Raw genomic sequence first — 57,671 nt, 5'->3', positions numbered from 1 at the left:
ATGCGCGTATAGGCATCGTACATCGTCTGGTAAGTCTCTTTGAGGGAGGCTTCGTCCAGGTGGAAGGAGTAAGCATCCTTCATAATGAATTCGCGAGAACGCATCACCCCAAAGCGCGGGCGAATCTCGTCACGGAACTTGGTTTGAATTTGGTAAAAATTAACCGGCAGCTGCTTGTAGCTGGCAATCTCTTTGCGCACCAAATCGGTAATGACTTCTTCATGGGTCGGGCCCACGCAGTAGTCACGCTCGTGGCGATCTTTCAGGCGTAGTAGCTCCGGACCGTACTGCTCCCAGCGGCCAGACTCTTGCCATAGGTCTGCTGGTTGCACGGCAGGCATTAATACTTCCTGAGCTCCGGCACGGTTCATCTCTTCGCGAACAATGGCTTCAACCTTACGCAGCGTGCGCAGGCCAAGAGGCAGCCACGTATAGAGGCCAGAGGTAAGACGGCGGATCATACCGGCGCGCAGCATTAACTGGTGGCTGATGACTTCAGCGTCGGCCGGGGTTTCTTTTAATGTCGCAATCAATAATTGGCTGGCGCGCATGGGCGTGAGCATTCCTTGTTGGTAGGGGTGATGCTTAATCGTTTAGTAATGTAGCGCTTAAACTAGCGTTGAATACGGCATTGTACGGCTAAGCGAGTTTGGCGGCAAAACCCTACGTTAACAGCTTGACGTGTGCAGGTAAGCAAATGTGTTAAACTCGCTAAGTTTTGTGGCTCGATAGCAGTGGGCAAACAACCGCATCTTTTTCAGCTATCGGTACGTTAGGACTTTGAGGGAACCTTCATGCAGCAAGCTGTACGCCGTTGGTTAACGGGGGCCATTGTTGGTGTCTCCATTGTAACGTTAAGTGGTTGTGGGACGCTTTTTCATCCTGAACGTAAAGGACAATTAAGCGGTAATATTGACCCAGTGGTGGCTGTCGCCAATGGTGTTGGACTGCTGTTTTTTATTGTGCCGGGGGTTATCGCGTATGCCGTGGATTTCTCTAATGGCACTATTTACTTACCAAGTGCGAGCAGTGCGTCGGTAGATATTCACCACTTAGACGACGCTATGGACGTCGCTTCACTGGAAAAGCTGCTGTCAGATAAAGCGGGGCAGCCGATTAGCTTGGCAAACGAATTATTGATGATGGAAGAAGTGGCCAGCTTGGATGAAGCGTTAGCCATGGTGCGCATGTCGGGGGTACTGGATGAAGAGCGCCTCGCCACGATGTAATGCCTAAACCGCACGTCATTCCTGAGTCACCGCACGTCATTCCTGAGTCACCGTACGTCATTCCCGAATCACCGCGCCGTCATTCCCGAGTGGGGTGATCGGGAATCCACCTTGACCTACAGCAGCCCGAAGCCCCAGGTCAACATGGATTCCCGCTAAGGACCTGCGGGAATGACGAAGTGGCATGAGCAACATACCGCTAAGGCTTTGCAGCCTTGGTCAGCTTTAGTACCACCAGGCCCGCTACAAGCCCCCAGAATGCGCCGCCGATACCTAACAAAGTGATGCCTGAGCCGGTTAGTAAAAAGGTAACAATGGCGGCATCTCGTTGCCCGCTATTTTCAAATGCATTCGCTAACCCACCACTTAATGTGCCAAGTAACGCTATCCCTGCCAGCGACATCACTAGGACGCTGGGAAGCGCATTGAAGATTCCAGTAACTGTGCCCCCAAAGATTCCCATCGCGATATAGAACACGCCCGCTGCAACGCCTGCAGTATAGCGTTTAAGAGGGTTCGCATGGGCGTCAGGCCCTATGCAGACTGCTGCACTAATGGCCGCCATATTGAATGCATAGCCACCGAAGGGTGCAAGTAGCAGCGTTGCTCCCCCTGTCCAACTAATGAGCGGCGAACTGTTTGGCTGATAGCCTGCTGCCCGTAGCACGGCTACGCCAGGTAAGTTTTGAGTTGCCATGGTAATGACAAACAGGGGGATGCCAATGCTGATCAGCGTTGTCAGCGAAAAGGTAGGCGCAGTGAAAACAGGTACGGTAGGCGCTAGCGGAATGCTGTGTACGTTAAGTTGGCCCTGCCAAAGGGCAATAGCAATGCCGATTAACAGCACGCCAGGCACTGCGAGCGTTGGCCATAGGCGCCGGCCGGCTACCCAAGCGGCTAACATGCTCAGTGGCAGCAGCCATTGGCTTTCCATCACGTTAAACAGCTCTAAGCCAAAGCGCAGCAGAATACCTGCCAGTAGGGCCGAGGCGATTGCGCTGGGGATATAGCGCATCAAGCGCTCGAATAACCCTGTTACGCCGCAGAGCGTAATGAGCAGCGCGGAGAAGAGGAAGGCACCGATGGCTTCATCAAGTGGAATGCCAGGTAGGTTCGTCGCCAAAAATGCTGCTCCTGGCGTTGACCACGCTGTTAATAAAGGCATGCGGTAGCGCAGCGATAGCCCTATCGAGGTAATGCCCATACCAATGCCGAGCGCCCATAGCCAAGAGCTAATTTGTGCAGTGCTGGCGCCCGCCGCGGCGGCTGCCTGAAAAATGATGGCCGCTGAGCTTGTGTAGCCGATGGTGACCGCAACGAAGCCTGCAGTGACGGTCGAGAGGCTAATGTCTCGCCAGAAAGGGGGTTTATGGCTTCCTATGGGCTGTAGGGTAGGTGGCGCCTCCATAGTATTACCTCGTTTACATTGGCTGGCGTGCGTTATAGCGCACAATACTGCAAGGCTATCACCGTGCGCTATAGCGCACAAGATTGATGTCGCCGGTGTTCATCTTTAATCGGATAGGTAAACTACGCACTAAATTCTATGGAGAACCGCATAGTGAGTGACCCTCATACCATTGCCGAGCACATTGCGGGAACCGTCAAGAAATTACGTAAAGAGCGTGGTTGGAGCTTGGATCGCACGGCGGGTGAAACAGGTGTAAGTAAAGCCATGCTGGGGCAGATAGAGCGTGGTGAGTCTAGTCCTACCATCTCAACGCTGTGGAAGATCGCGAGCGGTTTTAGGGTGTCGTTTTCAACCCTATTTGATGGTGACAAACCTGCGTTAGGCGAACTTCATAGAGATGGTTGGGAGTCCGTTTGGGGCGATGATAGTGCCGGGATGCAAGCGCGGCTGCTGTTCCCTTATGACCCGCTGCTGGGTTTTGAAATGTTTATGATTGAGCTAGCGCCAGGGGCAATCAGTGAATCGTCCCCCCACGCCAGCGGTGTGGTAGAACACATCGTCGTTGTTGAAGGCGAGATGGAGCTGCGCATTGACGAGCGCTGGCAAACGCTGCGAGTAGGCGAGGGGCTGCGGTTTTTTGCTGACCGCCCCCACGCTATGCGTAACAGTGCTACCACGCGGCTACGTTTTCACGATGTGATTCACTATTTGCCCGGCGCAGCTTCAGGCACTTGAGCACAGGGTACTTGAGTACGTAGCCAGTTGAGTTCGTCAGCCCAAATGTCGGGTTCGATGGTTTCCAGAATCATCGGTATGTCATGAATACGTTCGTCTTGCATGATGGTTGTGAATGCGTCCAGGCCGATATTGCCTTTACCCAGGCTGTGGTGGCGGTCGACACGGCTGGCGAAGGCACTCTTAGCATCGTTTAAATGCATGCCGCGTAAATACTCAAAGCCGACCACCTTGCCGAGTTCATCCAATGTTGTTTTGGTGGCTTCGGCGGTACGTAGGTCATATCCGGCGGCGAAGGCATGACAGGTATCAATACAAACGCCAACACGGGTTTTATCATCGACGTAGGCAATAATCTCCGCGAGATGCTCGAAGCGCCAGCCAAGGTTAGTGCCTTGCCCGGCGGTGTTTTCAATTACCGCCGTGACACCTTGTGAGGCTAGCAAAGCCTCGTTGATGGAGTCTGCAATGCGTTTCAAACAGTCGGTTTCGCTGATTTTGTTCAGATGACTGCCAGGGTGGAAGTTCAATAACGTGAGGCCTAGTTGCTCACAGCGCTGCATTTCGTCTAAAAACGCCGCGCGTGATTTTTCAAGCCCAGCGGCCTCCGGGTGGCCTAGGTTAATCAGGTAACTGTCGTGGGGTAAAATTTGTTCTGGGCCAAACCCATGGGTTTGGCAGGCCTGTTTAAACGCCGCAATAGCCTCGTCGGTCAGCGGTTTACCTTTCCACTGCCGCTGGTTTTTGGTGAACAGAGCAAAGCCATTTGCGCCAATTTCTACCGCACGGAGCACTGCTTGATCCGCGCCACCCGCGGCGCTTACGTGGGCACCAAGATAGTGCATAGTTTTCCTTAGGTAGAGTAGTGAGTATTGGCGAATTTAACCGTGTCTACGTCGATTATTCAAATAGCGTTGAAATGCTTCAGGCTCATCAGTAATCGCGCTGGCTACTCCCCAGCCCCAGCGACTTTCAAAAGCGCTGGGGTCATTGGCGGTATAGCATAAAATTTCATAACCATCTCGGCGCATGGCAGCAGCCTGGGTGTGTTTTAAGCGCGGCCAATGAGGGTGGATACTAAAGGCGTCGATGGCTTGACACTGGTCACGCCAGTTTGGAGGTGTGCTGCCAAATAGCACGCCCAGCGCGAGGGCTTCTTTGGGTGCGATACTGCGACATCGAGCTAACGCCCTGGCATCAAATGAGGACACAATCAGCCGTTCGGCGGGCAGTGTTGCTAATACAATTGGTAAGACGGTATCCACCAAGGCGATGGGGTCACGGCCTTTGTTTACCTTGATCTCTAAATTCACCCCCATATTGAGCTCGTTCAATAGCGCTAGCATGGCCTCTAAGCTTGCCATCTTTTCACCGGCAAACGAATCGCCAAACCAACTGCCGACGTCAAGCTGTTGCGCATGCTGCCACGTCAGATTAGCGAGGTCGCCACGGCTATCGGAGCAGCGGCTAATATCGCTGTCGTGCCAGATGACAGGGGTACCATCGCCTAGTAGCTGAACATCCAATTCCACCCAAGTGGTGCCCGCTTGATGCGCGGCACGCACTGCCGTTAGGGTGTTTTCAGGTGCGGCGGCTGAGTATCCGCGGTGGGCTATAAGGGTAGGCAAACAGATTGCTGGGTGCGTCATAGTCTGTCCGTTTTAGAGGAATCAATCAGCATTGCTATTAACATTCTTGAGATAGTCTAGCATGGGTGCATGACAGCAATATGTCCTGTACGGCTGGCTAATCGCTTGATTTGAGGCGCATAACGCGGTTGGATAGCCAGCTAATGTGTGTCCAATAATTAACCGTAGGAGTTTGCCCAGATGTCTAAGCGTATTCAGTTTTCCAAAACGGGCGATTCAAGTGTGTTGGAGTGGGTCGACACAGCGCCTAAGGCACCCGGTAGCGGCGAAGTGCGTATTGCTAATAAAGCGGTGGGCCTGAATTTTATTGATATCTACTTTCGTACAGGACTTTATCCTGCGCCATCTATGCCTTCTGGATTAGGCACTGAAGGTGCCGGGGTTGTCGACGCTGTGGGGGAAGGTGTTACCCATCTAAAAGAGGGAGACCGGGTAGCGTATGCACAAGGGCCATTAGGTGCTTATGCAGAGATGCATACCTTACCAGCGGCCAAGGTAATTAAACTGCCGGACTTTATTGATTTTGAAACCGCTGCGGCCAGTATGCTGAAAGGCTTAACCGTGCAATATCTGCTGCGTCAAACATACGAGCTGAAAGGCGGTGAGACCATTCTTTTTCATGCCGCTGCAGGAGGCGTTGGCTCGATTGCCTGCCAGTGGGCTAAAGCGCTAGGCGTCAAGCTAATTGGTACAGTTAGCTCCCAAGAGAAAGCAGACCTGGCGATGGCTAATGGTGCATGGGCAACCATCAACTACAGCGAAGAGAACGTGGTAGAGCGGGTGCGTGAGCTAACCAATGGCGAAATGTGCGATGTGGTTTACGACTCCGTAGGAAAAGATACCTGGGAAATGTCGTTAGACTGTCTAAAACCTCGCTCGCTAATGGTCAGCTTTGGTAATGCGTCTGGCCCCGTAGAGGGGGTAAATATAGGTATCCTGAACCAAAAAGGCGCGCTGTTTGTCACCCGTCCAAGTTTAAACGGCTATGCGGATACCCGTGAACGCTTTGAAATGATGTGCGATGACTTTTTTGGCATGATCAAAAGCGGCAAACTTCGTATCGACGTAGCACATCGCTACCCGCTTCAAGAAGCAGGAAAGGCCCAAGATGCACTGCAAAGCCGGCAAACAACTGGCTCGACCGTGCTACTGCCTTAATACGCTTACGCTATTCGCAGCCACTCTTTGCAACACTGAGTGAGCTGGGTGGCTTAGTGGTTCTTTAGCCACTTTTTATGAATGCCTGGCCACGCCAGGCATTTTATTGCTCCAACGTTCTTTTGTTGCTCTGCGCTGCTAGGGCTATACGGCCGTATAGTCATCATCTAATGTGTTGTTAGTGAGTTGGCGCATCAGCCGAGCGCACCCAATACAAGGAGATGGACACCGCATGATAATGGAAAGCATTGGGCTTGCGCCTAGCACGCTTGTTTTTATCATTTTGGGATTAACGCTTGCCGCTTTTATGTGGGGGCGATTTCGCTATGATCTCGTTGCGCTAGCGGCGTTGCTCGGCTCGGTAATGCTTGGGCTTGTGCCTAGCGATGAGGCTTTTAAGGGCTTTGGGCATCCCGCTGTGATTACGGTGGCCGCGGTATTGGTCATTAGCCGAGGGTTTGAGCGCTCGGGTGTTGTCGATATCATCGCCAATCAAGTGCTCAAAGTAGGTGAGCGGCTGTTACTGCAGTTACTGGTATTAGTAGGCACGGTCGTGGTGCTTTCTGGGGTGATGAACAATGTTGGCGCGCTTGCACTGTTGTTACCGGTGGCAATGCGCCTTGCGCGTGAACATAATACGTCGCCATCGCTACTGTTAATGCCACTTGCTTTCGGCTCATTGCTAGGCGGCTTAACCACGCTGATTGGTACGCCACCCAACATTATTATTGCCACATACCGGGGTAATATCACCGGTGAAAACTTCGGCATGTTCAGCTTTACCCCTGTGGGGGTTGCTGTGGCGTTAGCCGGTCTGATGTTTATTGTGCTGGTGGGCTGGCGCTTAACGCCTAAGCGCAGTGGACAGGCTTCAACCGAAGAAATGTTTGATACTGCTAATTATTTGGTTGAGTTAAAGGTTTCAGAAGAATCAAAGGCTAATGGTCTAACACTCCAGCAACTACATGATGAACTAGAAGAAGCTATTCCGGTGCTCGCCGTGGTACGAGAAGATAATCGCCGCGCCGGGTATTCATTTCACGGGGTGCTTCGGGAAGGGGATATTCTGCTGCTGGAAGCAGGGCCTGATGAACTTAAGCTGCTGGAAGACAAAGTAGGGCTGAGCGCGATTGCGGAACCCGAAAAAGATGCGCAAGACAGTGACGAGACCGATAGTGAAAATGAAGATACACAACCCTCGGATGAGCGCCAGCCTGTCGACACGGAAGGTCTGCAACTGATTGAAGCGGTGGTGCGAAACGATTCGATGATGGTCAATCGAAGCGTGCGTCAGCTGCGGTTAAACCAGCAGTTTGGGTTGCATTTAGTTGCGGTGGCCCGGGATGGAGGACGTTTAAAACAGCGTCTTCGGGACATTCGTTTTCAAACCGGCGATGTACTGCTGTTACAAGGCAGTGAAAACGAAATCGCTGACAGTTTAGCGACCCTTGGGTGCTTGCCGCTGGCTAACCGTGAACTTCACTTAGGGCAACCGCGAAAATTGGCGCTGTCGATCGGTATTTTTGCCCTCGCGATCATGGCGATGCTGTTTGATCTGCTTCCCGCGGCTGTTGCCATGAGTAGCGCAGCGTTGATATCTCTGCTGATAGGAGTGCTTCCGCTGAGAGAAGGTTATCAAGCCATTGATGGGCCCGTTATTGTTCTGCTAGCGGCTATGCTGCCGGTTGGAGAGGCGCTTGAAACGAGCGGTGGCGCTGAAATTATTGCTGAGGCACTGCTGCGATTTGGCGTCGAGTGGCCCATCATTGTCTCATTAGCAGGGCTATTTATTCTCTCGATGCTACTCTCCAACGTGGTTAATAACGCCGCAGCCGCGCTCTTGATGGCACCTATTGCCGCCAGTCTTGCGAGTGGTTTTGATGTATCACTCGATCCCTTTCTAATGGTGGTGGCTGTCAGCGCCTCATGCGCCTTTCTAACGCCGATAGGTCATCAGTCTAATACGCTAGTGTTAGGCCCGGGTGGTTACCAGTTCGGTGATTATTGGAAACTTGGCCTTCCGCTTTCGTTAGTGGTGATGGTGGTCGCTATTCCTGCCATTTTATGGGTCTGGCCGCTCTAATGGAGCGGCTGCTTAGCGAAAAAAGGGGAGCTTAATGTTCGTATTATTAAATTTCGAAAATTTGCTACTCTATAGCTCATAGAGAGCAGCTCTTAAATATTAAAAAATAACGAATAGGCCGAGCTTATGAACCAACAGTTTCGCCAAGATGCCATCGTCGAGTTAGTACGCCAGCATGGTTATATGAGCATTGAGCAGCTGACCGATCACTTTGCAGTGACGCCGCAAACCATTCGGCGTGATTTAAATACGCTAGCCAACGAAGGGCGGGTTCGCCGCGTTCATGGCGGTGTAGGAATCGAGTCGAGCACTGTTAACACCGCCTACAGCACACGTAAAACGCTACATTTAGAAGAGAAAGAGCGGATTGCTCACTGCTTGGCGCAGCAGATCCCTCATCACTCCTCACTGTTTATTAATATCGGTACCAGCAACGAGATGATCGCCCAGGCGTTGCTTGAGCACCAGGGCTTAGAAATCATTACTAATAACCTGAACGTGGCCGCCATTCTTCAGCACAAAGAAGACTTCACGGTGATTATTGCTGGCGGACAAGTTCGCTCTCGCGATGGCGGTATTATCGGCGAAGCTACCATCGATTTTATCAATCAATTTAAAGTGGATTACGGGATCATCGGGATCAGCGGTATTGATGAAGATGGCTCGCTACTTGAATTTGATTACCAGGAAGTGCGCGTTGCTCAAGCGATTATTGCCAATTCGCGGCGCGTCTACCTTGCTGCAGATTACTCAAAGTTTCATCGTAATCCGGTGGTGCGCCAAGGGAATATTTCCCAGCTCGATGCTCTGTTCACTGATCGAAAACCTCCTGAATCGATTCTGCAGCTGCTGTCACAGCACAGTGTTGCATTGCATATCGCTTAAGCATGATGTGTTAGCTCGGGCAGAATATGGCCACCGATGAGTCTAAGAGTGAAGGAGCATAGTTTCATACTTGAGCATTTGGGGCGGCTAGAGTAGCCTTGAATGATAATAAAGCGAAACAAAACACACAAAACCGAAAGAACCTACAACAAAGTGAACGTGATATGTCCTCCTTTATTCTCGCCATCGATCAAGGTACGACCAGCTCGCGCGCCATTTTATTTGACCGTCAAGGCCAAATAGAGGCGGTTGCCCAACAGGAATTTCCTCAGCACTTCCCTCAAGATGGGTGGATAGAGCATGATCCCGAAAATATTTGGGAGACTGTCCTCGCCACCTGTCGTGAAGTATTAGTACAGGCAAATGTTTCACCAGAGCAAATTGATGGAATTGGCATTACTAACCAGCGTGAAACCACGGTGGTGTGGGATAAAGAGACGGGGAAGCCGCTCTATAATGCGATTGTCTGGCAGGATCGGCGGACCTCTGAACTTTGTCAAACACTCCGTGACCAAGGCCATACAGAGGTAGTACAAGCGAAGACAGGCCTCTTAATAGACCCCTATTTTTCTGCCACCAAGCTTGCCTGGATACTCGATAATGTAGCAGGAGCCCGCGAGCGTGCGCAGCGTGGTGAGCTGCTCTTCGGCACTATCGATACCTTTTTGATTTGGCGATTAACGAATGGCAAGCAACACGTCACTGATGCCACTAACGCATCGCGAACAGCTATTTTTAACATCCATAATCAAACATGGGACGATGAGCTGTTAGCGTTGTTTAACGTTCCTGCCAACATGCTGCCCGAAGTAAAAGATTCCAGCGATGATTTTGGCACCACTGATGCGCAGTGGTTAGGAGCGCCCATTCCTATTGCAGGTGTGGCCGGGGATCAGCAGGCCGCGCTAGTAGGGCAAGCGTGTTTTCAGCCAGGAATGGGTAAAAGCACCTATGGCACCGGCTGTTTTATGATCGTAAACACCGGGGATACACCCTCGGTATCACGAAATCGCCTGCTCACCACCATTGGTTACCGAATTAATGGCAAGCCGACTTATGCCGTGGAAGGCAGTATTTTCGTCGCTGGAGCGACTGTGCAGTGGCTACGCGATGGCTTGAACCTGTTTGCGGATGCATCAGAAACAGAAGCGCTTGCCAAAGAAACCCGCAGCGGACATAGCGTTTACTTGGTACCGGCCTTTACTGGCTTGGGCGCGCCCCATTGGGACCCTAAAGCGCGAGGGGCGATTTTTGGCCTCACTCGGGATACCGGTATCGCTGAAATCGTTGCGGCGGGGCTCCAGGCAGTGTGTTATCAGACCCGTGATCTTCAGCATTGTATGAACGACGATATGGAAGCCACGCCTGGCAACCTGCGTGTCGATGGTGGCATGGTGAAAAACAGCTGGGTGATGCAGTTTTTAGCCGATATGCTCGATGTTCAGGTGGATAGGCCGACTATTCTTGAAACAACAGCGCTTGGGGCCGCTTATTTGGCAGGCTTACGTTTGGGCTGGTATGACACGCTTGAAGAGATTGAGCAGCTCTGGCGTTGCGAAAAGAGCTTCACTCCTGAAATGCCAGAATCGACTCGGGAAGCGTTGTACCAGGGGTGGTTAGATGCTGTGAAACGCGTGCGTTGTAATTAACAAGCGTTTATTGACTACTTCAATAGGCAAAAGCCGCTATCGATGATAGCGGCTTTTTAATCTTGTTGATGGTTAATCAGTGAGTGTTCTGTGGCTCTACTGGCGCTACAAAGGGCTGCGAGGTGTCACGATTTTCAGCAAAGTAGGTAGCAAAACGCTCTTCCGCTTGGTCTCCAAATAGGACCCGACAAGCTTCTTTCAGCCCCTTAGAGTGGCGCAGCTGTTCATGGTGAACAACCAGTGACACTTTGGCTCTTCGACGCAGGAAGTCCTCCAGCTGCGTAATCATTTCGTGGTCTCGGGCATGCTCTAGTTCGCAGCGAATATATTCGGTACCTTCAATGAGAATCTCGGCTTCTGCGGGGTCTTGACGAATCTTTTCTAGCATTTGCATGGCCTGCTCTGCATAACGTCGCCACAACCGGGAAGAGAGCGGTTCGGTAGACGTTGGTGCGGTCATCGCATCTAGATCCATCCGTTTTGCTTGATCCATAAACTGCTGTTTAACAGGCTCTGGCGGCTCGCCGTACCAACGATAGTTGATATCGCTGAGATTGACACCGAGGCGGACCACTTCTTCTGCGATTTCATCACCGACATTCAAGCAGTCGGTTAATTTGCCCCCGAAAATACTAATATGCGCGCTATCCGCATTGGTATCGATGACATGTTTACGCGACAGCTGGAGGAAATCGCGATCGCCGCCACTCTGATCTGCTTTAATGGCCAGCGGTCGAACGCCGCAGCGTGTTGAGATAATGTCGTCTTGGCTAAGCGGCTTTTCTAACGTTAGGCGCTTATTGATATTTTCCAATACAAACTCAATATCTTCAGCGGTAACATCCACCTCTGGATGTTCCATATGTGTATCAGTCGTGCCGATACAGGTGCGATTCCCCATGGGAATGACAAAAAATAGCCGTCCATCGTCGGCAAAAAACGCCAGTACCCGTTTAGTTTCCGTCAATTGCGGAACAATCAGGTGGATGCCTTTGGAGTAAAGATGTTGATGGGTGGTCTTCTCGCCGGTAAGTGCGTTGTGCTGGTCTACCCAGGGGCCAGCCGCATTAATTAATACCTTGGAGCGGATATTGAACGTGCTGCCATCCATGACATTGCGTGCTTTCGTTACCCAATGCTGACCTTCGCGCTCAGCACCAAGCGACTCAACATAATTGGCTGCAATTGCCCCATAGTTAAGCGAATGGCGCACAAAATTAAATACAAATCGGGCATCGTTATCGTGTAAGTAGGCGTCTGAGTATTCAAACCCACCGACTGAGCCTGCAGTATCAATAATGGGTTCTTCTTGCTTAATGTTCTTAGGAGATAGTAGACGGGGACGCTTAGTAAACCCGTTTCCCATTAGCCAGTAGAGCCAGGTGCCTGCCCATAAATACCAGGGTGAATGGCGGAAACCTTTACTGATAGTAGTAAGAAAGCGAATTTCCTGAACGGTAGAAGGGTAACTTTTAATCAAGTGATTACGGCTTTTGCACAGTTTGCGTACTAGTGCAAAATCCTTGCTTTCCATATACTTAATGCCTCCCCAAACTAAGTTGGAGGAGTGCATACTGGTGCTTCCTGCAAAATCACCGCGGTCTATTAAGGCGACTTTAGCACCTTTGCCTGCAAGCGCGGCTGCTGTTGCTGCGCCGTTAATGCCGCCACCGATGATTAATGCGTCAAAGTCGTCAGTGTGCAATTTCTCGATATTCCGGTTACGCAGTTTCATAGCGGTTCCAATTAACAAAGAAAAAGCCCCGTGTTTAGGTAGCGGTTTCAACATGACAACAAAGCAATAAGCCTATGTAGACCAGCGAGCCCTGCTGTTATTTGCTCGCCGCTGATGAAACCTAGTTTTGAGCCTTGATAGGGCGGGCCGAAGCCCGCCCTTACTGGATTAGCGGGTACCCGCTTCCATCCAGGCTTCCATCATTTCATCGTAAGGAACGGTCGTTCCTTGCGGCATTTCATCATCAAGCTTTTGCTTAGGTGAGCCTTCTTGATCCAGCCAGTATTGCGGGTCGCGCTCTTCGTTAAGCGCCGGGGCGTAGCTATCGAAGACGTTTGCGCGAGCTAAGCGGTACATGGTGTTATCCATATCTGCTGCCAGCTTATCCAAGCCCTCTTGAGGGGTAACTTCGCCACTCATTACCAGCGCTAGGTTTTGCCACCATAGCGGAGCCATACGCGGATAATCGGGTACGTTGGTGCCGGTAGGCGTCCAGTTGGATTCGTTGGGGCTGCGGTAGAACTCGACCAAACCACCAAGCTTGGGCGCCATTTCGGTCATCTGCTCAGAGAAAATGTCAGATTCACGAATCGGCGTTAGGCCAGCCATTAGTTTTTCAAGAGAGGTCGTTTTGGCTACCGTAAACTGGGCAAATAGCCACGCGGCGGTTCGGCGGTCCTCTGGAGTGGAGTCAAAGAACGTCCATGCCCCTACGTCCTGATAGCCGACTTTCATACCTTCTTCCCAGTAAGGGCCGGTAGGGGAAGGTGCCATACGCCAAAGTGGATTACCTTCATCGTCGGTCACAGCCACCGCAGGGTCGGTCATGTCTGCTGTGAAGGCGGTGTACCAGAAAATTTGCTGAGCAATATGACCTTGAGCAGGCACAGGACCCGCTTCCCCAAAGGTCATGCCCTGTGCTTCAGGCGGTGCGAAGTCACGTAGCCAATCAACGGCTTTTTGCATGGCAAAGACAGACGCTGGCGAGTTGGTTGCACCGCCACGACTAACGCTGGCACCTACCGGCTGACTATCTTCGTTAACGCGAATGCCCCAGTCGTCGACCGGATTGCCTGATGGCACGCCCGGGCTACCCATACCGGCCATTGAGAGCCAGGAGTCATGGAAACGCCAGCCCAGCGACGGATCACGACGGCCGTAGTCCATGTGGCCATAAACGGTAGTACCGTCGATTTCACCAACATGCTTACTGAAGAACTCGGCGATATCTTCATAGGCAGTCCAGTTGGTGGGCACGCCTAGGTCATAGCCGTAAATCTCACGGAACTGCGCCTGCAGGTCTTCACGCTGGAACCAGTCATAGCGGAACCAGTAGAGGTTGGCGAACTGCTGGGTGGGGAGCTGATAGAGGCTGCCGTCTGGGCCGGTGCCGTACTGCAAGCCGATGAAATCGTCTAGGTCCAGCGTAGGAAGAGTGTAGTCAGCCCATTCGTTTTCCATCGCCTCGGTGAGGTTAATGGTGGTGCCGTAACGAATGTGCGTGCCAATAGAGTCGGTGTCATTTACAAAACCGTCGTAGATGCTATTACCTGATTGCATTTGGTTTTGCATCGTATCGACGACGTCGCCTTCACCGATAATATTGTGAGTAATATTGATTCCTGTTAGCTCACTGAACGCTTCTGCCAGCACTTCGCTTTCATACACGTGTGTGGTCAAGCCTTCGGCGACAGTTTGAATGTCCATGCCGCGGAAAGGCTCAGCTGCTTTTGCAAACCAAAGCAGTTCTTCGATTTGCTCTTCACGACTCAAGGTAGAGTTTTGGAAGTGCTCGTCGACCAAGCGCTCTGCGATTGCCCGCGCATCGTGGTCGTCGGCCATCAGTGTCCCCGATGCGAGCATGAGGCTGGCGGCGAGGGTGGTAAGTTTGAACTTGTTGTTGCGCATGTTGACCTCGTTTTGTTGTGCTCTTCCCTGATCTCTTGAGCGTCCTTGATACTGCCGTACTTAACGCCAGGGTTTTCCTGGAATTACTGTTGGCTAACCCCAGCGCATTAACACCAGCAGCCATACCGCTGAAAGTGCTAGTGCAATCCAAATTGAAAGTGACGTGAACCCAATGAAACCCAAGTGAATAAACGCGGCAGACAGCAAGCCGATAAACAGCCGATCACCACGGGTGGTACTAATGGGCAAAAATCCCTTTCTTTCAATGCTTGGCGAGCGCAGTTCCCAGACCGTCATGCCAGCGAGCATGGCCGCAATGGAAGAAAAGAAAATAGCCGTTGGTAAAGTCCATACCATCCAGGACATGAGGTTTCCTCCTACTCAGGTGCGGCCCAGGGCAAAGCCCTTGGCGATATGGTTGCGTACGAAGTAAACCACCAGAATGCCGGGAACAATGGTCAACATACCGGCGGCGGCGAGGGTGCCCCAGTCGATACCTGATGCTGTCGAGGTCCTGGTCATGATAATGCCGATTGGCTGTGCGTCTGTAGACGTCAGAGTGCGCGCCAGCAGCAGTTCAACCCAGGAAAACATGAACAGGAAGAACAGCACCACGCCAATGCCAGAACTGATCATGGGAATGAAGATTTTGATGAAAAACTTGGGAAAGCTGTAACCGTCGATATAGGCAGTTTCGTCAATTTCTTTAGGCACGCTGCTCATAAAGCCTTCCAGAATCCAGATGGCCAGCGGAATATTGAATAGGCAGTGAGCTAGCGCGACGGCGATGTGCGTATCGAATAAGCCGACCGAGTAATAAAGCTGGAAGTAGGGCAGCAAAAATACCGCGGGTGGCGCCATCAAGTTGGTTAGTAGCCAGAAGAACAAGTGCTTATCACCGATGAACTTGTAACGACTGAAGGCATAGGCGGCCGGAAGTGCCACTAACATGGTGATGATCATATTCATCACCACATACATGATGGAGTTGACGTACCCCATGTACCAGCTTGGGTTAGTGAAGATGCCGATGTAGTTATCAAAGGTCAGGTTCTGCGGCCACAGCGTCATCGACCCGAGAATTTCGCTGTTAGTCTGCAGCGACATATTGAGCAGCCAATAAAGGGGCAGTATCAGCAGCACGATATAGGTACCAAGCAGAAGCCGCTTTCTCAGCCGAGAGCGTGAGTGGCGCTTGCGCCGCTCAGCTGCTGGCACCTTACTGAAAATAGTGTTGTATTTTTCACCCTGCTGGGTGTTTTCAAGTTGATAAGACATCTCACGCGCCTCCCTGTGAATTCTTGTCTTTCTGCAGATGCATGATGGTGGTATAGAACACCCAGCTGACTAGCAGAATGACGAGGAAGTAAATGATCGAGAAGGCGGCAGAAGGCCCTAGATCCTGCTGGCCGATAGCCATGGTGGCAAGCGATTGGGTTAGGAAGGTGGTTGAGCTGCCAGGCCCACCTCCGGTTAACACAAAGGGCTCGGCGTAGATCATGAAGGAGTGCATGAAGCGCAGCAGTACGGCGATGACCAGAACGTTGGTTAGCTTCGGTAGCTGAATATAGCGAAACACTGCCCATTTAGAAGCACGGTCAATCCTTGCTGCTTGGTAGTAGGCTTCTGGAATAGAACGCAGCCCGCTATAGCAAAGCATTGCGACAAGCGGCGTCCAGTGCCAAACATCCATTAAAATAATGGTCGCCCAGGCGTCACCGGCATTACGGGTAATATTGTAATTAATACCTAGCTCGCGCAGCCCCCAGCCCATTAGCCCAATATCGCCACGGGTAAAGATCTGCCAGATACTGCCAACGACGTTCCAAGGAATGAGCAGGGGCAGGGTAATCAGAATTAGTACGGCGGACGCCTGCCAGCCCTGCTTTGGCATAATCAGCGCTATTCCTATCCCCAGCGGGATCTGGATAGCCAAAATAATCAATGAAAACAGTATTTGCCGACCAAATGCCGCTTGCAGCTCCGAGTCGTTGAGCATAGTGCGATACCACTCGGTACCGGTAAAGAAGCTGGCGTTGGGGCCTAGCACGTCCTGTACCGAGTAGTTGACCACTGTCATTAAGGGGATGATGGCGGAAAATGCCACGAGCACTAACATTGGTAGCACTAATAGCCAAGCGCGGTTGTTATAGACTTTATTATTCATGCGGTAACCTCCACCCGATATTCGTCCACAAACAGCCCTAACTGATCGTGGTCAAAGGTGAGATAAATATCGTCTCCGAATTCAGGATGACCTTCCGGCAAGCGTGCCTTAAACGCCTGACCACCCAACTCAAAGGTAACAATTGAATAGGTGCCTAGATCTTGCACCTGCCGTTTGCGAGCGGGCAGGGCACCTTCACGTTTGCTGGCATGCACGGTTACAAACTCGGGGCGAATGCCGATTTTTATATTCGAGCTGTTGGTATTGGCAATGGCGTCAACAAACGCCTGCGGTATGGGGAGCGGTATATCAGCAAAGATGATTTCCCCCGCATGGTGGCGTACATTCAGAATGTTCATACCGGGACTGCCAATGAAATAGCCAACAAAGGTGTGCGCGGGGGTTTCAAAGAGTTCTTGAGGAGTGCCGAACTGAACCACCTGACCTTCATACATCACAGCGATTTTGTCGGCAAACGTTGCCGCTTCCAACTGGTCATGGGTGACGTAAATCATGGTGATATTGAAGCGCTGGTGAATCTCCTTCAGCTTGCGGCGTAATTTCCACTTGAGCTGTGGATCGATAACCGTTAACGGCTCGTCAAACAGAATTGCCGAGACATCATCGCGCACCAAGCCGCGTCCCATTGAAACCTTCTGTTTCTCATCAGCGGTTAGCCCTTTGGCTTTACGTTTTAGCAGAGGGGTTAACTCTAGAATCTCCGCAACTTCCTCTACCTTTGGCGTGATGCGGTGGCCTGGAATGTTGATGTTACGCAATGGAAAGGCGAGGTTATCAAACACCGTCATGGTGTCGTAAATCACCGGGAACTGAAAAACCTGAGCGATGTTGCGCTCCTCAGGCGGTAGTTCGTTAACACGCTGGCCATCAAATAGCACGTCTCCTTCGGAAGGTTCGAGCAGCCCGGAAATAATGTTCAGCAGGGTGGATTTGCCACACCCCGATGGCCCCAGGAGGGCATAAGCGCCGCCTTGGTGCCAGATATGTTCCATCTGGCGAATTGCGTAATCTTCAGGTGATTTCGGGTTAGCGCTATAAGTATGCGCGAGAGCCTTTAATATGATCTCAGCCATGCTGATTCACTCCCCGTGTTTCCGGCGTATGAACAATAGAACCCTGCTGATCGAAGACAAACAGCTTGTGGGTAGGGAAGTAGATCTTTATGCGCTGATTGACTTTAGGGGTATGGATGCCAAGCAAATGGAGTACTAAAGGAAACAAGCTGTGTCGCACGTGGAGGAAGGTTTCCGAGCCGCTGATTTCAGCCACTTCAACTTCAACTTCAAGCTCTAAATCATCCGCTGCATTCGGCTGTAGGCTGACGTGAGAAGCACGGACTCCGAAGCGGTAAGCTCCCGCAGGTAGGTTGCTCAGCGCCGCATCGCAGGGGAAATGGATATCCTGGTCGAAGGTGATTTCATTAGCAGTAAGATGTCCCGGCACAATATTGATAGGCGGTTCTGAAAACATCTCAGCGCTCAGGATACCGTTAGGTTCGCGATAAATTTGCTCGGTTGGGCCATATTGCAGCAGCTTGCCTTCATGCAATACGGCAGTGTTGCCGCCTAACGCTAGCGCTTCGTTGGGCTCGGTGGTGGCATAAACGGCAATGCAGTTTCGCGCCTTAAATAGCCCGCGAAGTTCATCGCGTAGTGCTTCACGCAGTTTGTAGTCAAGATTGACCAACGGTTCATCAAACAGGATCAGGTCCGCATCCTTAACCAAAGCGCGGCCCATGGCGGTACGCTGCTGTTGCCCGCCTGAAAGCTCAAGCGGCAAGCGGTCCAGTAAGTGGTCAATCCCCAGCATGGCGGCAGTTTCGCGCACACGCTTGTCGATTTCCTGCTTGGATGCCTTAGCCAATTTCAGTGGCGACGCGATATTGTCGTAAACGTTAAGACTTGGGTAATTAATGAACTGCTGATAGACCATGGAGACATTGCGTTTGCGGACGGATACGCCCGTGACATCCTTGCCATCCATGTAGATTCGCCCCCGGGTAGGTTGCTCCAACCCCGCCATTAATCGCATGAGCGTTGTTTTACCTGCCAGGGTTCGCCCTAGCAGCACATTGAAGGAACCCGGCTCCAGCTCGAGGTTCACCCCACTGATGTGGGATTCACCACCGACAATGTGGTCGATATTTTGCAGATGTAAGGACATGCCGATCTCGCTAACGTCATTGTTATAGATTGATGTTATTGGTAGAGGTGTTGCGTTGATCGCTATTGATAAAAGTGAAGCAATACTCACTTATTCGAGATGTTAGCCTGGGCTGTTTGCACTTTATTGTCAGTCAACCATCAAGCGGATTTTTATTCACTTTATTTTCAATAACGAAAGGCTAGTTGATCATTTGCGAACTTGCAACGACTTTTGTAGCTGTTGGTATTCGCTTTTAGGCGTACATCTTTGCTGCTTCTGCGATTAAGAGTATCTAATGGCCGCTGTTTTTGTGAGAGATTGGCAGTAAAACGGGGCGTTCCGAGCAGCAAGGCAGCCGATGATTGAGATATATGAATGTTCGTTTGTTTCGTTTTTGAAAATGCGCAAAAAAACCGGCCTGGAGAGGCCGGTTACAGGGCTAGTTAAAGCGAGATAGAACTACTTAACGCTGGTTTCTTCTTGCTGCGGCGCGGCCACAGGCGCTGCATTGTGATTAATCAAGGTCGATTTATCATTGGCAAACGCGTCATAGGCGAAGTCATCAACCGTTAACATCTCGAGTACTTCCGCCTCGAAAGTGCGCATAAACTGCGCGTCGTCTTCTTGGATAATGCCTTTGTCCAGTGCGGCCTCAATGCGTGCTTCAGGGTGTAGTGCCGTTTGTGGCAGCTCACCTTTGGCATAGGCTTTGTTCACCGTGCGATAGAGCGTTTCGGCGCGGTCATAATCCACCAGCAGCGCGTTATAGCGCGCCAGCGGGTTAGACTCTGCGCCATCATCTTTATCCCAGGTATTGGAAAGTAGCTTGCTGCGCAGGGCACTATGTGTGGATACGCGCTGTGCGATATCGCGAGCCAAGTCGTCATGCGGTTTATTCCAGCGGCGGCCGGTTGGCATTACAACGACTTTCAATACTTTGCCTAGCGCGCGGTTCGGTAGGTTATCGAAAATTTCAACGAACGCCTGTTCGGTACGGTTTAGCAGGAACCTCAGGCTGTAGTGCAGCAGCGCTTCTTCACCCTCTACTTGGTCACCGGTGTGCCACTGTTTCAGTACCATGGAAGCTAGATACAGATTAGACAAAACATCACCCAAGCGTGCTGAGAGCATTTCGCGCTTCTTGAGTTCAGAGCCAAGGCTGGCCATGGCGGCGTCGGCACATAGGCCAAAGCCTGCTGAAATGCGTGCAATATCCTGAGCGTAGATAGCCGCAGGGCCACTAAAAGGTACATTTGCTTTGCCCAGGCCAAACCCAAGCGTAAAGGCACGAGCAGCATTGCCGAAAATCAACCCTGCGTGGCCAAAGAAGGCTTTGTCGAAAGCTTTAACGTCGTTGGCATCTTTAGCGGCTAGCTCGTCCAGTACATAGGGATGGCAGCGAATCGCACCTTGACCAAAGATCATCAGGTTGCGAGTCATAATGTTGGCGCCTTCCACGGTGATGGCCACCGGATTAGCACTGTAGCCAATGCCCAGGTAGTTGCGTGGACCAAGGGTAACGGCTTTACCACCGTGAACATCCATTGCGTCGCTAAGCAGCACACGCTGGAACTCGGTTAGTTGGCTCTTCAAGATGGCTGAAGGAACGGCGGGTTTTTCGCCATGGTCGATCAGGTTAGCGGTTTGGTAAACCGTAGCAGCAGAGATGTAAGCCAGCGAGGCCATGCGTGCTAACGGCTCCTGTACGCCTTCCATTTCAGCGACGGGTACGTTGAACTGACGACGTACGCGGGTAAAACCACCGCTCCAGCCTAGCGCGTAGCGGGCGGTACCGGTCGCACCAGAAGGCAAGGTAATGCAACGTCCAATCGAGAGGCACTCGACCAGCATGCGCCAGCCTTGGCCGATCATGTCTGGGCCACCAATAATGGTATCCAGCGGCACAAATACGTCGTTACCTTTAATCGGACCGTTCATAAACGGGCTGCCGATAGGATGGTGACGGCGACCGATATCCATGCCCTGAGTGTCCCGGGGAACGAGTGCAAGGGTGATACCGCGGTCTTCTTCGTCACCGAGCAATCTTTCTGGATCGAAAAGACGGAAGGCTAGGCCTACCACGGTGGCAATGGGAGCCAGGGTAATCCAGCGTTTTTCGAAGTTAAGGCGTAAACCAAGCACTTCTTCGCCATTGATAACTTGCTTACAGACAACGCCTGTATCCGGTAACGACGTGGCATCAGAGCCAGCACGCGGGCCGGTTAGGCCGAAGCAGGGGATTTCGCGACCATCAGCAAGACGGGGCAAGTAGTGGTCTTTCTGTTGTTGAGTGCCGTATTTAAGCAGCAGTTCGCCTGGGCCGAGTGAGTTTGGTACGCCAACGGTGACCATCAGCGTCTCATTGGCGGAGAGCTTCTGCAGTACCATGGACTGGGCTTTAGCTGAGAATCCGAGGCCGCCGTACTCCTTCGGAATAATCATGCCGAAGAAGCCTTCTTTCTTTAGATAATCCCAAAGCTGTTGGGGTAGGTCAGCGCGTTCTTGGGCGATATCCCAGGCGTTACACATGCCTGCTGCTTTTGCACACTGATTATCCAAAAATGCTTGTTCTGCCTCGCTCAGCCCGTCGTCTTTATAGTTAAGTAATGACTCCCATTGAGGTTTGCCAGAGAAGAGCTCGCCATCCCAGGAGACGCTGCCCGCTTCTAATGCCGTGCGCTCGGTATCGGACACTTTCGGCGCTACCTTTTTGAAGGTGGCGAAAATGCGCGGCGTCAGCCACTTGCTGCGTAATACGGGTAGACCAGCAATGGCAACGGCGGCAGCCGCAATCAATAGCAGCGTGCCAATAACGCTTGCGCCAAGCACTAAGCCTACTAAGCCCAGTACGCCAAGCAGGGCGAGTGCTGGCGTAGCACCTGCTTCGCGGCGCATCACCACTAGCAAGCCTGCAACGGCAAGCACAATGAGTAGTAAGGTGAGCATGGATGTTTCTCCGTGGGTGGTTAATTGTGGACGTATTTAAACGTATGTTTGAATATTGTCAGAGTCACCTATATCAGTGCAAGCATTTCACTCTTATACATTCGCTATAGTCTCTTTACTGTAGCGTAAATAGGCCATAAAAAAACGCCATGGCGAATAGCCATGGCGTTTAGCGTGTTGCATACAGTGTCAGTGCGTTACGAAGCCTGTTTAGCGGGTGTGTCGTGAGCGACGTAATAATCCACCTTGGCAGGTGACAAAGGTTCACGTCCACGGATGCGATCAGCAATTTTCTCCGCCAGCATAATAGTCGGCGCGTTTAGGTTGCCGGTAGGGATCACCGGGAACAGCGAGGCGTCGACGACTCGTAGGCCTTCGAGCCCATGTACGCGGCCTTGGCTATCGGTCACTGCCATCTCACCTTCGCCCATGCGGCAACTGCCACACGGGTGGTAAGCCGTTTCAGCGTGTTGCTTGACGAAGTTATCGAGTTCTTCATCACTTTGTACGCTAGGGCCAGGGGAAATTTCACGGCCACGGTACTTATCAAACGCTGGTTGCGCGATGATGTCGCGGGTTAAGCGAATCGCATCGCGGAACTCTTGCCAATCTTTCTCTTTGGCCATGTAGTTAAACAAGATGCTAGGTGCCGCGTGTGGGTCTTTCGAGGTTAAGCGAATTCGTCCGCGGCTTTCCGAACGCATCGAGCCAACGTGGGCCTGGAAGCCATGTGCTTGGACGGCGCTTTTACCGTTATAACTGATCGCGATGGGCAGGAAGTGGTACTGCAGGTTTGGCCACTCTTCCGCATCATTGCTACGAATAAAACCGCAGGATTCAAACTGGTTGCTGGCGCCGACGCCAGTGCCTTTAAATAACCACTCGGCACCAATTTTCGGCTGGTTGTACCATTTCAGCGCCGGATACAGCGAAATAGGCTCTTTGCATTCGTACTGAATGTACATCTCAAGGTGGTCCTGGAGATTCTCGCCTACGCCGGGTAGCTCATGGACGACTGAAATGCCTAACTCCCGAAGCCATTCGGGGTTGCCTACGCCAGAGCGCTGAAGAATCTGTGGTGAGGCAATGGCTCCGCCACACAACAGTACTTCCCGGCGAGCGCGGGCCTCGTGTGGCTGACCTTTCTGCTCGTAACGCACGCCAACGGCACGTTTGCCGTCAAATTCAATCACATCGGTGACTGCGTAGGTTTCAATGGTCAGGTTGCTGCGCTGCTTGGCAGTGTCCAGGTAGCCGCGTGCAGTCGACGCACGGCGCCCCTTGGGTGTGACGAAGCGGTCCATGGGGCCAAAGCCCTCTTGCTGGTAGCCGTTAACATCCTCGGTTTCAGGGTAGCCCGCTTGCTTCCCCGCTTCGATAAATGTGCGGTAAAGCGGGTTATTGCCAGCTTTCGGCGTGGTCACGCTAACCGGGCCGTCGCCGCCGTGGTAATCATTAGGGCCAATATCGCGGGTTTCGCATTTTTTGAAATAGGGCAGGCAACTGAGGTAATCCCACTCTTCCAAGCCGGGTTGCTTGGCCCAGTTATCGTAATCCAGAGCGTTGCCGCGGATATAGCACATGCCGTTGATCAGTGAAGAGCCGCCCAGGCCTTTGCCCCGGCCGCACTCCATACGGCGGCCATCCATATAGGGTTCGGGGTCAGTTTCAAATGCCCAGTTATAGCGTTTGCCTTGTAGCGGGTAGGCCAGCGCGGCGGGCATTTGGGTGCGAAAATCGAAACGATAATCAGGGCCGCCTGCTTCAAGCAGCAAAACGCTGACGTCACTGTCTTCGGTGAGGCGGGTAGCCAGTACATTGCCGGCCGAGCCTGCACCGATAATGATGTAATCAAATTCGCGTGGTTGAGACATGCTTTTACCTTGGAAGAGCCGAATGATGGGGAATTAGCCGGTAGGTATAAAAGGGATGTTTCTCTTCGATATACCTACCGGGAACATCCATTACTTCGCCTAAAACACCGACTCAAATGGCCCCATCTCGATCTGTATCGACTTGGTCTGGGTGTAGTGATTGAGCGTCTCGACACCGTTCTCGCGGCCGATGCCTGACTCTTTGTAGCCACCTACCGGCATTTCAGAAGGTGACTCGCCCCAGGTGTTGATCCAGCAAATGCCAGCTTCCAGCTGATGAATAACCCGGTGAGCACGGCTTAAGCTTTCACTGAACACACCCGCCGCCAGGCCGTACTTGGTGTCATTGGCGCGACGAATAACATCGTCTTCGTCTTCAAAGGCGAGTACGGACATCACTGGGCCAAAAATCTCTTCTCTTACGATGCGCATATCGTCAGTGCAATCGGTGAAGATGGTGGGGGCTGCCCAGGCACCTTTCGCCCAATCGCCGCTATTCCACGCATCGCCACCTGCCAATACTCGCGCGCCTTGCTCTTTACCCAAGGCAATATAGGAAAGCACTTTTTGCTGATGTTCAAAACTTACTAGCGGGCCGAAGTTAACGCTTGGGTCCATCGGGTTACCCGCTTTGATACGCTGAACGCGCTCAACCAGCTTCGCCTCAAAGGCATCTTTGACGCTGCGCTCCACGAACACGCGAGTGCCGTTGGTGCAAATCTGGCCGCTGGAGTAGAAGTTGGCCATCATAGCGGCATCGGCGGCACGATCTAAATCAGCATCGGCAAACACGATCAGCGGAGATTTACCGCCTAGTTCCATGGTGACATCTTTCAGCGTAGAGCCACCCGCAGCGGCCATTACTTTTTTGCCCGTGCCGACTTCGCCAGTAAACGATACCTTGGCGATACCTGGGTGCTCAGTCAGCATCGCGCCAACGCGGCCATCGCCTTGAACGACATTGAATACACCGTTAGGTAGGCCTGCTTCAGTGAAGATTTCAGCCAGCTTGATAGCGGTTAGCGGTGTTACTTCACTAGGTTTGAAGACAATAGCGTTACCCGCTGCCAACGCAGGTGCGGCTTTCCAGCAGGCGATTTGAATGGGGTAGTTCCAGGCGCCAATGGCACCAATGACACCGAGTGGCTCGCGACGGGTATACACAAAGGAGCTGTCGCGCAGCGGAATCTGGCTGCCTTCGATAGCGGGGGCAAGGCCTGCGTAATACTCCAAGGCATCGGCACCCGTCACAATATCGACACTGGCGGTTTCGCTAATAGGCTTGCCGGTATTGTGAGTTTCCAGCTCGGCAAGCTCATCGTTGCGTTCTCTTAACAGTGCAACAGCGCGCAGCAGAACGCGTGAGCGTTCCATGCCCGTCATCGAAGCCCATTGACGCTGTCCGCGTTGGGCGGCTTCGACAGCGCTATCAACATCAGCTTGGCTTGCCTGGCCAATCGTAGCAAGCAGGCTGCCATCGTAGGGGTTTGAAACGGTAAATGTCTCGCCTGAAGTGGCGTCTACCGGGCGACCATCAATATAAAGTGGCTGAATGTCTTGAGCGGCCATGTTGGTCTCCTTACTGTGTCTCTGCAGTGGATGCACGGTTCTGACACCCATGATGAATAAGCAGTTGGTCGAGATAGGTGTGCGCAAGATGTCGCGCTTCAGCGGCGTCGAGCCCTTCTGGTGTCAGTGCGCCACGCAGCCATAGACCATCAATCATCGCGGCCAAACCGCGGGCGGCATTGCGGGCGTCTGCGCGGGGCATGACGCGCTGGAATTGATGACATAAATTGGCGTAAAGGCGGCGATCGTTGACATTTTGCAGCCGCTGAAGCACGGGCTTGTGCATGCTGCTAGCCCAAAAGGCGAGCCATGTTTTAGCGGCGGGGCCGGTAACCTGGGTGCGATCAAAGTTACCTTCGATGATGGCGCCAATGTGCGCCCGGGGGGAGTCGTCTTCTAACGCACGGCGGCGTGCTGCAACGGCCTCACTAAGATCGGTCAAGATCTGCCGCATTGTTGCTTCCAGCAGGCCATCCTTGCCGCCAAAGTAGTGACTAATAATGCCCGCCGAAACGCCAGCATGACGGGCGATTCGCATGACGGTTGCTTCTGCTAAACCAACTTCATCAATGGCCGCCATGGTAGCCTTAATTAACTGCTGGCGGCGTATCGGTTCCATTCCCACCTTAGGCACAGCTATCTCCTACTGACGTTGAATGCCCATTGGCTCCTGTCCTTGAAAACTAGGAGTAGGCATGATTACCTGATCATGATGGCATTTTTTTATTGAACGTTCAATCAATAAAAGTCTGCGCTGTTTTCTCACTTTTACAGCTGCTCTTTACGAATGTTGCATACAGGGCGTACTCATACAAAACCGATAATGGAGAAGATCAATATGAACCGGACATATATACGAAGCCTAAGTACATTGCTGCTGACTGCCTGCTTACCGGCAGCTGCCTATTCCAATGAGTGCAGTAGTGTTCGCTTTGCTGAAGTGGGCTGGACTGACATCACGGCAACGACAGCACTGGCCAGTGAGGTATTGGAAGCGCTTGGTTACGAAACGCGCGTCGATACTGTCTCGGTACCGATTGCTTATGCGGGCATGAGTAATAATGATTTTGACGTTTTCTTAGGCAACTGGATGCCGTCGATGGCCTCCATCAGCGATCCTTATGTGGAGCGCGGCGAAGTTGAGCGCTTAGTGGTCAACCTTGAGGGAGCCAAGTACACCCTGGCAGTGCCCCAGTATGTCTATGATGCGGGCGTGACCTCTGTTAATGATTTGGCAGAGCATGCTGATCAGTTTGAGCAGCGTTTACACGGCATTGAAGCTGGTAATGATGGTAACGAGCTGATTGAGCAAATGATTGATGATAACGCCTATGGGCTAGGTGATTGGCAAGTCGTCGATTCGAGCGAGGCGGGGATGCTGGCTGAACTGCGCGCGAGGGTGCCCAATGAGAAATGGATGGTGTTTTTAGGCTGGGAACCGCATCCAATGAATACTAATTTTGATATGGCGTATTTATCTGATGCTGGCGACTATTTTGGTCCCAACCTGGGGGGCGCAACCGTGCATACCAATACTCGGGCAGGGTTTGTGGAAGCATGTCCTAATATCGGTGAATTGCTAAAGAATATGACGTTCACCCTGGAAATGGAAAACCAATTGATGAGCGCCATTATGGACGATGGGGTAGACCCTCGAGAGGCAGCGCGTAGTTACCTCAATGAAAACGATGATGTGCTAGCAGCATGGCTAGAAGGGGTGACTACTCGAGCAGGTGAAGAAGCACTGCCAGCAGTCCAAGCAGCCTTATAAGCACACTAGATAAGTAATAGGGCAATTGAATGATGGGCAAGTCGTTTTTGGCTTGCCTTTCATAGTTAAGATAGGCATAATCTGCACCCGTTGATGAGGGAAAGGCTACGTAGCTCAGCTGGTTAGAGCACATCACTCATAATGATGGGGTCCCCTGTTCAAATCAGGGCGTAGCCACCACATCAGCATTAGTACACTTACCTAAAGACATCAAAGTGTACCGTTATGGTGGCCCCTTAGGTCCTCCCGCAACGCTAAACTGCAAACCCCGCCAGGCCCGGAAGGGAGCAACGGTAGTGGTGGCTGCGTGTGCCGGGATGTGGCTTTTGGGGCCGCCTCCATTTCTAGTGTTTCTCCTCCAAAATGGCATAAATTGTTCTAGCTTTGACATTTATAGCTTTCCCTAGTGGCATAGCCTACTTGAGTTAAGTGCGTCTTTGTCCTTCTGCATTTTCAGACTTCCAGTCTTCAGCATATGTGCAAAGTAATCGATGCTGTTTGTGGTGCCACTAGGTTTGGCAACACTGCCTGGGAAGGGGATCTCACCAAAGCACTGTCAGCGCAAGACATTATCGATCAGAGTGGGGCTAGACTTGCGCCCTAGAGCAGCCTGTGAGTTCAAAGCCACTAAAAACTCTCGCCATCCACTGCTGATGTCACCGGATCTGCGCGTTAATTTGAGCAACACTTCACGCTCTCGTCTCGGTTCTCAATCAATAGAGGGTGGTGATGCCACCAAGTTGGCGACGAGTGAAGGCTGGCGTTACCTAGTAATGCTCATGATCTTTAACTCTCCTCTAGTGCCCAAAGGCGTCACGTATTTGAGTGCATCGAGTTCGACTGCAGCAAGCAGTGCCGTGTCTTGCAGTCTTGGGATCTTGAGTGACCGTTTAAACCTGTAGATATCACTCATGGCACTGACTGACGTTTCTTTGTATATAAAAAAATGACTACGTATTCATATCTAATACTAAAGTATATTTTATTTATAATCAGATAGATGAGTAAAGATTGTGAGTTGTAACTTGTGGTCAAAATTGCATACGTATGCAATTTGTTCTAAAACTAATTCTGGGCTTTAGCTTCAGCACAAAAACTCAGTTGTGAAGCCCGTATTAATTAAGTAGAGGCTACAACGACAAAATACTCAGCTTTATTGCTGGATCATGATTAGGAGTGCTTCATGAAACCTTTTTTGCCACTCGCATCTTTAGCCGCCGCCATCGCTTTGGCCAACTCTCCCCATGCTTTTGCAGAAACTGAGCGTGTTATCAATGTGAGCTTACCGCTCGGTCCTGATTCACAGCAGGGAATTGGGGTTCTTAAGTTTGGAGAAGAGCTTGAGCGCCTCTCAGATGGCAGGCTAACCATTGAACCCCACTACGACAATGCATTGGGTGCCGAACGTGAAGTCGTTGAAGGCATGGGCTTTGGGATCATCGATGCTGGCATTTCCTCTACTGGTCCGATGGGGGGCTTCGTCGATGAATTCATGCTCTTTGACTTACCCTACGTTTTCGAAAACCACGAGCATGCCTATGCCTTTCTAGACAGCGAACATGGCGAGGAACTCGCCCGGTTGGCCGAGGAAGACATGAACGTGAAGTTCCTGGCGTGGATGGAAAACGGTTTCCGTCACAATACTAATTCGGTGCGTCCGATCGAGAAACCGAGCGATCTTGAAGGTATTAACCACCGCACACAGGAAAGCCGCGTCCAGGTAGATACTTGGGAAGCGCTTGGCGCGAACGCGACGCCGATGGCCTGGACCGAGGTTTACACAGCCCTTCAGCAGGGTGTTATGGACAGTCAGGAAAACCCCCTGGCTACCATCTATGACGTTAATTTCTATGAAGTTCAGGACTACCTGAACATGACACAACACGTCTATTCGCCAGCGCCACTGATGATGGGACTGGATCTGTTCAATTCCTTTAGCGAAGAAGATCAGGCGATCATCATGGAAGCGGCCCAGATTGCTCTGCCGGTACAGCGTGAGGCCAGCCAGGAGCTAGAGCAACGTTACCTCGGGCAGCTTGAAGAGTTGGGTATGACCGTGACCCATCCTGACCTTGCCCCGTTCCGCGAAGCGGTCAAACCTGTCCTTGAAGAGTGGTCTCCCACTGTCGGTGAGGATCTGGTCGACGCTGCCGTCAATTACGATTACTGAGCCCAAAACGTCCGTAGGCAGAATAGCACCTGCGGGCGCTTTTCCGATGCGTGAGGCAGCCATGAAGTCTTATTTACTACTGGCCCACAAAGCCATAGATGAGTTTAATCGCCTGATCGGCTGGATATTGGCCGGGTTGTTGTTAGTGATGACGGTGCTTATCTTTTGGCAGGTTTTTGCCCGTTTTGTCGTGGGCAGTCCTCTGTTCTTCTCAGATGAAATAGCCCGTTTTTCCATGCTCTGGTTGACTTTCCTCGGAGCTGGGTATGCCTATCGTAAGGGCACACTAATCTCCGTGGATATCTTATTGGAACACGCCGGAAAAAAACTGGCGCGCCTACTGCGAATTGCGATCATCCTGTGTTCCGCTCTCTTCGCCTTTATCTTGATTAAACACGGTTACGATCTTACAGATCGGGTTGCCAGCCAGACTGCTCCCAGTACTCGAGTTTCTATGATGTGGCCTTATATGGCCATTCCCGCAGGGGGCGTGGTTATCATGATCAATAGCCTAGGGCTGTTGCTTGATGAGGCACTCAATGTTCACTATCAGCCTAAACAGGGGGTGAACTGATCATGGCAATGCTATTGTTCCTCCTGCTGATTTCGCTGTTCATCATCGGCGTACCCATTGCTCTCTCTCTCGGATTAGCCTCTGCCATAACTATTTGGCATGGGGATTTATCACCCATGCTGATAGTGCCTCAACAGCTCATCGCTTCGGTGAACTCCTTCCCATTGATGGCGATACCTTTCTTCATCCTCGCGGGTTCCTTGATGCAGAGCGGTGGTATCTCCCGACGCCTAGTCGACTTCTCCAACACTCTTGTCGGCAGCATGACAGGCGGCTTGGCCATGGTGGCCATCGTCACTTCACTGTTCTTCGCAGCCATCTCAGGATCTGGCGCAGCCACAACCGCTGCTATCGGTTCCATCCTGATACCGGCCATGCTGGCGAAGGGCTACCCAGGAGGATATACCGCCGCCAACCAAGCTGCCTCTGGAGCCCTTGGTGTCATTATTCCACCCAGCATCCCGCTGATTCTCTACGGAATTGCAGCAAATGTTTCCGTAGGGGACATGTTTATAGCAGGCATTCTGCCCGGCATCCTAGTGACGCTAACTTTGCTGGTCTTTGCTTACTTCTTCGCCAAGGCAAATGGTTTGGCTGGCAGTATTGAAAAGAGTTCTTGGGTGGATGTCCTGAGGGCGGGGCGTAAGGCAATCCTGGCAATTCTCATGCCGCTTATCATCTTGGGCGGTATCTATAGTGGCATATTCACACCGACTGAAGCCGCAGTCATCGCAGTGGCTTACTCTTTTCTGATTGGGTTTGTCATCTATAAAGAAATCAAACTGAACTGCTTAGTTGATATCCTCAAACAATCTGCTGTTACCAGCGCTATTGTGCTAAGCATCATCGGCGCTGCAGGGCTTTATGGCCGTATGCTTCAACGGCTAAGGGTGCCTGAAATGGTATCCCAATTCGCAATATCAGCCATCGATAGTCCACTACTATTCATTATTCTGGCCAATCTTCTGCTGTTGTTCGCAGGAATGTTTATTGAGGCAGCAGCGGCGATTTTGATCTTCGTGCCGATTCTGTTGCCCATTGCGATTAGCTTCGGATTCGATCCTGTCCACTTCGGGATCATAATGGTTGTCAATCTGGCCATGGGAATGTTCACACCGCCGGTCGGCCTCAACCTCTTCGTAGCATCACAAATAGCTAATATCAGTGTTGTTCGACTCACTTGGTCCGTACTGCCCTTCGTAGGAATCGTACTCATCAATCTTCTAATTATCAGCCTACTGCCTTTTCTGTCTACTTGGCTGCCTTCGCTGTAAACCCCTCCAAGGAGAGAAACTTTATGACCGTTGTAGCAAGTTTAACGCCACGCCATGGCCTTAGAGTAATGATTACAGCTGGTGCCAATGGTATCGGTTTAGCAATCGCTAAGGCCTTCCTGGAGGCGGGGGCACAGGTGCACGTCTGTGATATAGACACCCATGCCTTGGCTTCGTTGCCGGAGGGCATTTCACACACTGTGGCTGATGTCAGCAAAGAAGAAGACGTTAACCGTCTGTTCGAAGATGTCGCGTCTCTGGGGGGGCTTGACGTCGTCGTTAATAATGCAGGCATCGCCGGGCCAACTGCGGGGATCGATGAAATCGGTAATGACGACTGGACCCGTACTATCGACATTAATCTCAATGGTCAGTACCGAGTTGCGCACCGCGCGGCACCGTTACTGAAGGAAAGCCAGGGGCTGCTAATCAATCTGGCTTCGGTCGCAGGGCGCCTTGGGTTTGCCTATCGAACGCCCTATGCCGCCAGCAAATGGGCTGTCGTCGGATTGACTAAGAGCTTGGCAATCGAACTTGGCCCAGAAGGTGTAAGAGTCAACGCGATTCTACCAGGTATCGTGCGTGGACCCCGTATCGAAAAAGTCATTGACGAGCGTGCGGCCAAGCGTGGGCTTAGTTATGCCGAAATGGAGCAGGAAAATCTTTCTAAGATATCCATGCGACGCATGGTCGAACCCTCCGACATTGCGGCTATGGCTCTTTTCCTGTCGGCACCTGGCGGTACCAATATTTCAGGCCAGGCGTTGAGTGTCTGCGCCAACGTTGAGTCTTTGTGACTGATATAGGAACTGCCTCATGACAGCACATATAGGAATTATCGGCGCAGGCTTAATTGGCCGGGCCTGGGCCATTGTCTTTGCACGAAGCGGAATGTCTGTATGTATCTATGATATTGATGCTAGCGCTCTCGGCCGAGTCCGAGACGACATTCGTCAATCTCTTCAAGATTTGCGTCAGGCTGGCCTAATTGCAGATATTGAGGCTCCGCTATCTCTCATCCGGACAGAAAACGATCTGGCTCATGCTATGAGTGGGGTTGAGTACGTTCAGGAATGTGGTCCAGAAGGCATTGATGCCAAGCGACGCATCTATTCAGAGCTTGAGTCAGTGGTAGCCATAGATACCGTGTTAGCTAGTTCTACCTCCGGTATCGCCGCATCTCGGTTTACCAACCAGTTGAAACACCCTGAGCGTTGCTTAGTAGCACATCCTGTTAATCCGCCTTACTTGATTCCGCTAGTAGAAGTCGCCCCATCTCCTGATACGTCAGAAGCTGCAGTAAGCCGCACTATGCAACTAATGAAGCAGGCTCAGCAAACCCCGATTCTGGTTCGGAAGGAAGTTCAAGGCTTTATTCTCAATCGTTTGCAAGGCGCCTTGTTAAACGAAGCGCTACGGCTGTTTCGAGATGGTTATGTTTCCGCTGAGGATCTGGATAAGACCGTCAAACACGGTCTTGGCCTGCGGTGGTCGTTTATGGGGCCGTTCGAGACTATTGACCTCAATGCGCCTAATGGCGTCGTCGATTACGGCCAGCGTTATGGGCCACTTTACCGCGAGGTCGACTGTCAGCGCAGTGATGATAACCCTTGGGATGCCGTAACACTGGCTGCCTTGGACCTGGAACGTCGGACACAGCTATCTCCCGAAGATCTAGCAGAGCGACAGGCTTGGCGGGACCGACGTCTAATGGCGTTGATGGTTCATCAACGTCATATCGAAACCCAATAACTGTGATCTAGCAAAGTGAGATTTCTAATGGCTAATAAGCGTAAAGTAATCATTACCTGTGCAGTAACTGGTGCCATCCATACGCCTTCCATGTCGCCACACCTACCGATAACACCTGAAGAGATTGCCGAAGCCGGCATCGCTGCTGCTGAGGCAGGTGCTTCCATACTTCACCTCCATGCCCGCGATCCTGATAATGGCAAGCCCACACAAGATCCAACTATCTTCGAGCGTTTTCTGCCGCGTATCAAGAAAGCTACCAACGCGGTCATCAACCTTACCACTGGCGGCAGCCCGCATATGACTGTTGAAGAGCGCATGCGGCCAGCTATGGAGTTCAAACCCGAACTTGCTTCCATGAACATGGGGTCAATCAACTTTGGGCTATTCCCCATGCTCAACCGATATGAAAACCTTAAGTACGATTGGGAGCGTGCTCACCTTGAGAATAGTCGCGACCTAGTGTTCAAAAATACTTTTGCTGATATCGAAAAGGCTATGACCCTTGGTGCAAAGAATGGCACCCGGTTTGAATGCGAGTGTTACGATATTGGCCATCTCTACAATCTACGCAACCTGATGGATCGCGGTATCGTTAGCGGAAAAGTCTTTGTGCAAAGTGTATTTGGCATCCTGGGCGGTATCGGTCCTCATCCAGAGGATGTTATGCATATGCGCCGAACAGCCAACCGCTTATTCGGCGATGGTTACGAATGGTCAGTTCTGGGAGCCGGAGGCAATCAGATGCGGATTGCTGCTCAGGCGGCTGCCATTGGAGGTCATATTCGCGTCGGCCTTGAAGACTCGTTATGGCTTTCTCCAGGCAAGTTAGCTGAAAGCAATGCAGCACAAGTAGCCAAAGCACGCGAGATTCTCGAAGGCCTTTCCTTTGAAATAGCAACGCCTGACGAAGCGCGTGAGATACTTCAACTTAAAGGTGGCGATCAAGTCGGCTTCTAGGGAGATTGTTTGATGCCAGTATATCGACTCGACGATTACGTTCCCGATATAGCGCCAGGTGCCATGGTGATGGAAGAAGCTACATTGATTGGTCGTATTCATCTTGCACACGAAGTCTCTGTCTGGCCTGGAGCAGTACTGCGCGGCGATAACGAACCTATCACCGTAGGTGAGGGCAGCAATTTGCAGGATGGCTGTGTAGTACATACTGACCCAGGCTATCCGGTTAGGATTGGTCGCCAAGTGACTGTTGGGCATTTAGCCATGTTGCATGGTTGTAAAATTGGTGACGGCGTACTAGTCGGCATGAACGCCACGCTACTTAACGGTGCGGAGATTGGTGAGCATTGTATCATCGGTGCAGGGGCTCTAGTTACCGCCGGCAAGCGGTTTCCACCACGCTCGTTAATCGTGGGTGTGCCCGCTAAAGTGGTCAGAGAGCTAACTGATGAAGAAGTGCAGGGCGTGCTAGATAACAGCAAAAGTTACGCGAAAAAGATTGACCAATATAGGTCACTTAAAAAGCTGTGAGAGTGAGGACGGTAATTCACCGCCTTTGGTTCTGGTGAATAGGGTTGCCCATAATTGGGCGTCCCTTTGAGAGCATGGTTTATGAAAAGAAAATCCGTAACCTCCCGAGATGTGGCAAAGTTAGCCGGGGTGTCGCAGTCTGCGGTAAGTCGCAGCTTTTCGCCTGACGCTAAGGTGGCGGAAAAAACGCGTAAAAAGGTCATGGCGGCAGCCCGGGAACTTGGGTATCGCCCCAACTCCATTGCACGCTCGCTGATCACCAGGTCAAGCCGTACTATTGCTGTCGTAACTTATAGCCTCGAAAACCCTTTCTACAGTTTTATGTTAGAAAAGGCATCACGCTATTTCCAACAACAGGGTTACCATCTTCAGCTGTTTTTCGCTCCATCTGATAGCGGTTTTGAAACAGTAATCGACGATATCATCAGAAGCCAAGTTGAAGGTGTTTTAATGCTGGCTATTACATTGGATAGCGCACAAGCTAAAGAGGTGGCAGATTTTGGTATTCCATGCGTTGTTATCAATCGCACCGTCAACTTTGATGGCATTAGTCAGGTCGGCAGTGACAATCATAGTGGAGGTTATTGGGCAGGCCACTACCTTGCTTCACTGAGCCATCGCCGTATTGCCTATATGGCAGGGCTACCAAACTCTTCTACTGACCTTCAACGTAAAGCTGGCTTTCTAGAAGGGCTCGCCAAGGATGGACTAACTTGCCACGCAGTAGAAATTGGTAATTATCGTTATGCAGATGCCTGTCATGCGACTAGACGCCTCTTTGCTAGCTCTCCATCACCCGATGCGCTTTTTTGTGCCAATGATCTGATGGCAATTGCGGCTATTGACACGCTGCGGCATGAATTCGGCCTTTCCGTTCCCGGGGATGTTTCGGTTATTGGTTTTGACGACGTGCCGATGGCTGCTTGGCCAAGCCATTCTCTGACGACTCTGAAACAACCAGTGGAATTAATGGCGTCAAAGGCTACGGAGCTACTGATGGCGCAGATCAACCAAGTTAATACTGCACCAGAAAACATCATGCTACCTGTGACGCCGATGTTGCGTAGCAGTACTCGGCGCTCTACTCATGATTCCAAGAAGAGCTTAAAGGAGCTGCGTGATGCACATCATCATAGCGCCAGATAGCTATAAGGATGCACTATCGGCTAGAAAAGCAGTGGGTGCGATCGCAGACGGTATTCGTAAGGCAATACCATCTGCGCAATGGGATGAATGCCCAATGGGCGATGGTGGAGAGGGGACTTTAGATGCCTTAATTGTTGCTACAGAAGCGGAGCGACGTTGTGAGACGGTGAATGACTCTCTGGGGCGGCCTCGACTGGCAGAATGGGGTTGGCACTCCGTTAGCCGTACGGCATATATAGAATTGGCTGAAGCCTGTGGATTACAGCACCTGACGCCTATGGAGCGAACCGCAATGTATAGTTCTACCTACGGTGTGGGAGAGCTGATATTGACTGCTCTTGATGCGGGGGCTGAGAGAATCATACTCATGCTAGGTGGAAGCGCGACTAATGACGCAGGCGCAGGTATGTTACGGGCTTTGGGTGCAAGATTGCTTGATAACAAAGGCCGGCCTTTACCTCCGGGGGGTGCCGCTCTCAGCAATCTAGCTCAAATCGATCTTGATGGGCTTGATTCTCGTTTGTCTAAGGTGATTGTTGAAACGGCCGTAGATGTAGATAACCCGTTGATCGGCGATTGTGGCGCTAGTGTTGTATTCGGCCCTCAAAAAGGTGCAAGCGCAGAAGAGGTCGCCATACTGGACGCTGCACTCGCACATTTCGCTGACAAGGTGGCAGAGACTCTGGGAGAAGACTTCCGTGAACTACCCGGCTCAGGAGCAGCCGGAGGAATAGGCTTCGCGGCACGCACTTTTCTCGGAGCAAAGCTGCGTCCAGGTATTGAGCTAGTTATGACCCAGGTGGGGTTTCGACAACGACTTGAGCGTGCCGATTTGGTCATTACTGGCGAGGGAAGGCTAGACGGCCAGAGCATGGCAGGTAAAACCCCTATTGGTATTGCTCGTTGCGCACGGGAAATGGGGGTGCCAGTGGTTGTTTTGGCGGGTAGCCTCGGCGAAGGATGGCAGTCAGCTTATAACGAAGGCGTCACTGCTGTATTCGCTTTGGTAGATGGGCCTATGGAACTAGATGAGGCACTTATACGCTGTGCTGAACTGTTGTCAGATCAAAGCGAAAGTGTATTACGTTTGTTGCACTTAGTATCTCCACGTATTTGAGTTCTTGCTACCTAGCAGGACGTGCAGGCCCTACTCCAGTTTCAAAAACTCGTTATGGCCTAATGCTATCTATCGATAAAAGCTATCTACTTAATTTTCTCTTAGTTAATTTGTCGGGCATCGCTGCTAGGCTGTTATTTATATAAGTTACTTTCTGAAGCCATGAGCACGTTGGCAGAGGCAGGTGATCAATGTCCTATGAAATAACGCTTAAACGTATTTATGCGCCGATAGGTGATTGTGACGGCATTCGCGTGTTGGTTGATCGGTTATATCCTGGTGGACTGTCTCCCTGTTTCCTTGCACTGAATGAATGGTACCCTGAGATAGCACCTACATTTCAACTATGTCGCCAGTACCGTCAGCAACGAATCAGCAAATCGCTCTTTCTTGAGCGCTACAGAAGTGAGCTGAAAGCGTGCCCTGATAAGCTGCTGCCTTTAATGAGGTTCGCACGAGTGGGGCGAGTGACCCTACTCACTGCCGCTCGTCAAATTGGCGATTCCCACCTTTCGGTAATAAAAGAACTGACGCTATTAGCGCTTGCAGAGGAAGACGCGAGTGATCGTGAATTTTGCTCCTCTCCCTGCCTAGCGCACACGTTACCCACTTCCCAGCGTTAGGCCGTTTGCCTTAACACGCATGCAAATGGCAATAGCTTAATAAGCCCAGATAACCGCAAATAAAATACCCCATCCCAGAGCACTGGTAGCCATAATTGTGTAAGTGGCTGAGATAGTTGCAACATCAACTTCTTGCTGCGTGCAGAGTGCTTGTAAGCCGTGGTAAATCAAGCTGCAAGAGATGCCCAGCCCGCTAAGTATAATCACGACATTAAAAAATAAGTTGGGTACCAGGAGTGCCAACGACGAGGCAAATAAAGGCAGTGGTGAAAGCCCGGCAAGTAAATAGGCGTCTTGATAGCTAATAGATAGCTCTTCTGTTCCATTGACTACAGCGTAGATTACCCAGCCGATAGCGAAAAAACTCACTATCTCTGCAAGGAAAATAATGGTGGTGATAAAACGCCACTCTCGGTCAGCAAATCCCGTCATAAATGGATCGCCGTAATGGCTGCCTGCATAATAGAGCAGTATTGGCGGCAAGAGCGACATAGGTAAAACTACCCGCCATGCTAGTAAAGGAATGGAGGGGCAGGAAGTCTGTAACTCTTTCCAGCCTTCACGATGGTTGAAGGGTAATTTGAGAAAAGTGAGTGCTCGCACTTCAGGACTCCCTTGGAAGTGTAATTTCAATGATTAGGTGTTCTAAATTAGCGAGTTAGCCATAGTTGAGTATGTGGTCAACAGAGTTGAGAAAATGACTAAAAAAATTAAGTGTGCTGTATGGCATTTCGGTTAGTTGCCGCACAATAGAGGCACTGTCCGAATCCAATCGACGCGAACAGTGCCGTGATGCTACAGATGATGCTAACGTTTAGTGCTTGGCACTCTGTAAAGCCTGTTCTTCGATGTCTCTATCAACAGATGAGACGTAGTACTCGTCATCGAAAGCACCTTCTGGCTCCTTGAGCCACACCAAGCAGATAAGCCAACTGATAAAGGCGCCTGTCGCGATGATGTAGAAGAACTGCGATGGCGTGACAAAGGTAAAGATGGTGAGGTAAACCACCGCGCCAACATTGCCGTAGGCGCCGGCCATACCGGAGATTTGTCCTGTGATGCGGCGCTTGATGGAGGGAATGATACCGAAGGTTGCCCCCTCAGCCCCTTGCACGAAAATCGAGGTGCCAATGGTCACCGCAATGGCCAGAATGAGCGGCCAACTCGCATTGAGCATGGCCATCAGCAAGAACCCAACGCTAATGCCAAACATGTAGCACAGCATCACAAAACGCCGGTTACCCATGCGATCAGAAACCATGCCGCCCATGGGGCGCGCCACCAAGTTGACGAACGCGAACGATGCAGCGATCAGGCCGGCCGTAGCGGCATTTAGGCCCCAGGTCTCCTCAAAGAACATGGGCAGCATCGATACTACCGCTAGTTCAGCGCCGAAGTTGGCAAAATAGGTGCTGTTAAGCGCCGCCACACTGTTGAACGAGTATCTATCATCTTCCGGTACACCCTTACGCAGGATCGGTAGGTTGACTCTCAGGATCTGGACAATTTGATAGATAACGATGGCAGTAATGGCTAGATAAGCGATGGTCGCACCGGTAACTGATAAATAGCCCATATACTGAATACGCCAGACCAGGATGGCGAGTACGCCAACCAGAGGGATCGTCCAGATGATCAGCTTGATCATATCGCCCCAAGAGCTCACCTCCATGGCGGCGGATTTGCGTGGCTTACGGTGCGCCTGAGCATCCGGGCCATCGGTAATCGCGAACCAGTAGTAAACACTGTAAGCGGCCATAACAATAGCACTCTGGGCGATTGCCCAACGCCAGCCATCGGCGCCGCCATACATGCTCAGGGCAATGGTCGGCAGCGACATGGCCGCGACGGCGGAGCCGAAGTTACCCCAGCCAGCGTAGAAGCCTTCGGCGAAGCCGATATCCTTTGGCTTGAACCACAGCGCTGTCATGTGGATACCGACCACGAAGCTGGCGCCAATCGAACTCAGTACTAGGCGTGCCACTAGCAGTTGCGTCATGCTATTCCCGAAAGCAAACGCCAGCGCCGGTAGCGACATCGTTACCATAAGCACCGAGAACACCCGTCGTGGGCCGAACCGATCCAGTGCCATGCCAACGATGATGCGCGCGGGAATCGTTAAGGCGACGTTGCAGATAGCGAACAGCTTGAGATCATCCGTGGTCAGCCAGTCGACGCTCTTGAGCATGCTCGATGCAAGCGGCGCCATGTTGAACCACACGTAAAAGGTAATAAAGAAGGCAATCCAGGTCAGGTGCAAGGCCCGAATCTCGGGGCTGCGAAACTTGAATACAGCGGAAACTTTCATGGTCGTATCGTCCTGTGTCCCAAATGTGGTTTATGCCAAAGCAGGGGGTAGAGGCTACTTAAGGGCTGGGTAGGATCAGTAAGGGACACTCGGCGCGTCTGGCTAGGAACGAGCTGACGCTGCCAAACGTCATGTAGTCGAGTTCATCAACAAAATAAGTCAACGACTTGGCGATGATGCCGCCGTCCGGCTGATGGCTATGGCGGGCAATCACCAGTAGATCTGGCGTGAGTTTACGAGTGGCCTGAAGCAGCATCTTGCGTGCGTCACCCTCGGCGAGAAGCTGCTCGGCTTGAAAACCTTCTCCGATAGCGAACGCCACACCCTCCTGAAGGTGCTGTTTCAGCTCATTGTGTTCCTGCTGAAACAGCACTTCGTTGCTATCGGTAGCGTCGAGCGGGTTTTCCACTACGCCGACCAGTACCAAAAGAGGCTGATTACAGCGGAACATATTGACGACTTGAGCAAGAGCCAGCTTGGCGTTTCGCGAACCGTCATAGGCGATCATGATTTTCATGGTGTCCTCCCGCACTGGGGTAGGGGGTAAAGACCCGAAGCTTGGCTCCGGGCGCAAAGAAGCAAGCTATATTTAAGCGTTGTTAATCCGGGTCACGGGTTCTTAACGTAGGCACTCTTGCGGAGGTAGAACCACCAGTTAATGACCAGGCAGATGGCGTAGAAGACCGCAAAGCCATACATGGCAAGTTCTGGTGTGCCAGCTTGGATTTGCTCGCCCATTACCCGCGGGGCGATGAAGGCGCCATAGGCCGCGACGGCAGAGGTCCAGCCAAGAACCGGGCCTTTCTGCTGTTGGTCGAAAATCACCCCGATGCTGCGGAAGGTAGAGCCGTTGCCGATACCACTGGCGGCGAATAACACGATGAATAGCAGCAGGAATAGCCAAAAGAATTGATTAGGATCAGTGGCGTTATAGGCCTGCATCATCACGTAGCCAGTGGCGACAGAGACGACCACCATGATCGCTGAAATTATTTGGGTAACGATGGAGCCGCCTACTTTGTCGGAGATCCATCCGCCCAATGGGCGGATCAGCGCACCCACGAAGGGGCCTATCCAAGCCCAGGTTAAAGCGCTGGGCGCCTCAGGGTTGGCCACGCGAATCAGCGTGCCATCGGCAGTGGCCTGCATCATGTTGCCGAAGATGACGTTGATTGAGAGTGGCAGGGCCGCAGAGAAGCCGATAAAGGAGCCGAAGGTCAGAATATAGAGAATGGTCATTGACCAGGTGTGCTTATTGGAAAATATCGCGAACTGCTTCTGGATATTAGGCTTGATATCGCCAGGAATCAGGCGCAACAACACTAGGGTTAGAACAATGGTTAGCGGCAAGGCAATCCACATATTAAGCCAGCCAAGAGCCAGCATACCGATGATCGCGGTCACCATGCCGACGCCGTAGAGACCTAATATTTTGCTGAAAGCAGCAAGCGGTGAGCCAGGGTTGGGCGTAATAGTGCGAAGATTATTCATGCCGAACCAACCGGCGAACGCTAATGGGATCAGAAATACGAGCCAGATGAAGCCTGAATTCTGGATCCAAGTATCGGTACCTGCCTCTATCCGGCCAATCAACGTACCGCTAGCGCTTTGCAATTCCATTGGCGAACCCGCCATAGCACCGAAAATGCCGACGGTCATTACCAGTGGGATGACAATCTGCATGGTAGTAACGCCAAAATTACCCAAGCCTGCATTCATGCCTAGGGCGTAACCTTGTTGCTTGCTGGGATAAAAAGTGGAAATGTTGCTCATTGAACAAGCGAAGTTACCGCCACCGATACCGGAAAGTAGCGCCAACGCCTGGAATACCCACAACGGCGTGCCCGGGTTCATCAAGGCGATACCAGTGCCAGCAGCGGGGATCATCAATAGCGCGGTGGTCAGGAAGATAGTGTTACGCCCGCCAGCGATGCGGATCATGAATGATGCTGGGATGCGTAGTGTGGCACCTGCTAGACCGGCAAGCGCTGTTAGCGAAAATAGCTGGTTAACCGTGAACGAAAAACCCAGGTTCTGCATCTGGGTGGTAATCATTCCCCACATCATCCAGACCGCGAATCCCATCAGCAGGCTGGGGATGGATATCCATAGATTGCGGTTGGCGATGTGCTTGCCTTTCTGTTCCCAGAATTGGGCGTCTTCGACATCCCACTTCTCAATGTCGGCGTTTCTCTTGCTCATGGCGATTTCCCCTTGGCATCAAACCTATCTGCATCTAGCAGTCAGACAGCAAGATACGCTGGGGGAATAAATTGGGAAATAGGTGAAAATGACATGAAAAACAGCGACATACCTCTTGAGAGGTAGTCGCTGAAAAGTCTGGGTTGATTGATTTTAAAGAGAAAAAATCGACAGGGGGTAAAGGTGGGTCAGAGCAAAAGTACTTTGGAAGTCTTTGGAGGTAACCACACAGAATCGGCTAGTGATCGATACCTTCCTGGACTGCCCAGACGGCGGCTTCGACACGGGAGCGTAAGTTGAGCTTTTTGAGCAGATGCTTGACGTGAACCTTGACCGTGCCTTCGGTAATATCCAGCTTGCGTGCGATGAGCTTGTTGGAGAGCCCGCCAGCCAGCTGTTGCAGAATTTCGCGTTCACGCTGGGTTAGACTATGAATATCCGGAGTGGTGGGGGCATTGCGCTGATTACGCAGCGCTTCAGCGAGGAGGGCGGTTAGGCTTTCGCTGATGACCATGCGTCCCAAAGCAGCTTGGCGCAACTGGCGCACCATATCTTCAGGCTCCATATCCTTGAGCAGGTAACCGTCGGCACCGTTGCGCAGCGCCGCAACCACATCATCCTCATGGTCGGAAACAGTGAACATCACCACACGGCCGCTATAGTTGGCTTCTCGTAGGCGGCGCAAGGCTTCTAAGCCATTGACACCTGGCATGTTTAAATCCAGTAACACCAAGTCAGGCTCCCGTTCGAGAGCCAGTGCAATGCCCTCTTCAGGAGCGCCTGTCTCGGCAATCAGTTCAAGATCATCCTCTAGTTCAAGCAACTGAACGACGCCGCGCCGTAGTAGCGGGTGGTCATCAATAATCATCAGCGTGGCGGGTGTATCGTTGGCAGTGGTCAGTGTCATCAAGGAGCCCCTGTACCTAAGTGAAAGTCTGAGGCAGCCGTCACAGGCTGCTGCTGAATTAAGCGAGCGGTCAACGGGGTGAAGGCTATCTCAATGCTGGCTCCCCCTGTGGGGCGATTGGTGATACTCAGCTCCCCGTTCAGGGTGGTGGTTCGGTCGCGAATGATCACCAAGCCGTAGTGCATAGGTGGCGAACTATCGTCTTCCAGGCCGATACCATCATCCTCAATACGCACTAGCAGGCGAGCATCAGCGAAATGCACAGTGACCCCAGCCCAGTGGGCCTGGGCGTGCTTGTGGGTATTGGCCAGCGCCTCGCGAATGATCTGTAGCACGTGAATTTCTTCATTGGGATTAAGCAGATAAGGCGGCACATCGTAGTCAAGCTCAACTGTTATCTCCATGCGTTGGCTAAACTCTTCGATGGTTTGACGCAAGGCAGATTGCAGCCCTGGCCCCTCTAGCTTGAGCCGGAAAGTGGTCAGCAGTTCACGTAGTTGACGATAGGCACTGTTTAAACCGGTGCGCAGCTCGTCGAATACTTCAGCCTGCATCTCACGCGTGGCATCTTTTTGCTGCATACGTTCGAGCCGCGCAACCTGCATCTTTAGATAAGAGAGCGATTGGGCTAGCGAGTCGTGCAGTTCGCGGGCAATGATGGTCCGTTCGTTGATCAGCGTGACGTGCTGCTGCTCCTCGATACGCCGCTGCAGGTAAACCGCCGTGGCCAGCTGGTCGGCTAGCATGGTGAGCAGCCGTCGGGTGCTGTCGTTAAGCCGCTCCTGGTGATACCACACTTCCAGGGTGCCAAGCAGCGTGTCACCGACGCTGATCGGTAGCAGTAAACATTGGGACTGGTTATTGGACACCATCTCCAAGGGGCGAGGATCAATTAGGCAGGCGTGGCACTCCTGGTCACGGCAATACTCTGGTCGGGTACGTGAGTGGGTTTCCAAAACCGGCATTTCCCGTTGGTCGAAAGGATCGTTTAGGGAAAGCCGAATTGGCCCGATATCGAGCAGCTTTTCTAGCTCGCGCAGCATAGGTGCTGCGCTAGAGCAAAGGTCGTTACCGCCGCCATAAAGCGAACGGCTAGCATCATGCATGACTCGCAGCGCCTGATTGCTGCGCTCTAGTTCCTGTTTCTTGCGCGATACCTTGTCTTCCAATGCGGCGTAGCTGGTTGCCAGCTCGGCTGACATCTTATTAAAGGTATGTCCTAGCAAGGCCAGTTCATCGCTGCCGCGTAGCTCTGAACGCGGCTTGAAATTACGCTGCGCCGCCTCGCGGGCAAGTACCATCAGCTGGCGTAGCGGCACTACCAAGTTATGGCGAACATCGTAAAGGGCTATCGAAACCACGATAGCGATGAGTGCCAGAAAAAGCAGTTGCATCATCCCCAATAGCCGCACCTTGGCCTCGGTGCTTTGCTCCAGATAGGTCACTAGCACTTCAATGTCACTGACCATCGCAACGATCATCATCTCTAGGGTATCGAGGTCAAGAGCCGTGGCAGCGGCTGGAGCTTCAAGTGCCGGACGCAGCGAGTGCTGCCAGTAGTTTTGAAGTTTTTCCAACTGACGGCGGCGCTCATGACGATCATCACGGGGGATCGTTTGCTGTAGCGTTGTGCCATGCAAACGCTGATCGAAGCGTAAAATGAGTGCTTCGAGCTGCTCCTCGCTTGTCTTCTTTGGAGCATACTCCAGGCGTTGCAAGGCTCCCATAATCTGGTAGGCATTCATGCGTAATGAGCCAGCAACATTAATCGCGGCAGCATCGCCACGGCTGCTGTTAGACATTGCCATGGTCAAAGTAATGCTGATAAAGGCCATCCCGCTAATGGCAAGCAGGGATGCGATAATGCGAGCAACCAAGGAGCGCTGAAGTAATTTCATGGCATTTCCGATAGCGCGGAAGAGGTAAGGGCGCGTGGCACTGTCTGCATTTCGATACGAGGGCTATTCCTTTGGGGTTAGCCAGTCTACCTCCGATGCCTTTTGACCGACGCCTAGTATTTACCGACAATTCTGGCACGTCTTCCGATGTCTTTATACCTTCGCTGGGAAACACTATGCCATCGTCTGTGCCGCCTCCCACGTTGGAGACATCAATACAGCCAGTGAATGGTTATCAGTTGCTGGTAGCCATGCTGCTAATGCCGTTAGCAAGCGCTTTAGCGGTGGCGAGCTGGACACTTTATGGCCTGCTCGCAAAGCAGCCTATCTATGTGCTGGTACCGTTGATGAGTGGTGCATTGTTGGCGTGGCCAGCCTGGTATATCGCCAAACGGGGCGACACCTGCCGCTTGATGCAGTGGCTACTATTGGGGCTAGCGTTGGCGCTGGGCGGATTTGGGATGGCTAGCCAGCCGTGGGAGTTTTTGTTGGTGGGGGCTGGGCTTGGACTAGGAGGCGCGGTGATTACGACGGGCATCGTCCACGCCAAAGGTTGGATGCCTGACCGTTGGGTGTGTCTTTGTGTCGCCCTTTTTCTATCGTTAGCGGCAGGCGTCGGACTTTCCCTACGAATAGCACCTTTGGTTGTCCAAGCCTATGGTTGGCGCGCCGCGCCACTTAGCCTGCTGATCCCTCTGTTTATGGTAATGCTGCTGCTGTGGCTTTTCGTAGCGTCACCCGAATAATGCTGCCTATTAGTCTCACTTGTTCACTCTTGCCGATTGATTCTTAACTACTAGCGATAAGGCTCATTTTATGACCAGCGATTTTATGATTATAGCGACGTTTGCCGATTTACTGCGGGAAGCACGTAAACAACCTAAGCCACAGCGCCTGCTATTTGTGTTCGTGCGCGCAGAGCTGCCCGATTTCCCCGATGCTGAACAGCGCCGTCGCTTCGAACAGGGGGAAGGGGGTGTGTTGGTGCCGGTGGTCTGCGTAGATAAGTCGACGCAGGAATTGACCAGTATGGCGGCGTTGGTCGAGGAGTCACGCCGAACCGAGATCGAATGGGATCTAGTCTTCACAGCTGCCATGGATGACCCCAAAGATGACGCCGAGGTTGAACGCCAGCTTCAGCGTATGATGGAGTCGCTGCAAATGGGTACTATCGCCACCTATCTTGCCTTCGATCATCACGGCAATGCGGTTAACGTCGGCTAGGGATGCTTACCATGGAACACTATTTCCTCATCAAGCATTTGCACATGACGGCCGCTGCGCTGAGCATCACGCTCTTCGTCGTGCGCGCTTGGTGGTCGGTGCAGGAAAGCCCGCGACTCAACGCTCGTTGGGTCAAGGTATTGCCCCATCTTATTGATACGGCTTTGTTGGGGCTGGGAGTGACTTTGATGGTGTTGCTTTCCATATGGCCCTGGCAGCTTCCCTGGCTTGGCGCCAAGCTATTAGCACTGCTGGTCTATATTGGTGTCGGCACCATTGCGATTAAGCGCGGGGCGACGCCAACGGTGCGGGCCTTGGCAGCGGTAGTGGCGGTGGCTGTCTTTGCCTATATGGTGGGGGCTGCTATTCATCACAGCCCGCTATCCTGGTTGGCCTGAGAAGCTTGGCTCTTATCTCGAAATGATAACTCTAACTGAGCGTTATTAAGCTGGGTCGAGTGGGCGTGAGGGGCCAAAGTGCTCGAAGTGTCGGCGATCCTCGTCGACTCCCAATTCAGACAACGCATTATTAATTGCTGTCATAAACCCTTGAGGACCGACGAAATAGCAGCGTGCCTTAAGATCAGGCAGGTAGTGAGCTAATAAGCTGCGGTCGATACGTCCAATATGTTCGGCTTCGTTGCCGCGCTCATGAATACGGACAGCCTGAAGGCGTTGAGGATACTCGCTCTTCAGTGCGTCTAATTCATCTTTAAAGGCCTGATGTTCGGCATCCAGGGCCGCGTGTAGATAGGTGACTTGCCGCCCAAGGTACAAGGCTTGTCTTGCCATGGGGAGCAGGGGCGTTTGACCAACGCCGCCGCTGGCAAGCAACAGAGGCTCATCGCCTTCAATCAGCGTGAGGTCGCCTGCTGGCGGTAACAGTTCTAAGGTATCGCCTGGTTGTAAGGCATCGTGGAAGTGGCGGCTGACTTGGCCCTGTTCTTCGCGTTTGATCGAGATCCGGTAGCTCCGGCCATTGGGTATATCCGAAAGGCTGTAATGTCGATAGACCAGTTCGCCGTTAATGGTCAAACGTACGCCGATATACTGACCTGGCTCATGGTCAGCCACACGACCGCCATCCTCAGGTTCAAGGATAAACGATCGAATTAAAGCGCTTTCCTGCTGGGTACTGGCAATCTTGAAACGGCGTGCGCCACGCCATCCGCCAGGGCGCTGTTCAAACTCGCGATAGCGCTGATCTTCCAGGTCGATCAACAGGGCGGCAAGTTCGTTATACAGAGCGCCCCAGGCATCGGCTATTTCTGGTGTCACGGCATCACCGAGTACCTCGCCAATGGCGGCCAGCAAACACTCACCGACAATAGGGTACTGCTCGGGAAGAATGCCTAGCGAGACGTGTTTACTGACCACGACATCCAAAGTAGCACGCGCCTGAGCTGGATTACTGCGTAGTTGCACATAGGCCAACACGGCGTTGGCCAGTGCGCGGGGCTGACCACCGCTTTGCTGGTGTACCTCATTAAAGAGGGGCTTAACCTCTGGATAGCGGGTGAACATCAGTGGATAGAAGCGTTGGGTAATCGCATTCAGGTGTTCGGCCACGATGGGGGCTGTCGCGTTAATCAGCTTTTCCTGCTCATGTGTTAGCACTGTTACTACCTCGATACTTTAAGATGTATTGAAAATGCATCTTAAATCCGCAGGCCTTTAAATGCTAGCCATAAGATGTATTTTTGATACATGTCATGGTCTTTGATGGTGGCTAGGCGCACACTCATATTTCCAAGTAAATTAGTCGGGATTACGCCATGCCAACGACCACCTCATCCCAGCCTGCTTCTAAGCTTGAGCATTTACCCTTAATGCGCTTGGCTTTTAGGCCTTTCTTTCTGCTGGCCGCGCTGTTTAGTGTGGCGTCCCTTTTGGTGTGGTTGGCCTTCTGGCACGGCACTATTTTGCTGCGACCTTATGGCGGTCTGGTGTTCTGGCATCAGCATGAAATGTTGTTTGGCTTTGCCGCGGCGGTGGTAGCGGGATTTTTACTAACCGCTGTGCGTAACTGGACAGGGTTGCCGAGTTTAAACGGCGGGCCGCTATTGGGTCTGGTGGTGCTATGGCTATTGGGTAGGGGGCTGATGGCTTTCCCCATGGGGCTGCCGGAGTGGCTGCTGCTGGCGGTTGACCTAGCGTTTCTGCCAATTGTCGCTATGGTTATGGCGCGTCTAGTTATCACCGCAAAGCGTTGGCGCAACTTGATCTTTGTACCTGTGCTGTTGCTGTTGGCCACGGCTAATCTGGCGATGCACTTAGGAGTCATGCAAGGTGATGCCGAGCTGATCCGCCAAGCTGCCTACTTAGCCGTGCTGTTAATTACCTTGATGATGGCCGTCGTTGGCGGGCGTGTGATTGCCATGTTTACTGCCAATCGTTTGAGCCGCACCAAGCCTGAACCGATTGCTTTACTCGAAAGAGTAACGCTGGTTAGCACGGCTGGCGTCGTCCTGCTGCAGCTTGTCATCATGCTTGGTGTTGCCATGCCTGCTTCATTAATGGCTGGGGTGATGCTCTTAGCGGCGCTGGCTAATAGTGTTCGCATGGCGCGCTGGGGTGGGCTGCACAGTTGGCGCGAGCCTTTACTTTGGGGGCTCCACGGTAGCTACGCCTGCATTCCACTAGGGCTTATCATGTGGGGCTTGGCACTGATGGGGCTGATGCGCGTTGAGATTGCCGTACATGCCCTGACCATTGGTGGTATGGGCACCATGATGCTGGCCATGATGGCCAGGGTTGCGCTAGGCCATACGGGCCGCCCCATACGCACATTGCCTGGTATTGGTGTGGCGTTGGGCTTAATGCTAATAGCCGCCTTAGTGCGCTCACCCGTCCTGGCGTTATTTCCCCAGATTACCCACTGGACCTATACGCTGAGCATCATCTTCTGGTGCTTGGCCTACGCAATATTTCTCGCGCACTATACTTGGCCGTTGATGCAGGCGCGAGTCGACGGGCAGGATGGCTAGCGGTGCTAAGCGCTGACGGTAGGAATGCGCATAAGTTGCGCCAGTTGAGACTGTTGACTGCCCAGCAGGTCGGCCAATGTGTAGTGGTCGAGTACACTTAGAAATGCTGATAGGGCATCATTAAGTATCGGCTGAAGGCGACATGCCGGTGTAATGATGCAGGCGTTGTCGCTATGAAAGCACTCCACTAACCCCATGTCATGCTCCATATCGCGAACTAACTCGCCTAGCCTAATGGTTGCAGGGGCCCGTGTCAGCAGTAAGCCGCCATTCTTGCCACGAATGGCGGTAACGTAGTTCTTTTGACTTAGCTCCTGAACGATTTTCATCAAATGATTGCGTGAGATATTAAAGGTCTCGGCAATTTCATTAATCGTAGAGCGCTCTTCCCCCTTGGCCGCAAGAAAGATCAAGACGCGTATCGAATAATCTGTGAATCGGGTGAGATGCATGGAGTGCGCTTTGCTCTGATAGTATTCAGCGATAAAAAGTATATTGTATGAATGTTCAGTGAGTTGCAATGTAAACGTAGTTGAAAGCCTGCGAGCATACGTCTATTCCTTTACGTTGGTCGCTCTATCACCTTGGGGGTAGATAGGGTGTATATGGAGGTAATCACGCAGTAATTACCTTGTCGATCACGCAGAATCCTCTCCATGGAGCCCGCCTAGCGGGTACGCAAATTTCCGTGGAGTCTGGAGATCGACCATGAGTCATTTCATAGATCGGCTGAATTTCTTTCGCAAGTCCCGCGAACCTTTTGCCAACGAACACGGCGAACTACGCAGCGAATCCCGCCAGTGGGAAGAGAGTTATCGTGCCCGATGGCAGCACGACAAAGTTGTACGCAGCACCCATGGGGTGAACTGTACCGGCTCCTGTAGCTGGAAGATCTACGTTAAGAACGGCTTAGTGACCTGGGAAACCCAGCAGACCGATTACCCGCGTACCCGCCCCGACCTGCCTAATCATGAACCACGTGGCTGCCCCCGTGGCGCCAGCTACTCCTGGTATCTGTACAGCGCCAACCGCCTGAAGTATCCATTAGTGCGCAAGCCGCTGCTGGCGCTATGGCGCGAAGCGCTCAAGGCTAACCCAGACCCGGTCGACGCCTGGGCGTCGATTGTTGAAGACCCCACCAAGACCAAACAGTACAAGCGTGCTCGCGGCATGGGCGGCTTCGTACGCGGTAACTGGGACGAGCTTAACGAGTTGGTCGCTGCCTCTAACGTTTACACCGCCAAGCAGTACGGCCCCGACCGGATCATTGGCTTTTCGCCGATTCCCGCCATGTCGATGGTTAGCTACGCCGCGGGTAGCCGCTACCTGTCGCTGATTGGCGGCGTCTGCATGAGCTTCTACGATTGGTACTGCGACTTGCCGCCAGCCTCACCGATGACCTGGGGCGAGCAGACTGACGTGCCTGAGTCCGCTGACTGGTACAACGCTGGTTACATTATCGCTTGGGGCTCCAACGTGCCCCAGACGCGTACCCCGGATGCCCACTTCTTTACCGAAGTTCGCTACAAGGGCACCAAGACAGTTTCGATCACCCCGGATTATGCCGAAGTTTCCAAACTCACCGACGAATGGCTGTCCGCCAAGCAGGGCACCGATGCTGCACTGGCGATGGCCATGGGCCATGTCATCCTCAAAGAGTTTCACCTTGATAACCCGAGTGCTTACTTCACTGACTATGTGCGCCGCTACACCGACATGCCGTTCCTGGTGGAATTGGAAGCGCGTGAAGATGGCAGCTTCGCACCGGGTCGCCAACTGCGAGCCAGTGATTTTGATGCCGCCCTGGGCCAGGAAAACAACCCCGAATGGAAAACCGTTGCCTGGGACGAAACCCGTGACCAGTTGGTGGTGCCGCGCGGTTCCATCGGTTTCCGCTGGGGCGAAACCGGTGACGAAGTGGGCAAGTGGAACCTGGAGTCGCTGGACGCCGCAGGCACCGAGATCAAGCCGCTACTCAGTTTGGCTAACCACCACGATAGCGTGGTGCGCGTGGCGTTCCCTTACTTCGGCGGCATTGAGCACGAGCACTTTGAGCACGTAAAAGGGGCCGGTGTCGGCGCGGCTGACGACCTGCTGTTCCACAATTTGCCCGCCAAACGTTTAAAGAGAGCCGACGGCAGCGACATGCTGGCAGTCAGCGTTTTTGATTTGATGTGTGCCAACTACGGTATCGACCGTGGCTTTGTCGGCGACGGCGAAGATGATGGCGCGACTTCGTTTGATCAGGTTCGCCCCTATACCCCGGCGTGGCAGGAGAGAATCACCGGTGTCCCAGCAGAGCAGTGCACCCGCATTGCCCGTGAATTTGCCGACAACGCCCATAAAACCAACGGCCGTAGCATGATCATCGTTGGTGCCGGTATGAACCACTGGTACCACATGGATATGAACTACCGCGGCCTGATTAACATGCTGGTCATGTGTGGTTGTATCGGTCAGAGCGGTGGCGGTTGGGCCCACTATGTTGGTCAGGAAAAACTGCGCCCACAAACCGGATGGACGCCTTTGGCCTTTGGCCTCGACTGGCAGCGCCCGCCGCGCCACATGAACTCTACTTCCTTCTTCTATAGTCACTCCTCCCAGTGGCGCTACGAGAAGCTAGAGATTAAAGAAATTCTTTCGCCGTTGGCCAAGACCGAGGATTACCCCGGCAGCCTGATCGACTTTAACGTGCGCGCTGAGCGTATGGGCTGGCTGCCGTCAGCACCTCAGCTGGACACTAACCCGCTGCGCCTAGCGAAAAAAGCCGAAGCTGCGGGCATGTCCACCGCTGACTATGCGGTGCAGCAGCTAAAGAGTGGCGAGCTGCGTTTTGCCGCGGAAGACCCGGACGCACCAGAGAACTTCCCGCGCAATATGTTCATCTGGCGCTCCAATCTGCTGGGCAGCTCCGGTAAGGGCCATGAGTACATGCTCAAGTACCTGCTGGGTACTCGCCACGGTATTCAGGGTAAAGATCTGGGCGACTTCGGCGGCCAGAAGCCCGAAGAAGTGGTATGGCGTGACGAGGCACCGGAAGGCAAGCTCGACCTGCTGGTGACGCTGGATTTCCGTATGTCCACCACCTGCCTCTACTCGGATATCGTGCTGCCTACGGCGACCTGGTATGAGAAGGACGATCTTAACACTTCTGACATGCATCCCTTTATCCATCCGCTGACCGCGGCGACTGATCCCGCTTGGGAATCACGCAGCGACTGGGATATTTACAAGGGAATTGCCAAGGCGTTTTCCAAGGTGTGTGTCGGCCACCTGGGCGAAGAGACCGACTTGGTCACGCTGCCGATGCAGCACGACTCGCCAGGAGAATTGGCTCAACCGGCGGTAATGGATTGGAAGAAGGGCGAGTGCGCGCCGATTCCCGGCAAGACCATGCCGTCGCTGATTGAGGTCAAGCGCAACTATCCCGAAACCTATGAGCGCTTCACTTCTGTTGGGCCTTTGCTTGAAAGCATCGGTAACGGCGGCAAGGGTATCGCTTGGAATACCGATACCGAAGTCGAGCTGTTGGGCAAACTCAACCATCGCAAGTTGAATGGCCCGCATAAAGGGCGCCCGTTGATCGATAGCGCTATCGATGCCGCCGAGATGATTCTCACTTTGGCACCGGAAACCAACGGCGCCGTAGCAGTAAAAGCCTGGGAGGCACTCTCCAAAATTACCGGGCGCGACCATACCCATCTGGCGAAGCCCAAGCATGAAGAAAAAATTCGCTTCCGCGATATCGTCGCTCAGCCGCGCAAGATTATCTCCAGCCCGACTTGGTCTGGCCTCGAGGATGAGCATGTCTCCTATAACGCCGGTTATACCAACGTTCACGAGCTGATTCCGTGGCGCACCGTGAGTGGTCGTCAGCAGTTCTATCAGGATCATGCCTGGATGCGCGCCTTCGGTGAAAGCCTGCTGGTCTACCGTCCGCCCATCGATACCAAAGCGTCCAAAGGCTTCACGCTGCCCGCTGACAACGGCTTCAAGAGCAAGGCGCTGAACTTCCTCACGCCGCACCAGAAGTGGGGCATCCACTCCACTTACTCGGACAACCTGCTGATGTTGACGCTCAACCGAGGCGGCCCGGTGGTGTGGCTCTCCGAGGCTGACGCGGCAGAGATCGAGATTGAGGACAACGACTGGATCGAGGTTTACAACGCCAACGGCTCGATTGCCGCGCGGGCAGTGGTCAGCCAGCGGGTCAAGGCGGGCATGGTAATGATGTACCACGCCCAGGAGCGCAACGTGAACGTCCCTGGTTCTGAGGTCACCGGCACGCGAGGCGGTATTCACAACTCGGTCACCCGTGTCTGCCCCAAGCCAACCCACATGATCGGCGGCTACGCGCAGCTCTCCTACAGTTTTAATTATTACGGCACCGTCGGCTCAAACCGCGATGAGTTCGTGCTAGTGCGCAAGATGAAACACGTTGACTGGCTGGATGGTGAAGGCAAGGACAGTGTTCAGGAGAACGTGGCTCTTAAGAACAGTGCTCAGGAGGCCGTGAAATGAAAATTCGTTCCCAGGTAGGCATGGTTCTCAACCTTGATAAGTGTATCGGTTGCCACACCTGTTCGGTGACCTGCAAAAATGTCTGGACCAGCCGCGAAGGTATGGAGTACGCCTGGTTCAACAATGTTGAGACCAAGCCCGGTATCGGCTATCCCAAAGAGTGGGAGAACCAGGCCAAGTGGAAGGGCGGTTGGATGCGCCGTAACGACGGTCGGATTGAGCCGCGTATTGGTGGCAAATGGCGGGTGCTGGCGAATATCTTCGCCAACCCCGACTTGCCCGAGATGGATGACTACTATGAGCCGTTCACTTTCGACTACCAACACCTGCATACCGCTAAGATCGGCGAGCACCAGCCGGTGGCGCGTCCGCGCTCGCTGATTTCCGGTCAGCGTATGAAAAAGATCGAATGGGGCCCGAACTGGGAAGAGATTCTTGGCACCGAGTTCGCCAAGCGGCGTAAAGACGCCAACTTTGTCAAGAACTTTGACAAGGTGCAGGCAGATATTTACGGCCAGTTCGAAAACACCTTCATGATGTATCTGCCGCGCCTGTGCGAGCACTGTTTGAACCCCACCTGTGTGGCGTCCTGCCCCAGCGGTGCGATTTACAAGCGGGAAGAGGACGGCATCGTTCTAATCGACCAGGACAAGTGCCGCGGCTGGCGGATGTGTATCTCCGGCTGCCCCTATAAGAAGATCTACTACAACTGGAAAAGCGGTAAGTCCGAGAAGTGTATCTTCTGCTACCCGCGTATCGAGGCCGGTCAGCCGACCATCTGCTCCGAGACCTGTGTGGGCCGCATTCGCTATCTCGGCGTGCTGCTGTATGACGCTGATCGTATCGAGGAAGTGGCAAGCTCCCCGGATGAGCGTGACCTCTACCACCGCCAGTGCGAGATTTTCCTCGACCCACATGATCCGGAAGTAATTGCCCAGGCCAAGCGGGATGGCATTCAGGATAACGTCATCAAGGCCGCCCAGGCCTCACCGGTCTACAAGATGGCTATCGACTGGGGGTTGGCGCTGCCGCTGCACCCGGAATACCGCACGCTGCCGATGGTGTGGTACGTGCCGCCGCTGTCGCCGATTCAGTCCGCCGCTGAGGCGGGGCATGTGGAGTTTGACGGCATCCTGCCCAAGATCGAATCACTGCGTATTCCGGTGAAGTACCTGGCTAACCTGTTGACCGCAGGCGAAGAGGAGCCCGTGGTATTGGCGCTCAAGCGCTTAATGGCGATGCGTGTCTACATGCGCGGCAAGCACGTGGATGGTGCCCCCAACGCCGAGGTGCTCGATGCCGTTGGGCTGAGCGTGGCCCAAGTAGAGGAGATGTACCGCTACTTGGCCATTGCCAACTACGAGGATCGTTTTGTGATCCCCACCAGCCACCGGGAAATGGCCACCGAAGCCTTCCCTGAGCGCGGAGGATGCGGCTTTACCTTTGGTGACGGTTGCCACGGTGAGAGCCAGCCCAACCTGTTCAATGGCCGTAAGCAGACCAGCGTGTTGGTGGAACCGGTAGAGGTCTTCGACCCGCAGCCACAACTTGAGGAGTCTCGTCATGACTGAAGCCGCTACCCAATCGCCGACCCCGGTAGAGCCATCTTTTGAGCCGCCACAGGGGATGCGTAGCCTACGCGTATTGGCCCGTCTGCTCGATTACCCGACCCAGGAACTGCAGGATGCCAGCGGCGAACTCATCGAAATCCTTCATGCCGAGCGCCGCCTGGGGGCGGCTCTCAAATCGTCGCTAATGGGATGGTGTCAGCGCCTCCAAGAGGGCGACCTGCTTGAGCTGCAGGCCGAGTACGTCGCCATGTTCGATAAGGGGCGCGCTACCTCGCTGCTGCTATTTGAGCACGTTCACGGTGAATCACGTGACCGTGGCCAGGCCATGGTGGATCTCATGGCCGAGTACAGCGCGGCCGGTTTCGAGCTGGATGCCCGGGAACTGCCCGATCATCTACCGGTGTTTCTTGAGTACCTTTCGCTGTGCGATGAAGCCGAGATTGGCCGCTGGCTGGGCGAAATACGCCATATTCTGGCGCTGCTGACCGCGCGGCTGGAGGAGCGGGAAGCAGATCACGCGTTGGTGCCGTTGTCACTATTGGCGTTAATCGGCGCCGAGGGAGATGTCGAGGAGCATCGGCCCCAGGTCAAAAAAGAAGCGCCGGACAACACCCCCGAAGCCTTGGACGCCGTATGGGAAGAAGAGGCGGTGCGTTTTTCGGCAACCTCTGACGAAGACTGCGCGCTGCAGTCTGCTGAAGGGCGTCGCTTGGCTGAGCGCAAACACACCGTTCAGAGCCAGCCGGTACGCATTATGCCTGCTCCGTCTTTAAATGCTTCTTCCGCTCCTTCCGTCGATCGTTAACAGGAGAATCACCATGTATGACGCGATTGCGCACTACTTAACCCACCTGATCTACGGTTACTACCCCTATCTCGCGGGCACGGTGTTTCTGCTTGGCAGCCTGCTCCGCTTTGATCATGGTCAGTACACCTGGAAGACCGGTTCTAGCCAGATGCTCTCTTCAAAGCATATGCGCCTGGGCAGCAACCTATTTCATATCGGTATTATCGTGATTTTCTTCGGCCATCTGGTGGGCATGCTGACACCGCACTGGGTTTATGAACCGTTCCTGCACGCCGGTACTAAACAGCTAGTGGCTATCGTGGTGGGCGGTATTGCCGGTGCCATGTGCGTGGTAGGTGGCGCCATGTTGCTTTATCGGCGTCTGGCCAACCCGCGCGTAAAGGCGTCGTCGAGCATGATGGATACCTTGATCCTGGGCTTGATTGTCTTACAGGCGTGCCTGGGTATGGTGACTATCATCTTCTCGTTGGGCCATATGGACGGCGAGATGATGCTGACACTCTCCAGCTGGGCGCAGTCGATTGTGTTCTTCAGCGGCGGCGCGGCGGATTACATGCAGGAAGTGTCGTGGATCTACAAACTGCATATCTTTATCGGCTTAACCATCATCCTGCTGTTCCCGTTTTCGCGCTTGGTGCATGTGTGGAGCGCGCCGTTTGGTTATGTAACCCGGCGTTATCAGCTTGTCCGCCGCCGCGGCTAAAAACTGGCTACTGCTCGGCCATACGTTGTTGGAGATCGGCTCGTGTGCGAGTTCAATCAAAATGCTCATTTACAAACTCGTAAACTCCACTTTTTCTCCGATCTCCGCCTAGTCTGGCCTTCGCACGCTCGGTTTTATATAGAGGAGAAATAATATGCAGATGATTGATATCGAACAGCTACCTGGGGGCGTTGCGGCACCTCTGGTACGTGTCGGTGACACCCCTATTGATGAAGCAACGATTGCGTTGGAGATGCAGTATCACCCCGCCGAAACGGCGGAGGAGGCTCAGCTTCAAGCCGCCCGTGCGTTGGTGGTTCGAGAGCTGCTTCGCCAGCGCGCTAGCGTCCTGGGGCTACTATCGACACAGGACGCTAGCGGAGAACAGGAAATTAGCGAAGTGCAGGAAGATGCGGCGATTGCTGCTTTGCTTGAACAGGAGCTTGAGGTGCCGGAACCGGAGGAAGCCGATTGCCAGCGATTTTTTGACACCCACCGTGAGCGCTTCAGTGAACCGGTGCAGTTACGCGTTCGACATATTCTGCTCGCGGCCGCACCCGATGATTCCCAGGGTCGCGACGACGCTTACCAGCTTGGTGAGAAGCTACTCGCACAGCTTAATCAGATACCCGAGCGGTTTGCCGAATTTGCTCGACACCACTCCGCGTGCCCTTCAAAAGAGCTGGATGGTGATTTGGGTTGGTTAGTGTCGGGGCAAACCGTTCCAGAGCTGGATCGCGCTTTGCAGCACCTGCCTGCAGGTCTCCATGAGCGCCCCTTGGCGTCCCGCTATGGCTGGCACGTGATCAGTATTGACCAACGAAAAGAAGGCCGGGCTTTACCTTTCGATCAAGTGATTGACCGGGTGCGCCATAGTTTGCGGGAACAGGCAACTCGACGAGCGCTGCGTCACTATTTGCTGGCGTTAGAGAGCGAAATAGGTGTCGAAGGGATTGTGCTGAATGACGATGCTGGCGGCAGCTTGATGCAATAGTTTGATGCAATAGCTTGAAGCAATAGAAAAGCTAATAGGAGAGGCTTGATGTCCCATGTTCCTGTAGATGCTCTTTTCATTCCGCTTGGCATCGCGGTGTTAACCGTTTCCGATACGCGTGGATTCGATCAAGATGGCAGCGGTGACTTACTCGCCGCGCATCTTATTGAAAGCGGCCATAACCTAATGGAGCGGCGCATCGTGCCTGATGATATTTATCAGGTTCGCGCTGTGGTGTCGGAATGGATTGCGCGTAAAGAGATTCAGACGATCCTGGTGAATGGCGGTACGGGCTTCACTGCTCGCGATACCACACCTGAGGCGCTAGTTCCTCTTTTTGACAAAGCAATTGAGGGGTATGGCGAGCTGTTTCGCTACTACTCTCTGCAAACGATTGGCACGTCGACTATTCAATCTCGGGCGGTAGCGGGGGTTGCCAACCAGACACTGTTGTTTGCGATGCCCGG

50 protein-coding genes, 1 tRNA gene and 1 other RNA gene (2 of these 52 only partly in view) are annotated in these 57,671 nt (G+C 52.8%); 29 read left to right on the top strand and 23 right to left on the bottom strand.

What is annotated here, in order from left to right:
- Positions 1-551, bottom strand: partial view of a proline--tRNA ligase gene (locus tag IR195_RS11635; RefSeq protein WP_206047611.1) — the start only. The gene continues 1,180 nt to the left of window position 1, outside the view; 551 of the gene's 1,731 nt are visible here — the first part of the coding sequence; its start codon is at positions 549-551; its stop codon lies beyond the left edge, outside the window.
- 243 nt (positions 552-794) lie between these two features.
- On the opposite strand from IR195_RS11635, the gene IR195_RS11630 reads away from it, so the two are divergent.
- A complete protein-coding gene (locus tag IR195_RS11630; RefSeq protein ID WP_206047610.1) occupies positions 795-1,229 on the top strand; it encodes a hypothetical protein in 435 nt (144 codons plus the stop codon).
- A gap of 199 nt (positions 1,230-1,428) precedes the next feature.
- On the opposite strand, the gene IR195_RS11625 is transcribed toward IR195_RS11630, so the two are convergent.
- Positions 1,429-2,637 carry a benzoate/H(+) symporter BenE family transporter gene (locus IR195_RS11625; RefSeq protein WP_241006710.1) on the bottom strand — a complete coding sequence of 403 codons (1,209 nt, stop codon included), beginning with the start codon at positions 2,635-2,637 and terminating at the stop codon, positions 1,429-1,431.
- Positions 2,638-2,787: 150 nt separating this feature from the next.
- On the opposite strand from IR195_RS11625, the gene IR195_RS11620 reads away from it, so the two are divergent.
- Complete coding sequence (locus tag IR195_RS11620; protein ID WP_197915507.1) at positions 2,788-3,375, top strand: helix-turn-helix domain-containing protein; 588 nt, start codon at positions 2,788-2,790, stop codon at positions 3,373-3,375.
- On the opposite strand, the gene nfo is transcribed toward IR195_RS11620, so the two are convergent.
- Together nfo and IR195_RS11610 are read right to left on the bottom strand one after the other, a co-directional pair.
- Positions 3,345-4,220, bottom strand: coding sequence for a deoxyribonuclease IV (gene nfo, locus IR195_RS11615; protein ID WP_206047609.1), 876 nt, complete (start codon positions 4,218-4,220; stop codon positions 3,345-3,347). The genes IR195_RS11620 and nfo overlap by 31 nt on opposite strands.
- 36 nt (positions 4,221-4,256) lie before the next feature.
- On the bottom strand, positions 4,257-5,024 hold the full coding sequence (locus IR195_RS11610; protein WP_125748637.1) for a glycerophosphoryl diester phosphodiesterase: 768 nt from the start codon (positions 5,022-5,024) through the stop codon (positions 4,257-4,259).
- 180 nt (positions 5,025-5,204) lie between these two features.
- On the opposite strand from IR195_RS11610, the gene IR195_RS11605 reads away from it, so the two are divergent.
- From IR195_RS11605 to glpK, 4 genes are all read left to right on the top strand, one after another.
- Positions 5,205-6,182 carry an NADPH:quinone reductase gene (locus tag IR195_RS11605; protein WP_146943667.1) on the top strand — a complete coding sequence of 326 codons (978 nt, stop codon included), beginning with the start codon at positions 5,205-5,207 and terminating at the stop codon, positions 6,180-6,182.
- A 232-nt stretch (positions 6,183-6,414) separates the two neighbouring features.
- On the top strand, positions 6,415-8,265 hold the full coding sequence (locus IR195_RS11600) for an SLC13 family permease (RefSeq protein ID WP_206047608.1): 1,851 nt from the start codon (positions 6,415-6,417) through the stop codon (positions 8,263-8,265).
- A 126-nt stretch (positions 8,266-8,391) separates the two neighbouring features.
- A complete protein-coding gene (locus tag IR195_RS11595; RefSeq protein ID WP_125748629.1) occupies positions 8,392-9,150 on the top strand; it encodes a DeoR/GlpR family transcriptional regulator in 759 nt (252 codons plus the stop codon).
- Between the two features lie 164 nt (positions 9,151-9,314).
- Positions 9,315-10,799 carry a glycerol kinase GlpK gene (gene glpK / locus IR195_RS11590; protein WP_206047607.1) on the top strand — a complete coding sequence of 495 codons (1,485 nt, stop codon included), beginning with the start codon at positions 9,315-9,317 and terminating at the stop codon, positions 10,797-10,799.
- Positions 10,800-10,875: 76 nt separating this feature from the next.
- Here the strand turns inward: glpK and IR195_RS11585 are convergent, their stop codons facing one another.
- From IR195_RS11585 to betI, 11 genes are all read right to left on the bottom strand, one after another.
- Complete coding sequence (locus IR195_RS11585) at positions 10,876-12,534, bottom strand: glycerol-3-phosphate dehydrogenase/oxidase (protein WP_125748624.1); 1,659 nt, start codon at positions 12,532-12,534, stop codon at positions 10,876-10,878.
- A 168-nt stretch (positions 12,535-12,702) separates the two neighbouring features.
- Entirely contained in the window at positions 12,703-14,442 is a 1,740-nt protein-coding gene (locus tag IR195_RS11580) for an ABC transporter substrate-binding protein (protein ID WP_206047606.1), read from the bottom strand.
- Positions 14,443-14,535: 93 nt separating this feature from the next.
- Positions 14,536-14,808 carry a DUF2160 domain-containing protein gene (locus IR195_RS11575; protein ID WP_206047605.1) on the bottom strand — a complete coding sequence of 91 codons (273 nt, stop codon included), beginning with the start codon at positions 14,806-14,808 and terminating at the stop codon, positions 14,536-14,538.
- A 15-nt stretch (positions 14,809-14,823) separates the two neighbouring features.
- A complete protein-coding gene (locus IR195_RS11570; RefSeq protein ID WP_206047604.1) occupies positions 14,824-15,720 on the bottom strand; it encodes a carbohydrate ABC transporter permease in 897 nt (298 codons plus the stop codon).
- Between the two features lies 1 nt (position 15,721).
- A complete protein-coding gene (locus IR195_RS11565; protein ID WP_206047603.1) occupies positions 15,722-16,609 on the bottom strand; it encodes a carbohydrate ABC transporter permease in 888 nt (295 codons plus the stop codon).
- Positions 16,606-17,703 carry an ABC transporter ATP-binding protein gene (locus IR195_RS11560; RefSeq protein WP_206047602.1) on the bottom strand — a complete coding sequence of 366 codons (1,098 nt, stop codon included), beginning with the start codon at positions 17,701-17,703 and terminating at the stop codon, positions 16,606-16,608. The genes IR195_RS11565 and IR195_RS11560 overlap by 4 nt, the downstream gene beginning before the upstream one ends.
- Complete coding sequence (locus IR195_RS11555) at positions 17,696-18,793, bottom strand: ABC transporter ATP-binding protein (protein ID WP_206047601.1); 1,098 nt, start codon at positions 18,791-18,793, stop codon at positions 17,696-17,698. Before IR195_RS11555 ends, IR195_RS11560 begins: the two co-directional genes overlap by 8 nt.
- A 441-nt stretch (positions 18,794-19,234) precedes the next feature.
- Positions 19,235-21,721, bottom strand: a complete 2,487-nt coding sequence (locus tag IR195_RS11550) for an acyl-CoA dehydrogenase (RefSeq protein ID WP_206047600.1) — start codon at positions 21,719-21,721, stop codon at positions 19,235-19,237.
- 197 nt (positions 21,722-21,918) lie between these two features.
- Positions 21,919-23,595: a choline dehydrogenase gene (gene betA, locus IR195_RS11545; protein ID WP_206047599.1), complete on the bottom strand. Its 1,677-nt coding sequence runs from the start codon at positions 23,593-23,595 to the stop codon at positions 21,919-21,921.
- A 99-nt stretch (positions 23,596-23,694) separates the two neighbouring features.
- Complete coding sequence (gene betB / locus IR195_RS11540) at positions 23,695-25,164, bottom strand: betaine-aldehyde dehydrogenase (protein ID WP_206047598.1); 1,470 nt, start codon at positions 25,162-25,164, stop codon at positions 23,695-23,697.
- A 10-nt stretch (positions 25,165-25,174) separates the two neighbouring features.
- Positions 25,175-25,798, bottom strand: coding sequence for a transcriptional regulator BetI (gene betI, locus IR195_RS11535; RefSeq protein WP_186808824.1), 624 nt, complete (start codon positions 25,796-25,798; stop codon positions 25,175-25,177).
- Positions 25,799-26,002: 204 nt separating this feature from the next.
- On the opposite strand from betI, the gene IR195_RS11530 reads away from it, so the two are divergent.
- From IR195_RS11530 to IR195_RS11470, 13 genes are all read left to right on the top strand, one after another.
- Positions 26,003-26,935 (top strand): choline ABC transporter substrate-binding protein, encoded by a 933-nt coding sequence (locus IR195_RS11530; protein WP_206047597.1) that lies wholly within the window; start codon positions 26,003-26,005, stop codon positions 26,933-26,935.
- A gap of 103 nt (positions 26,936-27,038) precedes the next feature.
- A tRNA-Met gene (locus IR195_RS11525) sits at positions 27,039-27,115 on the top strand.
- A gap of 55 nt (positions 27,116-27,170) precedes the next feature.
- Positions 27,171-27,267: signal recognition particle sRNA small type (gene ffs, locus IR195_RS11520), an RNA gene on the top strand.
- A gap of 863 nt (positions 27,268-28,130) precedes the next feature.
- Positions 28,131-29,105, top strand: coding sequence for a TRAP transporter substrate-binding protein (locus IR195_RS11515; protein WP_241006709.1), 975 nt, complete (start codon positions 28,131-28,133; stop codon positions 29,103-29,105).
- A 61-nt stretch (positions 29,106-29,166) separates the two neighbouring features.
- Positions 29,167-29,679, top strand: a complete 513-nt coding sequence (locus IR195_RS11510) for a TRAP transporter small permease (protein WP_206047595.1) — start codon at positions 29,167-29,169, stop codon at positions 29,677-29,679.
- 2 nt (positions 29,680-29,681) lie between these two features.
- The gene (locus IR195_RS11505) at positions 29,682-30,953 is read left to right on the top strand and encodes a TRAP transporter large permease (protein WP_206047594.1); all 1,272 of its coding nucleotides are present in this window, start codon (positions 29,682-29,684) and stop codon (positions 30,951-30,953) included.
- Positions 30,954-30,976: 23 nt separating this feature from the next.
- Positions 30,977-31,750 carry an SDR family oxidoreductase gene (locus IR195_RS11500; protein ID WP_206047593.1) on the top strand — a complete coding sequence of 258 codons (774 nt, stop codon included), beginning with the start codon at positions 30,977-30,979 and terminating at the stop codon, positions 31,748-31,750.
- 19 nt (positions 31,751-31,769) lie between these two features.
- Entirely contained in the window at positions 31,770-32,705 is a 936-nt protein-coding gene (locus IR195_RS11495; RefSeq protein ID WP_206047592.1) for a 3-hydroxyacyl-CoA dehydrogenase, read from the top strand.
- Between the two features lie 27 nt (positions 32,706-32,732).
- Positions 32,733-33,665, top strand: a complete 933-nt coding sequence (gene kce, locus IR195_RS11490; RefSeq protein ID WP_206047591.1) for a 3,5-dioxohexanoate:acetyl-CoA acetone transferase — start codon at positions 32,733-32,735, stop codon at positions 33,663-33,665.
- 12 nt (positions 33,666-33,677) lie between these two features.
- On the top strand, positions 33,678-34,196 hold the full coding sequence (locus tag IR195_RS11485; protein WP_206047590.1) for a gamma carbonic anhydrase family protein: 519 nt from the start codon (positions 33,678-33,680) through the stop codon (positions 34,194-34,196).
- 81 nt (positions 34,197-34,277) lie between these two features.
- Positions 34,278-35,342, top strand: a complete 1,065-nt coding sequence (locus tag IR195_RS11480; RefSeq protein WP_206047589.1) for a LacI family DNA-binding transcriptional regulator — start codon at positions 34,278-34,280, stop codon at positions 35,340-35,342.
- Complete coding sequence (locus IR195_RS11475) at positions 35,317-36,459, top strand: glycerate kinase (protein WP_206047588.1); 1,143 nt, start codon at positions 35,317-35,319, stop codon at positions 36,457-36,459. Before IR195_RS11480 ends, IR195_RS11475 begins: the two co-directional genes overlap by 26 nt.
- Positions 36,460-36,650: 191 nt before the next feature.
- Complete coding sequence (locus IR195_RS11470; RefSeq protein WP_206047587.1) at positions 36,651-37,082, top strand: DUF488 domain-containing protein; 432 nt, start codon at positions 36,651-36,653, stop codon at positions 37,080-37,082.
- A gap of 36 nt (positions 37,083-37,118) precedes the next feature.
- Here IR195_RS11470 and IR195_RS11465 read toward each other — a convergent pair whose 3' ends face one another.
- The 6 genes from IR195_RS11465 to IR195_RS11440 form a co-directional block, all read right to left on the bottom strand.
- Positions 37,119-37,685, bottom strand: a complete 567-nt coding sequence (locus IR195_RS11465) for a YIP1 family protein (RefSeq protein WP_241006708.1) — start codon at positions 37,683-37,685, stop codon at positions 37,119-37,121.
- Positions 37,686-37,896: 211 nt separating this feature from the next.
- Positions 37,897-39,390 carry an MFS transporter gene (locus IR195_RS11460; protein WP_206047585.1) on the bottom strand — a complete coding sequence of 498 codons (1,494 nt, stop codon included), beginning with the start codon at positions 39,388-39,390 and terminating at the stop codon, positions 37,897-37,899.
- A 58-nt stretch (positions 39,391-39,448) separates the two neighbouring features.
- Entirely contained in the window at positions 39,449-39,907 is a 459-nt protein-coding gene (locus IR195_RS11455; protein ID WP_125748564.1) for a universal stress protein, read from the bottom strand.
- A 92-nt stretch (positions 39,908-39,999) separates the two neighbouring features.
- Complete coding sequence (locus IR195_RS11450; protein WP_206047584.1) at positions 40,000-41,592, bottom strand: MFS transporter; 1,593 nt, start codon at positions 41,590-41,592, stop codon at positions 40,000-40,002.
- A gap of 238 nt (positions 41,593-41,830) precedes the next feature.
- Complete coding sequence (narL, locus tag IR195_RS11445; RefSeq protein ID WP_125748558.1) at positions 41,831-42,499, bottom strand: two-component system response regulator NarL; 669 nt, start codon at positions 42,497-42,499, stop codon at positions 41,831-41,833.
- Positions 42,499-44,397 carry a type IV pili methyl-accepting chemotaxis transducer N-terminal domain-containing protein gene (locus tag IR195_RS11440; protein WP_125748555.1) on the bottom strand — a complete coding sequence of 633 codons (1,899 nt, stop codon included), beginning with the start codon at positions 44,395-44,397 and terminating at the stop codon, positions 42,499-42,501. The genes narL and IR195_RS11440 overlap by 1 nt, the downstream gene beginning before the upstream one ends.
- A gap of 176 nt (positions 44,398-44,573) precedes the next feature.
- On the opposite strand from IR195_RS11440, the gene IR195_RS11435 reads away from it, so the two are divergent.
- The 3 genes from IR195_RS11435 (at position 44,574) to IR195_RS11425 (ending at position 46,019) form a co-directional block, all read left to right on the top strand.
- Positions 44,574-45,143, top strand: a complete 570-nt coding sequence (locus tag IR195_RS11435) for a hypothetical protein (protein WP_241006707.1) — start codon at positions 44,574-44,576, stop codon at positions 45,141-45,143.
- A 70-nt stretch (positions 45,144-45,213) separates the two neighbouring features.
- The gene (locus tag IR195_RS11430; protein WP_241006706.1) at positions 45,214-45,621 is read left to right on the top strand and encodes a ribonucleotide reductase subunit alpha; all 408 of its coding nucleotides are present in this window, start codon (positions 45,214-45,216) and stop codon (positions 45,619-45,621) included.
- A gap of 11 nt (positions 45,622-45,632) precedes the next feature.
- Positions 45,633-46,019, top strand: coding sequence for a SirB2 family protein (locus IR195_RS11425; protein WP_206047583.1), 387 nt, complete (start codon positions 45,633-45,635; stop codon positions 46,017-46,019).
- A 45-nt stretch (positions 46,020-46,064) separates the two neighbouring features.
- Here the strand turns inward: IR195_RS11425 and hmpA are convergent, their stop codons facing one another.
- Positions 46,065-47,237 (bottom strand): NO-inducible flavohemoprotein, encoded by a 1,173-nt coding sequence (gene hmpA, locus IR195_RS11420; protein WP_206047582.1) that lies wholly within the window; start codon positions 47,235-47,237, stop codon positions 46,065-46,067.
- Between the two features lie 158 nt (positions 47,238-47,395).
- On the opposite strand from hmpA, the gene IR195_RS11415 reads away from it, so the two are divergent.
- Positions 47,396-48,607: an NnrS family protein gene (locus IR195_RS11415; RefSeq protein WP_206047581.1), complete on the top strand. Its 1,212-nt coding sequence runs from the start codon at positions 47,396-47,398 to the stop codon at positions 48,605-48,607.
- A gap of 5 nt (positions 48,608-48,612) precedes the next feature.
- On the opposite strand, the gene IR195_RS11410 is transcribed toward IR195_RS11415, so the two are convergent.
- Entirely contained in the window at positions 48,613-49,059 is a 447-nt protein-coding gene (locus IR195_RS11410) for an Rrf2 family transcriptional regulator (protein WP_172420958.1), read from the bottom strand.
- A gap of 256 nt (positions 49,060-49,315) precedes the next feature.
- Between IR195_RS11410 and IR195_RS11405 the strand changes: the two genes are divergently transcribed.
- The 6 genes from IR195_RS11405 to moaB form a co-directional block, all read left to right on the top strand.
- On the top strand, positions 49,316-53,128 hold the full coding sequence (locus IR195_RS11405) for a nitrate reductase subunit alpha (RefSeq protein ID WP_206047580.1): 3,813 nt from the start codon (positions 49,316-49,318) through the stop codon (positions 53,126-53,128).
- The gene (gene narH / locus IR195_RS11400; RefSeq protein ID WP_206047579.1) at positions 53,125-54,699 is read left to right on the top strand and encodes a nitrate reductase subunit beta; all 1,575 of its coding nucleotides are present in this window, start codon (positions 53,125-53,127) and stop codon (positions 54,697-54,699) included. The genes IR195_RS11405 and narH overlap by 4 nt, the downstream gene beginning before the upstream one ends.
- Positions 54,692-55,504: a nitrate reductase molybdenum cofactor assembly chaperone gene (narJ, locus tag IR195_RS11395; protein WP_125748531.1), complete on the top strand. Its 813-nt coding sequence runs from the start codon at positions 54,692-54,694 to the stop codon at positions 55,502-55,504. The genes narH and narJ overlap by 8 nt, the downstream gene beginning before the upstream one ends.
- Positions 55,505-55,517: 13 nt before the next feature.
- Positions 55,518-56,210 carry a respiratory nitrate reductase subunit gamma gene (narI, locus tag IR195_RS11390; RefSeq protein WP_206047578.1) on the top strand — a complete coding sequence of 231 codons (693 nt, stop codon included), beginning with the start codon at positions 55,518-55,520 and terminating at the stop codon, positions 56,208-56,210.
- 154 nt (positions 56,211-56,364) lie between these two features.
- Positions 56,365-57,204 carry a peptidylprolyl isomerase gene (locus IR195_RS11385; RefSeq protein ID WP_206047577.1) on the top strand — a complete coding sequence of 280 codons (840 nt, stop codon included), beginning with the start codon at positions 56,365-56,367 and terminating at the stop codon, positions 57,202-57,204.
- A 48-nt stretch (positions 57,205-57,252) separates the two neighbouring features.
- Positions 57,253-57,671, top strand: the 5' portion of a protein-coding gene (gene moaB / locus IR195_RS11380; protein WP_125748521.1) for a molybdenum cofactor biosynthesis protein B. It continues 160 nt past the right edge of the window; the window shows 419 of its 579 coding nt (coding positions 1-419); its start codon is at positions 57,253-57,255; its stop codon lies beyond the right edge, outside the window.

The sequence above is a fragment of the Vreelandella venusta genome, assembly GCF_015689495.1.
GTDB lineage: Bacteria > Pseudomonadota > Gammaproteobacteria > Pseudomonadales > Halomonadaceae > Vreelandella > Vreelandella venusta.
This window is presented reverse-complemented; position numbering and strand designations above follow the sequence as displayed.

Coding starts and splice junctions, on each gene's coding strand:
- IR195_RS11630 (WP_206047610.1), top strand. CDS start 795: ATGCAGCAAGCTGTACGCCGTTGGTTAACGGGGGCCATTGTTGGTGTC.
- IR195_RS11625 (WP_241006710.1), bottom strand. CDS start 2,637: ATGGAGGCGCCACCTACCCTACAGCCCATAGGAAGCCATAAACCCCCT.
- nfo (WP_206047609.1), bottom strand. CDS start 4,220: ATGCACTATCTTGGTGCCCACGTAAGCGCCGCGGGTGGCGCGGATCAA.
- IR195_RS11610 (WP_125748637.1), bottom strand. CDS start 5,024: ATGACGCACCCAGCAATCTGTTTGCCTACCCTTATAGCCCACCGCGGA.
- IR195_RS11605 (WP_146943667.1), top strand. CDS start 5,205: ATGTCTAAGCGTATTCAGTTTTCCAAAACGGGCGATTCAAGTGTGTTG.
- IR195_RS11600 (WP_206047608.1), top strand. CDS start 6,415: ATGATAATGGAAAGCATTGGGCTTGCGCCTAGCACGCTTGTTTTTATC.
- IR195_RS11595 (WP_125748629.1), top strand. CDS start 8,392: ATGAACCAACAGTTTCGCCAAGATGCCATCGTCGAGTTAGTACGCCAG.
- glpK (WP_206047607.1), top strand. CDS start 9,315: ATGTCCTCCTTTATTCTCGCCATCGATCAAGGTACGACCAGCTCGCGC.
- IR195_RS11585 (WP_125748624.1), bottom strand. CDS start 12,534: ATGAAACTGCGTAACCGGAATATCGAGAAATTGCACACTGACGACTTT.
- IR195_RS11580 (WP_206047606.1), bottom strand. CDS start 14,442: ATGCGCAACAACAAGTTCAAACTTACCACCCTCGCCGCCAGCCTCATG.
- IR195_RS11575 (WP_206047605.1), bottom strand. CDS start 14,808: ATGTCCTGGATGGTATGGACTTTACCAACGGCTATTTTCTTTTCTTCC.
- IR195_RS11570 (WP_206047604.1), bottom strand. CDS start 15,720: ATGTCTTATCAACTTGAAAACACCCAGCAGGGTGAAAAATACAACACT.
- IR195_RS11565 (WP_206047603.1), bottom strand. CDS start 16,609: ATGAATAATAAAGTCTATAACAACCGCGCTTGGCTATTAGTGCTACCA.
- IR195_RS11560 (WP_206047602.1), bottom strand. CDS start 17,703: ATGGCTGAGATCATATTAAAGGCTCTCGCGCATACTTATAGCGCTAAC.
- IR195_RS11555 (WP_206047601.1), bottom strand. CDS start 18,793: ATGTCCTTACATCTGCAAAATATCGACCACATTGTCGGTGGTGAATCC.
- IR195_RS11550 (WP_206047600.1), bottom strand. CDS start 21,721: ATGCTCACCTTACTACTCATTGTGCTTGCCGTTGCAGGCTTGCTAGTG.
- betA (WP_206047599.1), bottom strand. CDS start 23,595: ATGTCTCAACCACGCGAATTTGATTACATCATTATCGGTGCAGGCTCG.
- betB (WP_206047598.1), bottom strand. CDS start 25,164: ATGGCCGCTCAAGACATTCAGCCACTTTATATTGATGGTCGCCCGGTA.
- IR195_RS11530 (WP_206047597.1), top strand. CDS start 26,003: ATGAACCGGACATATATACGAAGCCTAAGTACATTGCTGCTGACTGCC.
- IR195_RS11510 (WP_206047595.1), top strand. CDS start 29,167: ATGAAGTCTTATTTACTACTGGCCCACAAAGCCATAGATGAGTTTAAT.
- IR195_RS11505 (WP_206047594.1), top strand. CDS start 29,682: ATGGCAATGCTATTGTTCCTCCTGCTGATTTCGCTGTTCATCATCGGC.
- IR195_RS11500 (WP_206047593.1), top strand. CDS start 30,977: ATGACCGTTGTAGCAAGTTTAACGCCACGCCATGGCCTTAGAGTAATG.
- IR195_RS11495 (WP_206047592.1), top strand. CDS start 31,770: ATGACAGCACATATAGGAATTATCGGCGCAGGCTTAATTGGCCGGGCC.
- kce (WP_206047591.1), top strand. CDS start 32,733: ATGGCTAATAAGCGTAAAGTAATCATTACCTGTGCAGTAACTGGTGCC.
- IR195_RS11485 (WP_206047590.1), top strand. CDS start 33,678: ATGCCAGTATATCGACTCGACGATTACGTTCCCGATATAGCGCCAGGT.
- IR195_RS11480 (WP_206047589.1), top strand. CDS start 34,278: ATGAAAAGAAAATCCGTAACCTCCCGAGATGTGGCAAAGTTAGCCGGG.
- IR195_RS11475 (WP_206047588.1), top strand. CDS start 35,317: ATGCACATCATCATAGCGCCAGATAGCTATAAGGATGCACTATCGGCT.
- IR195_RS11470 (WP_206047587.1), top strand. CDS start 36,651: ATGTCCTATGAAATAACGCTTAAACGTATTTATGCGCCGATAGGTGAT.
- IR195_RS11460 (WP_206047585.1), bottom strand. CDS start 39,390: ATGAAAGTTTCCGCTGTATTCAAGTTTCGCAGCCCCGAGATTCGGGCC.
- IR195_RS11455 (WP_125748564.1), bottom strand. CDS start 39,907: ATGAAAATCATGATCGCCTATGACGGTTCGCGAAACGCCAAGCTGGCT.
- IR195_RS11450 (WP_206047584.1), bottom strand. CDS start 41,592: ATGAGCAAGAGAAACGCCGACATTGAGAAGTGGGATGTCGAAGACGCC.
- narL (WP_125748558.1), bottom strand. CDS start 42,499: ATGACACTGACCACTGCCAACGATACACCCGCCACGCTGATGATTATT.
- IR195_RS11440 (WP_125748555.1), bottom strand. CDS start 44,397: ATGAAATTACTTCAGCGCTCCTTGGTTGCTCGCATTATCGCATCCCTG.
- IR195_RS11435 (WP_241006707.1), top strand. CDS start 44,574: ATGCCATCGTCTGTGCCGCCTCCCACGTTGGAGACATCAATACAGCCA.
- IR195_RS11430 (WP_241006706.1), top strand. CDS start 45,214: ATGACCAGCGATTTTATGATTATAGCGACGTTTGCCGATTTACTGCGG.
- IR195_RS11425 (WP_206047583.1), top strand. CDS start 45,633: ATGGAACACTATTTCCTCATCAAGCATTTGCACATGACGGCCGCTGCG.
- IR195_RS11415 (WP_206047581.1), top strand. CDS start 47,396: ATGCCAACGACCACCTCATCCCAGCCTGCTTCTAAGCTTGAGCATTTA.
- IR195_RS11410 (WP_172420958.1), bottom strand. CDS start 49,059: ATGCATCTCACCCGATTCACAGATTATTCGATACGCGTCTTGATCTTT.
- IR195_RS11405 (WP_206047580.1), top strand. CDS start 49,316: ATGAGTCATTTCATAGATCGGCTGAATTTCTTTCGCAAGTCCCGCGAA.
- narH (WP_206047579.1), top strand. CDS start 53,125: ATGAAAATTCGTTCCCAGGTAGGCATGGTTCTCAACCTTGATAAGTGT.
- narJ (WP_125748531.1), top strand. CDS start 54,692: ATGACTGAAGCCGCTACCCAATCGCCGACCCCGGTAGAGCCATCTTTT.
- narI (WP_206047578.1), top strand. CDS start 55,518: ATGTATGACGCGATTGCGCACTACTTAACCCACCTGATCTACGGTTAC.
- IR195_RS11385 (WP_206047577.1), top strand. CDS start 56,365: ATGCAGATGATTGATATCGAACAGCTACCTGGGGGCGTTGCGGCACCT.